Raw genomic sequence first — 56,183 nt, forward strand, 5'->3', positions numbered from 1 at the left:
CCACGACAGTTGCACCTGCAACACGTCGCTGTACGTCCCCCCAGGCTGATTGCCCGGCAATTGCACCTGACCGTAAATCGGCAGGCTGATGTTGTTCGCATCGCTGTAGGCCACCGCCACACTCTGGCCGATGCCCAGGCTCTGGCTGTATGCCGCATCGCTAAACAGCGCATACGCCACCCGCGCACTGCCGCTGTTGACCTGCATGTGCCGGCCGCTGTTGTTGTACTGGCCGCCATCAACGCTCATGTTCAGCGTCACGCCCGGCGTGCATTGCAATTGCACCCCACCCGTCAGCGCGACCTGCACGGTGCCGGTGGCCAGTGCCGAACGCGAACCGAAATTCAGCCCGCCATAGTTCGACACCCCGCCCACCACCAGACACCCGGCAGTGACCGTGGCACTGACCTGAAAGCTTTGGCTCGTTGCTGCGGTCAGCGGCAGCGGCGCACTGCCTGCGCAGAGCAGGAGCAGCGCGGCACAGCCATGGCGGCGCATGGCATCAGAACGTCAGTTCTACGGCGACAGTGTCGGTGTACGTCCCCGCCGGCAAACCGGCCTTGCCGACCGCCTGACCGTAGATGTTCACTGTCTGCGCGACACCAGTACTGGCCGCGAGGTTGATCGTCCCGTCAATCGCCAGCAGTTGCGAGTGCCCGGCATCGGTGTACAAGTCGTACGGCACATAATTGGCAACGCCGTCATACAGCGCCCGCGTGCCGCCCGGTGACATGCCGTCATGGGAACCCGCGCGCACCTTGACCGTCGGCGTGGTGCCGCTGGAGCAGAGAATCGACAACGCCCCGCCGCCCCCGCCCAACACCTGCCCGGTGGCGGTAGTGAACAGGCTGTTGGCAGTGCCGAAGTTCAACGCACCGAAGTTCAGCCCGGTGGAACCGCCAGCGCCGTTGACCTGACAGCTGCTGATCAGAATCAGGCTGGAGGTGATCTGGCCAGTGACCGTGGTAGCGGCGTTGGCACCGGAAACCAGCGCCAGGCCAAGCAACGACAAACCTATCCTTGATGCAAACATACGCATGGTGTCCGTCCTCTACGGGGTTACCAGTCGAGCGTCACCGTCAGGGTGTCGGTATAGACTCCTGCCGGTACCGCACGGGTATTCGCCACCACCGAGCCAAATACCGGAATGGGTATCTGCGCACCGCTGGTGACAGCGAAATTGTGTTGCTGGCCGATGCTGTAACTCCGGGCACCGGAGGGATCGACAAACAGCTGATAAGGAAGAGTCTGGCGGCCGTTGCTCAGGCGCCGGGTATTGCCGTCACCGTGGGTGCCGCCGTCGATGGTGACGGTGAAACCAGTGACCGAGGGATTGCAGGCGACGTTGAGTTTGCCGCTGCTGTCGCCGTCCAGACTGGCCTTGATCGGTGCATTCCAGGTGGGCCCCTGAAGGCCGAAGTCGAGGGTGCCGAGGGCGCTGAGCGGACTGTCGGGTGTGCTGGTATTGGTGACTTCGCAGCCGGCAATCAGGATCAGCCGCGCATTGATCTGCCCGCTGACCGCCGCTTGCGCCTCGTCTGCGAGCAATGCCAGCGTACCTGCTGCCACCACCATCCAGTGTTTACCTGTCATTGCGCCCGTCCCTGCTCCTTTACGCTGACTCGATCACCGCGCTCATCATCGAACGCCTTCCTTGCGCACCCACGTCCAGCGGCTGCCTTGAAACCACGCTCACCAGGTGACCGTCACCTTGACCAAATCCGAATAACGGCTGACCTGCGGCACTTCAGCCAGGCGCTCGATCCGCGCGTACAGTGGCAACTCCACCGTGCCGCTGTCCGGCACCCGCCCACTGACCGGAACATCCACCACCAGCGGCACCCGGCGCGCCGCGTCCTGATACAAGCGGTACGGAATCGGTTTGCTGCCGACCGAACCGGCCATGTAACGGACTTCGCCGACACCGCCATGCAAACCGCCGTCGACGCGCATCTGGTACGGCGTGTCCGGATTACACTCCAGCCGTGGCAGGCGTTGATTGGTCAGCGCCGCTGCCAAAGGCCCGGCCGGGTCATCGAGGCGCGCGGTGCTGCCGAAATCAAGCACACCCAATTGCTCGATGCCAGCCTGCCGCTGCTGGCCGATCAACTGGCAGCCGCGTTGCACATCGACGCGCACTTCGACCTGAAGATCCGCCGAATAGGCAGGCGCAGTGAGCACACCCAACAGCCCCATGACCCCATATACATTCACTGCGCCATTCCTTGTCAGTGATCGCTTGCGACGTCGTTTCTGTGATTGAGGTTAGCAACGGTCGACGATTCCGCCAGTCGATTGGATCCATGGATCGGCCGGGATATGTTTCGAAAGATTGGCAACGGGGCGAGCCATGTCGCTAAAAATTGCTGTACGTGCCGCACAAATTTGTTCAATAACCGCCCATTGTCGACACGTCGCGGTGGCTGGTCATCTCGGCGTCTGGTTACACTACATCGCCGCGCTCCCGGGAGCCGGTTTTGACGAATACGGAGACGCCGACAGTGCCTGCCCACCCGCCGAAACGATCGCGACTGATCCAGCGCTGGCCGGCGTTGCACCGCTGGTTCGGCAAGGGTTTGCCGGCCGGCGCCGGGCATGACGCCAGTGCCCAGTCGATCCGCGATTACTTCCGACACAAGGCCAGCGGTCAGGGCTACACCCTCAGCCACAGCCAGCAGCGCGTCATCGAGTGCATGGCGCAGCAGGCCAGTCTGCTGTTGGCCGCCAGTGGCCGAACCGCGCCAAGCCTGTATCTGTTCGGCGCCGTCGGGCGTGGCAAGAGCTGGCTGCTCGACGGCTTCTTTCAGGCGCTGCCGATCACCCAGAAACGACGCCTGCATTTCCATCAGTTTTTCGCGCAATTGCATCAGGGCATGTTCAGCCATCGCCTGCAGGACGATGCCCTCGAAGTGACTCTCGACGAACTGCTGCAAGATTGTCGGGTGCTGTGTTTCGACGAGTTTCATGTGCATGACATCGGCGATGCCATGCTTATCACCCGGCTGTTCAAGGCGTTGTTCAAACGACGGATTCTGCTGCTGGTGACCTCCAACTATGCGCCTGAAGGTTTGCTGCCCAATCCGCTTTATCACGCCCGCTTCAAACCGGTGATCGAACTGATCAATACGCACATGCAGGTGATGGAAGTCGGCGGCCCGCACGATTACCGCAGCCAGACGCGTCACTCTGCACACCAGATATTCACCCAGGGACATTACGTGTGGCCGGCCACGCCAGCACAACGCACGGCCCTGGATCTGCCCCCTGCAGAGGCACCGGCCGTTGCGCTAACGGTCGGCACCCGGCAGTTTCAGGCGCGGTTTTTTGAGAAGCGGCGGGTCGGTTTTACCTTCAACGATCTGTGCGAACAGCCAACGGCGGTGATGGATTACCTGGAACTGTGTCGCCGTTTCGACCGCTGGATCATCGATGGTCTGCCGGAACTGGCGGAGTGCTCGATCGCCGCGCAACAACGCTTCATCAACCTGATCGACGTGCTGTACGACCAGGACAAGCACCTGACGCTACTCGGTCGTTTGCCCTTGTGCGCTAGCCTGGATGGCAATGCCATTGACCTGGCGCGCACGCGCAGTCGGTTGGGGCAGTTGCAGGAAGTGCACGGGACGATCTGAGCACGCCACTCCCCTGTGGGAGCGAGCCTGCTCGCGAAAGCGCCCTATCAGTCAAAACATCAGCTTCTGACACTCCGCCTTCGCGAGCAGGCTCGCTCCCACCAAGGGCATCTGAAGTTTCGCCACCTAGCCAATTTCAAATCAGGGTATTGCCGTTATCATGTCGGCCATTCCCGGCGCCCCAGCGGCGCGCCCCTGATCAATAGCGAACACCAAACATGCACACCCTTGCTCAATTGCGCGCCGGCGAGTTGTCGGGCATCACTCGACTGGATCTGTCTTGTGGCCTGACCGAATTCCCGCGCGAGATTTTCGATCTGGCCGACACCCTGGAAATCCTCAACCTCAGCGGCAACCAATTGAGCAGCCTGCCGGACGACTTGCATCGCCTGACTCGCCTGCGCGTGTTGTTCTGCTCCGATAACACCTTCACCGAACTGCCCGCCTGCCTCGGCCAGTGCGCGGCACTGACGATGGTCGGCTTCAGGGCCAATCGCATCGTCAACGTACCCGGTGCCGCCCTGCCGCCTCAGCTGCGCTGGCTGATCCTGACCGACAACTGCATCGAAAGCCTGCCGAGCGAACTTGGCGAGCGCCCTGCCCTGCAAAAACTCATGCTCTCGGGCAACCGTCTGCAAACGCTGCCCCCCTCGCTGAGCAACTGCCATCGACTGGAGTTGCTGCGCGTCTCCGCCAACCGCCTGACCGAGCTGCCGCAGTGGCTGCTCGCGCTGCCGAGTCTGACCTGGCTAGCCTACGCCGGTAACCCGCTGGAGACCGAGGCAGACGCTGCCGCGCTCGAGGCGACGGCACAGATCCCCTGGTCTGCGCTAAGTCTGGAGCAACGCTTGGGTGAAGGCGCCTCGGGGGTGATTTCCCGGGCGAACTGGCAACGCGACGATGGTTCGGTGATACCGGTTGCGGTGAAGTTGTACAAAGGTGAAATGACCAGCGACGGTTCGCCACTGCACGAAATGAATGCCTGCATCACTGCTGGCCTGCATCCCAATCTGATCCGCGTCGAGGGTCGCATCAGCGGCCATCCCGACGACCAGCAAGGATTGGTGATGCAGTTGATCGATCCGTCTTTCCGCAACCTCGCTGATCTGCCGAGCCTGGCGTCCTGCTCGCGAGATGTTTATGCCGACGACTGTCGGTTCAGTGCCGAGGTCGCGCTGAACATTGCCAAAGGCATCGCTTCGGCAGCCAAACACTTGCACCGGCAAGGCATCACCCACGGCGATCTGTACGGGCACAACATTCTGTTGAACGAGCGCGGCGATTGCCTGCTCGGGGATTTTGGCGGGGCGTCGTTCCATGCTATTGCCGATACGGCGGAAACGCGCGCGTTGCAACGCATCGAAGTGCGTGCGTTCGGGGTTTTGCTGGGGGAATTGCTGGCGCGCATCGACTCGGGGTTGAGTGATGAGCAGCGTGCGGTGCTTGAAGAGCTGGAGCGGCGTTGCTGTCAGGCGGATGTGCTGGCGCGGCCGGGGTTTGCTGAAGTTATTGCGGTGTTGCAGGAAAGCTGACTGCTGCGCAGTCAATCGCGGGCAAGCCCGCTCCCACAGTGTCCGGGTCGTTCACAAAATGTGTGGACACCTCTGAACCTGTGGGAGCGGGCTTGCCCGCGATGAGGCCATCACTGACGAAACAGATCAGCCCGCCAGGCCAACAAACATGTCCTGCACGTCATCATGGTTGTCGAGGCCTTCGAGGAACGCTTCAACTTCAGCCATCTGCTCGTCACTCAAGCCGCTGACCGGGTTCTTCGGCTGGTAGCCGAGCTTGGCCGACAGCACGGTGAAACCCTGCTCTGGCAACGCTTTCTGCACCGAATCCAGGTCGGTAGGGTCGGTCAGGAACAGCGTTGCGCCGTCTTCGCCCGGCTCGAAATCCTGAGCACCGGCTTCGATCGCGGCCATTTCCGGATCGGCGTCCGGGGTGTCCGGCGAGGCTTCGATCATGCCGACGTGGTTGAAGTCCCAGGCCACGGAGCCGGAAGCCCCCAGTTGGCCTTTACGGAACGCCACGCGGATTTCGGCGACGGTACGGTTGATGTTGTCGGTCACGCACTCGACGATCAGCGGCACCTGGTGCGGGGCGAACCCTTCGTAGGTCACACGATGGTATTGCACGGTTTCACCCAGCAGACCGGCGCCTTTCTTGATCGCGCGATCGAGGGTTTCTTTTGGCATCGAGGCTTTCTTGGCCTGTTCGACCACCAGACGCAGGTGTGCGTTGGTGGCGGTATCGGCACCGTTGCGGGCAGCGATGGTGATTTCCTTCACCAGTTTGCCGAAGATCTTGCCCTTGGCGTTGGATGCCGCTTCTTTGTGTTTAACCTTCCACTGTGCGCCCATTACTCACTCTCTTGATCTGTGGCGCCGAGACATCTATTGGCCGACGCGTGGCGCCAAGTTTATACGGCCTAAAGTCGGCAATCGACCAAAAAAACGCAATGTGGAATCGACATCTTCACCAGAGCTTGTAGGGGAATTCTGAAAAACGCCTTTGACATGACCATTCAACGCTGCGGTTTCGTACCCTCTCAGGCCCGTATTGCCTGACAGAGCCCGTTCGAATGCTCAATGACAAGGAAAGTCCTTTTACCCTGACCCTGAACGACAGCGGTCTGTGCCTGCCAGTGGTGCGCTTTCACGGCGAGGAAGCGCTCAACCAGCCCTACCGTTTCGATATCGAACTGATCGGTTTGGCCCCCGCCGTGGCGCCGGGCACATTCCTGCACCAACGGGCCTTTCTGCGTCTGGACGACCATCATGGAATCCACGGCGTGATCGACAGTGCCAGTTGCGAACATAGCGGTACGCACCGGATCGGCTATCGCGTGACGGTCGTGCCGCGCTTGCACAGGCTGGCTCAGCCGAGCAAACGGCGAGTGTTCGTGCAACAGAGTGTGCCGCAGATTCTCCAGCAGTTGCTCACGGAAAACGCCCTGCCCGCTGACGGCTACCGGATTGAAATGACTGTCGGCCGCTATCCGATCCGGCCTTTTTGCATCCAGTACGAAGAAAGCGATCTGGCGCTGCTGCACAGGCTTTGCGAGGAGGAAGGCATTCACTACCACTTCGAACACCGGATGGACGGACACGTTGTCGTGTTTGCCGATGACAGCCTCAGTCTGCCGCAAAAGCCGGTACTGGTTCCGTTCAAGGCCTGTGAGCAAACGCCTTCACCCTGCATCGCTTCGCTGTACCAGCATCATCACGCCGCGCCCGTCGCCACGCTGCATGCCGTGCGTAACCGAGGGCAGCGGGCGATCAGCGACGAGGCCGCCAACCACATCACGGCAAATCCCTTGCCGCAGGCATCTTCCCTCGAACAACGACACCACGAACAACGCAGCCGTCGACATCTGGAACGGCAACGCTGCCAGCATCGCACGATCAATGGCCGCAGCGACCGGATCGGCTTGCTCAGTGGACAACTGCTGCAAGTGTCGGCGCATCCGATCAGCCACTTCAACGAACAATGGCGGCTCACCTCGATACGTCATCACGGGCAACATCCGTCGATTCTTGACCCGACCCCACCCCTGTACCGCTACGAAAACGATTTTACCGCCCAGCCCTGGTCAAGCGATTTTCGCCCGGCGCTCAACCAACCGCGTCCAGGCATTGCCGGTTATCACCTGGCGCTGGTGCTGGGACCTGCCGGGCAACCGGCGCAGCTCGATGAACAGGGTCGGGTCGCCGTCAGGCTGTGGCCCTCTGAACATCTGCAAACCCTTGATGACGAGGCGATCTGGCTGCCCATCGCCATGACTCGCGCCAATGGCCGAGTGGCACGGGAGGAACTGCCCTGCGCCGGCAGCGAAGTGTGGGTGAGTTTCCTTGACAGCGACCCCGACCGGCCGATTCTGTGTCTGGGCAACTCACGTAAGCCCACACCTCGCGAACCACCCGCACGTGACAGCCTATTACTCGACTGGCTACTCGACAGCGGCGCACGCTGATCCCTTTGTAAGAGTTGCCGCAGGCTGCGATCTTTTGATTTTGATCTTAAAAACAAGATCGAAAGATCGCAGCCTGCGGCAGCTCCTACATCAACACGCCGTGCTTCAGGCTTTGTCAGCCTTGCCCGCCGCCGCAGCGAATTTCGCCAGGCGCACATCCAGATGCCGAGGACGCCGCCCGTGATCCTCGGCGCGTTCCTTGCGGCGGATGGCGTTGCGCACCATCAACGAACCGAGGTAGCGGATTGGCTCCGGCGGGAAATAACCCAGCGGCCCGTTGACCAGCGGCGAACGGGTCCACGGGTTGTCCAGGCCCTGCACCAACGAAGCAAGAATCTGCCCGCCCATGTGGCACGGGCCGACGCCGCTGCCGGAATAGCCGAAGCCGTAAAACACATTGCCGGCGCTGCTCATCTGGCCGAAGAACGGCAAACCGGTGACCGAGCGATCCGACGGGCCGTTCCAGGTGGCATCGACTTTGACATCGGCAAACGCCGGGAAGAAGTCGGCGAGGCTATTTTTCAGCAGGCCGGCATAAGGCGATGGCTGATCGAACACCGGCAGCATTCGTCCGCCAAACGCGAAGGTGTTACCGCCCTTGCCGAGCATGATTCGGCCGTCCGGGGTGTTGTGGTAGTAGTGCACGAAAATCCGCGAATCGAGCACAGTGACCCCGCTGGTCAGGCCGATCTGCTGTAACAGATCCGGGCGCGGCTCGGTGATCAGCATGTCGCTGGAAACAATCGCCACGCTGCGTTCGAACTGTGGAAAGGCACGGGCCATCCACGCATTCATCGCCAGCACTACGCGATCGGCAACAATACTGCCGTTCGGTGTTTGCAGGCGCGCCGGGCGCCCTTCTTCCAGCCCGGTCATCGCCGTGCTTTCGTAAATATTCACACCCAACTGCAACGCCACGCGACGCAAGCCACGCACCAGTTTGCCCGGTTGCACACTGGCCGCCGCCGGCGAGAACCAGCCTTCCAGATGCTTGCTCGAACCGGCCATGCGCTGCACATCGGCCAGCGGACGCTGGGTGAACGAGTTGATACCGTTGCGCTCGAGTGCGGCAATCACTGCATCGGTCGAACCGACCTGCGCGCGGTTGGTTGCGGTATATAGCGTGCCGTCGAGACGGTAATCTGCATCGACGCCGTACTGCTCACAGAACTCGCCGATCGCGTGGATACTGCGCTCCGATTCCTTGACCAGGCGCACCGCTTCCTCGACGCCAAACAAGCGTTCAAGGGTGAAATACTTCGCCGACCACGACAGTGCACACCCGCCATTGCGCCCACTGGCACCGGCGCCGCAGATGTCCGCTTCGATCAGCAAGACATCGAGTTCGGGGTTTTGTTGCTTGAGCATGATCGCCGTCCACAACCCGGTATACCCGCCGCCGACGATGCACACATCGGCGCGGACTTCGCCTTGCAACGGCGGGCAGGTTTGCGAGGTGTCGGCCTGCAAGGCCTGCTCCAGCCAAAACGGTCTCATGGGGTTTCTCCAAGTCAGATGGCCACGACCCAGCCTGCCGCGAGCGTCGCAGCAGGCCACGAGGCAAGGGTTTCAGGAACGCAGGGGTTTGATCGTCAGCGGGCAATTGGGGATAGAGGCGCGCGGTTCCATCACGCCAACCGGGCGGCTGTTCCAGTGCGGAATCAGCACCAGCGCCGAGAACAGCGCGCAACCGGCGAAGACGATAAACACCGTCACCGAGTCGAAGTAACCCGGCAGCAAACCGCCAAGTACCGCGCCAACCGAGCCGCAGCCGTTGACGAAACCGGCCGCCGTGGCGCCGGCCTTGGCTTTGCCGAAGTCGATCGCGGCGGCACCGCTGATCATCGAGTCCGGCCCATACAAAGTCAGGCCCATGACGAACAGCAGCGCGACCACCAGCAACACACTGCCGGTATGCAACGCGGCCATAAACAGCGCCAGCGTCACGGTCAACGCCAACAGGCTCAACACGCAGGCCGGCATCCGACGGGCGCCGAAGAGTTTGTCCGAAGCCAGACCGATGAGGATCGGCCCGAGCAACCCGGCCAGTTCGAATGAGGTGGGAATGATCGCCGCGCCGACCTTGCCGACACTGGGCATCTGTTCAAAGACAATCACCGGGCCCCACAACAGAATCGCGTAACGCGCCGGTTTCAACATGAAATACGCCAGGCCCAATACCAGCACCGTGCGGTTACGCAGGATTTCCTTCAAGGGCTCCCAGACGCTGAGTTTGCTGTTGGCTTCGGTTTCTTCCGCCGTCAGTTCAGGCTCCGGCTCGACCGCCGGCAAGCCGACATCTTCCGGCTTGTTGCGCTGGAAGATAAAGAACAACACCGCCACGACGGCAACCACCACCGCACTGGAAATGAACGCCGCGTGCCAGGTGCCCATCAACGTATACGCCCACCAGCCGGCGAACGGCGACGCTACCAGACCACCAAACGCGTAGCAGGAACTCCATAACCCGAGCACTCGCCCGCGTTGTTGGGAAGGGAAAAAACTGCCGAGGTTTTTGCACAGCCCCGACCATCCAGTGGACTGCGCCAACCCCTGTATCAACATGCAGGTGGCGAAGATCGGCAACGTCGCGTAACTGCCCATCACCAGCGCCGCTGCGGCGGAAATCAGCAAGCCGCCGAGCACCACGACCCGTGGGCCAAAGCGGTCAGCGAGCATGCCCCAAGTGAACTGGCCGAGGGCATAAGCCGCCAGATAAATCGCATCGAGGTTGGCCATGGCCATCTTGTCGAGCATGAAGGTAGGGTCTTCGGCGATGCCCAGTTTGGCCACCGAAAACGCTTTGCGGGTGAAATAGAAAGCGGCGTACGCAAGCCAGGTAATCGCGAAAATCTGCACGCGCCAACGCGCAATGGTGCCGATGTGCTTGTTCATGGTGGTTCTGACCTCAGGGTGTGAGTGTGCCGGCAGAATCGTTAAGAAAAACGCCTGTGTTTTTATTGTTGAGCACTGCGATATCACCCCGTCCCTGTGGCGATATCGGTCAGATGAGTCCTGTTGTTGCACGCACAGGCTCATGGCTACCGTGCGGCCCGAGCGGGCAGTCAGCGATGGCGTGAGCCGATCAAAGCAATTACTGTTTAATAAATAAAATCGATTTATCGTATTTCACACATAAGCTCAGCTTGTTACTGACTAAGCGATCAGGTGACTTCATGTCGGTGTCCCACGCCCAACTCAAAGCCTTCCACGCCGTGGCCGTGCATGGAAGCTTCACCAAAGCCGCCGAGCGCCTTTTTCTCACGCAACCGGCGATATCCGACCAAGTGCGCAAACTCGAAGAGCGTTTCGGCGTTTTGCTGTTTCACCGCAATAAACGTTCCGTACGCCTGACTGACTTGGGCGAACGCTTGCTGGCGATCACCCAGCGCCTGTTTGTGATTGAAGCCGAAGCACAGGAACTGTTGCAGGAATCCCAGGCCTTGCAGACCGGCAGCCTGATTCTGGCAGTGGATGCGCCGGTCCACGTGCTGCCGCAGATCGCGCGCTTCTGTGAGCGCTATCCGGGAATCAGCGTGAAGATCGAGACCGGCAACACCGATGAATCGTTATTTCGCCTGTTCAACTATCAGGCCGATCTGGCGTTGCTTGGCCGCGATGTCAGTGATGAACGCTTGCTGTGTGTGCCGCTGCGCAATGATCCGATGGTCGCGTTCGTGTCGCGCCATCATCCGTGGGCCGAGCGTGAATCGATCTGCCTGGCAGACCTGGATGACACGCCGCTGGTGTTGCGTGAACACGGTTCGGTAACGCGGCAGACGCTGGAAGAGGAAATGGCCCGGGCCGGATTTCGCATTCGTCCGGCGATTCAGGTCGAGGGCCGGGAAGCGGCGCGTGAGGCGGTGGTGGTCGGGATTGGCGTTGGCGTGGTGTCGGCCGCGGAGTTTGGTGCGGACTCGCGGGTGTGTGCGTTGCCGATTGTCGACTGCACCCGACGGTTGACGGAGACGCTGGTGTGTTTGCGCGAGCAAAGCAATCGACGGGTGGTGGCGACCTTCCTCGATATGGTCCGCGACAGCCTCCCCGGTTCCTGATCGTTCCCACGCTCTGCGTGGAAACGCCTCAACGGACGCTCCGCGTTCGGCTTTGGATGGGACGCAGAGCGTCCCAGGCTGCATTCCCACGCAGAGCGTGGGAACGATCACGGGGCGGTTGGCGCCAGGCCAAAGAACGCCTGAATCAAGCGCAACTCCCGTCGCCGCTCCATGCAGCCAATCATGTGCCGATTAACCAGCCCGTCCCCGACAATCGGAATCGCCACCACCCTTGGGTCATGACTGACCTCCACCGAGGACACCACGCCAACGCCCAACTCGGCCGCCACCGCTTCGGTCACCGCCTCACGGCTGTCCAGTTCCAGCAACACGCGAGGATGGATCGACGCCTGCGCACAGGCCTCATCAAATGTACGCCGGGTGATCGAACTCGGTTCGCGCAGCACCATGATCACCTGATCCAGATCCTTGAGTTTCACTTCCCCGGCGCGCATCGCCCACGGGTGCCCTGCCGGCACCAACGCGCAAATCCGTGATTCGCTCAATGCCTGCAGGTGCAGGCCTTTGCGCGGCTCCACTTCGGTCAACACCGCCACATCGGCGTGTTCCGACAACAATGCAGCGAGGGTTTCCTGGGCATTGCCCAAGCGCAGATTCACCGTAATTCCCGGGTACCGCGCGCGCAGGCTCGCCAACATTGGCATGACCATATGCGGCCCGTCCGCCGCCACTTCCAGTCGCCCGGTGAGTAATTGCCGGTTGGCCTCGAGCATCGTCTGCGCCTCTTCCGCCAGGCCGAACATCGCGCGGGTGATCGCCGCGAGTTTGGTGCCCTCCTCGGTCAGTTCCACCCGTCGCGCGGTGCGCCGCAACAGGGTGATCTGGTAGTGCTCTTCCAGCGCCTTGATGTGCCCGGTAACCGCCGGCTGACTGATGAACAAGCGCGCGGCGGCACGGGTGAAGCTGCCTTCACGGGCCACGGCGTCGAAGGCGCGGAGCTGGAACAGGTTCATGGATAACTCTCACTGATGGCTGGCATAACAACAAACAATTTGATTGATGAAACGGCGAATTGCAACGTATGCCCCGTAGCTTCATCCCACAGCGCTATCCGAGGACACACGAATGAGTATTGCCGAACCCATCCTGCTCACTCCCGGCCCGTTGACCACTTCGGCCCGCACCCGCCAGGCGATGATGGTCGACTGGGGGTCATGGGATGACCGCTTCAATCAACTGACCGCCAGCCTTTGCGAACAACTGCTGGCGATCCTCAACGGCGCCGCGACTCACCACTGCGTACCCTTACAGGGCAGCGGCACCTTCGCTGTTGAAGCGGCAATCGGCACATTGGTGCCGCGTGACGGCAAAGTGCTGGTGCTGATCAACGGCGCCTACGGCAAGCGTCTGGCGAAGATTTGCGAAGTGCTAGGTCGCTCGTTCAGCACCTTCGAAACCGCTGAAGATGAACCGACCACCGCCGCCGACGTCGACCGCTTGCTGCGCGCCGACAGCAATATTACCCACGTCGCCCTGATCCACTGCGAAACCAGCACCGGGATTCTCAATCCGCTGCCGGAGATTGCCCAGGTCGTTGAGCAACACGGCAAACGCCTGATCATCGACGCAATGAGTTCCTTTGGCGCTCTGCCGGTGGACGCGCAGAAAGTGCCGTTCGACGCGCTGATCGCCGCTTCCGGCAAATGCCTGGAAGGCGTGCCGGGGATGGGTTTTGTCTTCGCTCGCAAAGAGTCTTTGGCCGCAGCCGCTGGCAATTCGCACTCGCTGGCGATGGACCTGTACGACCAGCACGCTTACATGATGAAAACCGGCCAATGGCGCTTCACCCCGCCGACCCACGTGGTCGCGGCGCTGCATGAAGCGCTGCTGCAATACAACGAAGAAGGTGGCCTGCCGGCACGCCATGCGCGTTATGCCGCCAACTGCCAGGCGCTGATGGACGAGATGGGCAAACTCGGTTTGCGCAGCTTCCTGCCGGCGGCAATTCAGGCGCCGATCATTGCTACGTTCCATGCGCCGCAAGATCCGCGCTACCAGTTCAAGGATTTCTACGAACGCGTGAAAGCCAAGGGTTACATCCTTTATCCGGGCAAATTGACTCAGGTCGAGACCTTCCGCGTCGGCTGCATCGGTCACGTCAGTCCGGGCGAAATGCGCCAGGCCGTTGCAGCGATCGGCGAAGTGCTGCGCGAGATGGAAGTGTTAGAAATCTAAGCCCCATCCTAAATCCCCTGTGGGAGCGAGCCTGCTCGCGATGAGGCCGTGTCAGTCAACGAAGATGTTGAATGATCAACCGCTATCGCGAGCAGGCTCACTCCTACATTTGAATTGCATTGCCAACTCAGGAATTTGATCAACATGAACTACGTCAACCCAAACAAGCTGCAAGCCGCGATCCTCGACTGGGCCGGCACCGTGGTCGATTTCGGCTCGTTCGCGCCGACGCAGATCTTCGTCGAAGCCTTCGCCGAGTTCGACGTGCAGGTCTCCATCGAAGAAGCGCGTGGCCCGATGGGCATGGGCAAGTGGGACCACATCCGCACCCTCTGCGATCAGCCGCAAGTGGCCGAGCGTTATCGCAAGGCGTTCGGCCGCACGCCGACCGACGATGACGTCACCGCCATCTACAACCGCTTCATGCCGCTGCAGATCGAGAAGATCGCCGAACACTCGGCGCTGATTCCCGGCGCACTGGAAACCATCGCCAATCTGCGTCAGCAAGGCATCAAGATCGGCTCCTGTTCCGGCTACCCGAAGCAGGTGATGGACAAGGTCGTCGAGCTGGCCGCCACCAACGGCTACGTCGCCGACCACGTGGTTGCCACCGACGAAGTGCCAAATGGCCGTCCGTGGCCGGCTCAGGCGCTGGCCAACGTGATCGCGCTGGGCATCGACGATGTCGCAGCGTGCGTGAAGATCGACGACACCGTGCCGGGCATTCTCGAAGGCCGCCGCGCCGGAATGTGGACCGTGGCGCTGATCTGCTCAGGCAACGCGTTGGGTCTGGACTACGAAGGGTTCCGTGCCTTGGGCAGCGATGAACTGGCCAGCGAGCGCAAACGCATTCACGCGCTGTTCGAAGGCTCGCGCCCGCATTACATGATCGACACCATTACCGATTTGCCGGAAGTCATCGCCGACATCAACAAGCGTCTGGCCAACGGTGAAATGCCGCAATCGAGCTGATCCCTGCCGCTTGCTGCAAAGAAAAACGCCAGTGTCTGCACGACGCTGGCGTTTTTTATTGGCAAGCCCTGACTCAGAGCATTGAAAGTCCGATCAGCCTCAGGCAAATCCGCCAAAGCGGATTACAGTTAAAGCATGCCGTCGGCCAAGAACGGCAGGTTTGAACCCTGATCTGTGAGGAAACACCGTATGCCGTGGACAAGTTCCGAATCCCGCTACAGCACCGTCTCGGTCCTGTTGCACTGGCTGATGCTGGTCCTGTTGGTGCTGGTGTACGCCAGCATGGAGTTGCGCGGTCTGTTTCCCAAAGGCAGTGGCGGGCGCACGCTGATCCGCGAAGTGCATTACATGCTCGGCCTGACCGTGTTTGTGCTGGTGTGGTTTCGCCTGCTCGCGCGCAGCATTGGTCCGGCGCCAAAAATCTTCCCCGCCTCACCGCAATGGCAAACCGTGCTGGCGCGGCTGATGCACTGGGCGTTGTACCTGTTCATGATCAGCATGCCGATCCTGGGCTGGCTGATCACCAGCGCCGAAGGACATCAGGTGATGTTCTATGGTTTTGACCTGCCGCTGTTGGTCGCGGAAAACAAAGATTTCGCCAAGCAGGTTGAGGGCTGGCATGTGCTGATTGCCACGATCGGCTACTGGTTGATCGGCCTGCATGCACTGGCGGGGATTTATCACCACTATGTGGTGGGCGATAACACGCTGCTGCGGATGATGCCCAAGCGCGGCTGAATATCAGCGGCTGGCGCTAAACCCACGCCGGCCCTGCAAGCCTCCGGTGTGGATGAAGATCAGCCGCGTGCCGGGCGCGAACCTGCCTGCCTCGACCTGTTGCTTGAGTGCCAGCAACGCCTTGCCGGTGTACAACGGCTCCAGTGGGACGCCGCTGGCCTGCTCGGTCTGGTCAATGAACGCGAGCAGCAGCGGATCAACCTTGGCAAAACCGCCACGGCTGGCATCGATCAACTCATAGTCGGCAGTGGCCAGTCTAGCTGACCGCATAATCGACTCGACATGCGGCGCCACGCCGTGATCCTCAGGGACTGCCAACGCGCCATAGACTCGGTGCGCACCCGCCTCGGCGAGGACCAGTCCGGCGAGTGTCGTCCCGGTGCCGCAGGCCAGCCACCAACCGTGATAGTCGCTCCAGCCCAGCGTAGGCAATTGCGCTTGCGCCTGTTCCTTGATGGCTGCACAACCGAGCGCCCCTGCAAGTCCACCTCCACCCTCGGGAACCGCTTGCAGATTGGGGTATTGCTCGTGCCAGGGTTGCCAGAATCCCGGCTCGTTGCGCGCGCGATAACCGTCATAACCCAACCAATGCAATTGCATGCCGCACGCCTGCAGATCCAGCACCGTGGGAGTTTCCTGCGCATGCCCGCGCAACAGCCCCACGGTTTTGAACCCGAGCCGTTGCCCCGCCGCTGCCAACGCGTGCAGATGATTGGAATGCGCACCACCGAGACTGATGATGCCCTCGGCACCCATACGGTCGGCGGCTTTGAGGTGTTCGACGAGTTTGAACCATTTGTTGCCGCTGATCAGCGGGTCGATCTGGTCGAGGCGCAGGATGGCCATTTCAATGCCGGCGGTTGCGAGCCAGTCGAGGTGAAGGTGTTCGAGAGGGGCTTGGGGTAGCCAATCGGTGGGAGGCAAAAGCATGGGCGACGATTCGATCTGGACAGAGCCGGCATTCTAGTCGCTCACAAGCCGCCATCGCGAGCAGGCTCACTGTATGTGTAAATGACACAAAACCTGTGGGAGCGAGCCTGCTCGCGAAGGCGTCGTATCAATCGACATTTGCATCGGTTGACACACCGTTTTCGCGAGCAGGCTCGCTCCCACAGGTTCAGCGGTGGAGCTTAAAGTTCAGCAGCGAGGCGCGAGCCTTGGTTGATCGCGCGTTTGGCATCCAGCTCAGCCGCGACATCCGCACCGCCGATCAGGTGCACGTTCTGCCCCGCTTCCACCAGACCGTCATGCAATTCACGCAGCGGATCCTGCCCCGCGCAAATCACGATGTTGTCCACCGCCAGCACTTGCGGCTCGCCGGTTTCACCGATGCGGATATGCAGGCCTTGGTCATCGATGCTCAGGTATTCAACGCTGTTGAGCATTTGCACCTGCTTGTTCTTCAGACCGGTACGGTGAATCCAGCCAGTGGTTTTACCCAGACCATCACCGACCTTGGTTTTCTTGCGCTGCAACAGAAACACTTCGCGGGCCGGCGCGTGCGGTGCGGCTTTGATCCCGGCCACACCCCCACGGGCCTCCAGTTGCGTATCGATGCCCCACTCTTTCCAGAACGCGGCGCGATCCTGGCTGGTGGCCACGCCTTGGTGAACGAGGAATTCCGAGACGTCGAAACCGATACCACCGGCGCCAATCACCGCTACGCGTTTACCGACCGGCTTGCGCTCAAGGATCACGTCCAGGTAGCTCAGCACCTTGGCATTCTCGACACCCGGAATTGCCGGCACGCGCGGTGCAATGCCAGTGGCGAGGATGATCTCGTCGTAACCGCCTTCCACCAGTTTCGCGACATCGACGCGGGTGTTCAGGCACACCTCGACATTCGTGGTCTGCAACTTGCGTTTGAAGTAGCGCAGGGTTTCGAAGAATTCTTCCTTGCCCGGCACGCGTTTGGCGATGTTGAACTGACCGCCGATTTCGCTGGCCGAATCGAACAACGTCACCTGATGGCCACGCTCAGCCGCCACGGTCGCGGCGGACAAACCGGCAGGGCCGGCGCCAACCACAGCAATTTTCTTGATCTGCTGCACCGGCAGATAATTGAGTTCGGTTTCGTGGCAGGCACGCGGGTTGACCAGGCAACTGGTCAGCTTGCCGCCGAAGGTGTGATCGAGGCACGCCTGATTGCAACCGATGCAGGTGTTGATTTCGTCAGCGCGGCCTTCAGCGGCCTTGTTGACGAAGTCCGGATCGGCGAGGAACGGCCGCGCCATCGAGACCATATCGGCATCGCCTTCAGCCAGAATCTGCTCGGCGATTTCCGGGGTGTTGATGCGGTTGGTGGTGATCAGCGGAATCTTCACCGAACCGCGCAGCTTGGCCGTGACCTTGCTGAATGCCGCACGCGGCACTTTGGTGGCGATGGTCGGGATCCGCGCTTCGTGCCAGCCGATGCCGGTGTTGATGATGGTTGCGCCGGCCTGCTCGATGGCTTTGGCCAGGGTGACGATCTCGTCCCAGGTGCTGCCGCCCTCGACCAGATCGAGCATCGAAAGACGGAAAATGATGATGAAGTTCGGCCCTACCGCCTCGCGCACACGACGAACGATTTCCACCGGTAGGCGCATACGGTTTTCGTAGCTGCCGCCCCAGCGGTCGGTGCGGTGGTTGGTGTGCGCGGCGAGGAACTGGTTAATGAAATAACCTTCCGAGCCCATGATCTCGACGCCGTCGTATTCGGCGGTCTGCGCCAATACCGAACAGGTGACGAAATCGCTGATCTGCTTCTCGATGCCTTCCTCGTCCAGCTCTTTGGGCTTGAACGGGTTGATTGGTGCCTGAATCGCGCTCGGCGCGACTTGTTTCGGGCTGTAGGCATAACGCCCGGCGTGGAGGATCTGCATGCAGATCTTGCCGCCCGCGTCGTGCACCGCGCGGGTGACGATGCGGTGCTTGAGCGCTTCTTCCTCGGTGGTCAGCTTGGCCGCCCCGGAGTACACGCCGCCCTCGTCGTTCGGGCCGATACCGCCAGTGACCATCAGGCCAACGCCGCCACGGGCACGTTCGGCGAAGTACGCCGCCATGCGCTCGAAACCGCCCGGTTTTTCTTCCAAACCGGTGTGCATCGAACCCATCAAGGTGCGGTTGCGCAGCGTGGTGAATCCCAGGTCCAGCGGGGCCAACAGGTGCGGGTAATGAGCGGCGGTCATCGGTAACTCCACAACGAGCGATCACGGAAAAGTTGCGGGCGCTCTGCGGCTCCCGTCAGTCATGTTCGACAGACTAAGAGTCGCATCGCTGTCACTCAATGACCGTAACTGACAACTTATTGATCCAAATGCGCAGCACCCCTTGGCAATCAGGTCCATGGGCCCTACCCTAGTCGCCATACCCTGTACCCGGTAGCTGTTGGTTTTCATGCGCAAACTTTTGTACCTGTTCTTCTCCATGGCCCTCGTCGCCGCCCTGACCACCTACGCCATGTGGGCGGCGGACCGGCCGGCGGGCCATTACCTGTCGGACTTACGCATTAAAGTGGCGGTCGATCAGGGCATCCCCGCCGATCGTGGCAATCTGCTGGGCATCCAGCCCGAGCTGTTTCCCACCGATTATCAAAGCACCGAACGCTTGCACCGCAAACTCGCAGCCTATCTGCAGCAAGCCCAGGATCAAGGCCTGCTGAACGACAAAACCGTCGTGGTGTTGCCGGAGAACGTCGGCACCTGGCTGCTGCTCAGCGGCGAGAAAGACGAGCTGTATCAGGCCCCGACCCTCGCCGAGGCGATGAACTGGCTGGCGGCGAGCAATCCCTTGCTGTTCGCCCGCGCCTGGCTCAGCGCCAACGGCAGCGACCGCCTCAACGACGCGTACCTGCGGATGAAAGCCAAGGCGATGGCCAAGGATTACCAGGCGCTGTTCGGTGGTCTGGCCAAAGAATTTCACGTGACCCTGGTGGCCGGCTCGATCGTATTACCGGAACCCAGCGTTCGCGATGGCCAGCTCAAACCCGGTAGCGGTGCCCTGTTCAACAGCAGCGTGGTGTTCGGCCGCGATGGCGTGCCGCTGGGCCAGCCGCAACGGCAGATGCACCCGGTATTCGATCAGCGCGAAGTGCTCGAAAGCGCAGACAAACACGCGCTCAACGTGGTCGACACCCCGGCCGGACGCCTTGGCGTATTGATTGGCAGCGACAGTTGGTACCCCGACAATTACCGCAAACTCGACGAGCAAAACGCACAATTGATCGCGGTACCGGCGCAGGTATTCGGTCAAGGTGCGTGGAATCAGCCATGGCGCGGTTACAAAGGTTCAAGCACACCGGGGTCGGTCAGCCTCAAACCCGGTGAAGTCACCGAAGGACAAGCCTGGCATCGGCTGACACTGACCGCGCAACCACCGAGCAGTCGAGCGATTGCCGGCATCAGTGTGTTCCTGCGCGGGCAGTTCTGGGACAAGGCCAGTGCCGGTCAGAGTTTCCTCAGCAGCAACGGTCAGCAGTTCGCCGATGGCGATGCCCGTGGCGCGCGTTTGTTGAACATCTGGTTGTAAGCCATGAAGCCCCTGCCGATGCGCCTCGGGGACCTGTCGGTGGGCTTCGTTCACAGCCTCGCCGACGCCGTGCGCAGTCATGGGGCGGATCCGCAGCCGTTGCTGGAGCAATATGGTCTGGACGCCGCGCGACTGGCCGAGGCCGGGGCGCGTTTGTCGATTCCGCGCTATATGCGCCTGGGCCACGCGGCGATTCAGTTGACCGGTGACCCGGCGCTGGGCTTGCGCATGGGTCAGCTCAGTCGCCTGAGCCAGGCCGGACTGGCCGGCGTTACCGCCGCACAGGCGCCAACCGTGCGCGAAGCCGCGCGCTGTCTGATCCGTTTCGAGGCGTTGTACGGTTCCAACTATCGCGGTCAGTCCAGTTTCCACGAAGATGCCCATGGCGCGTGGCTGCGTTTCTATTCGATCAGCCCGTACAACGCCTATAACCGTTTTGTCGTGGACTCGATCATTGCCGGATGGCTGCATCAGCTCTCCAGTGTCAGCCGCGAACCGCTGCGCGCCGAACGCATTGAAATCGAATTCGATGAGCCGGATTACCGCGAGGCGTACGACTTGCTGGGGGATTGCCCGATCCAGTTCGGTGCCGAGGGCAATCAACTGCGCCTGAGCCTGAACAGCCTCGCACAGCGCAATCCCGAGCATTGCCCGAGTACCTGGCGGCATCTGCTGCAACTGTGTGAACGCGAGCTGGAGCAATTGACTCGCACCCGCAGCCTGCGCGAACGCATCACTCAACTGTTGGGGCCGTTGCTCAATGGTGGCCGGGAACCCGACCTGGAAGAAGTGGCGGCACGCCTGAAGCTGCCGACCTGGACGTTGCGGCGCAAACTGGCCGAGGAAGGCACACAGTTTCGCGCAATCCTCAATGACACTCGCCGGGACCTGGCGATGACTTACATCCGCGATACCGAACTGGCATTCGGTGAAATCGCCTACCTGCTGGGTTTTGCTTCAGCCGAGGCGTTCCAGCGCGCCTTCAAACGCTGGAGCAGTCAGACGCCCGGCGAATTCCGCCGCAGTCACCGCAAGACGGCATAAACGCAGCTGCAAGCTGCAAGTTAAAGCTCGGTGGCGTCTTCGGCTGGCTCGGGTGGGTCCAGTTCAAAGGCCTGGTATTCGAGCAGCTCTTCTTGATATTCATCCATCGTGTAATCCCCCTGCTGCTCTCTTGAATGGGCCTGAGCAAATGCCCAGTGCCTCGAGCTTAACGTGCTCGTATGAAGGAAAAGTGAAACCCGGCCTTCATGAATAAAACGTAGCAGGTGGTCAGGAATTTATCGCAGGATTTTTGTCAGGGGAATGTAACTAGATTTTAAGTGCACCAAAAACCACTGTGGGAGCGAGCCTGCTCGCGAAGGCGTCGGCCCCTTCAGCACATAGGTGACTGAAGGTCCGTCTTCGCGAGCAGGCTCGCTCCCACAGGGTGTGCGGTGAGGCTGGATTATTGGCCGGATGCAGGCATCGCCGGAATCGGCTCGGATGGCGGCGGGATATCCGGGTTGGCCGGTGGCGTGATGGTTTCGGTCGCCGGTGCAGGTTCTGCACTCGGCGCCGGAGTGATCGGCGCGGCCTCTGCCGGTGGCGCAACCGGTTCAGACGTCACGGGTGCGGTCTCGGCAGGTGCGGGAGCGGGCTCCGCTGCAGGCGCAGGGGTTGCGGCGGGCGCAGGCGTTGGAGTCGGCGCTGGCGTTGGCGCCAGCGCTGCCGGAGCAGCCTTCGCCTCAGGTACACCCAGGTCAGCCTTCGGCTTCTCTTCAATGTGCGCAGCTTTCTTTGCTTCCGCCGGCAGGAACAATTCCACCAACGTAAAGAATCGCTCGTAAAACTTCTGCGACGTCACCGTTTCGCTGGCGACTTTGACCATCGAATCGTCGGATGAGCCGATCGGCATCGACACCGAGCCCAACACCCCCACGCCGAGGCTGGCCGAGTTGTTGGTCTTCTTCAGCGCGTAGCGATCCTGCAGGGCGTTGGCGAACATCGTCGCATGGTGCCCGGCACTGCCGTCATCGGCACAGACCACGTTGAAGCTGATCTCCATGTGGGTGTCGCCGGTTTGCTGGAAGCTCTTGTGGCCACTGACCAGTTTCGGGTCACTGCTGGTGATGATGTAGCCCTGGCTGAGCAATGCACGGCGTGCCGCTTCGCAGCTGACCGCGTCGGTCACCGGGTAATTGCGCGAAAACGTACCGGAGTCATCGAAGTTCTCATGCTCATACATCGGCTTGTCTTTCGAACAGCCGGCAACAGCGGTCAACAACAGCGCCAACCCGACAACACGCATGGGAGTGGAAATCAACATTGAACATCCTGAGAGAAAACAGTCCGGGGCGTATTGTGCAACAGATCACGCCCCGGCGGCGCATGGATTAGTGTCTTAAAGCAGTTACAACTCTATCGACCTTCAGTTGCGGGAAAAAGTCGCAATGCCAGATGATCGATGAACACGCGCAACTTTGCCGTGGCGTGGCGACTGGATGGCCATAGGACCCAGAACTGTCCGGTGTGTTCCAGATGCGTATCAAGCACGCGACGCAAACGGCCTTGAGCCTCGGCCTCCCGGGTCATGAAATCCGGCAGACAGGCAATGCCCATGCCGGCCAGCGCCGCGTGGCTCACCGCCTCAATCGACGTGCTGACCAACCGTGTCGGCAACGTCGCCTCTGCGGCGCCTTCCACGCGGATCAGCGGCCAGGTTTCCAGTTTGCCAGTGGCATGAAACGTATGCCGAAGGCACGCGTGAGCCGCTAGATCGCCGGGCTTTTGCGGCTCCCCGCGCTGCTCCAGATACGCCGGACTGGCCACTAGCACCATATGAAACTCGCCCAACGCTCGCGCCATCAGTCGGGAGTCTCGTGGTTTGCCGGTGCGGATCACCGCGTCGAAGCCTTCTTCAACCACATCGACCATGCGATCAGTCAAGTCCAGATCCAGTTCAATCTGCGGGTACAACGCCATGAACTCGTTCATCACCGGCATCACTAGGCCATGCACCTGCGGCAGGCTGATGCGTAACTTGCCGTGGGGTTTGGCAGCGGCGTCACACAACTCAAACTCCGCCGCCTCGACTTCCGCGAGAATCTTGCGACACCGCTCAAGAAACAGCGCACCTTCACTGGTCAGCGTGACGCTGCGGGTGGTGCGTTGAAACAGCCGCACACCCAGTCGCGCTTCCAGTCGCGCAATACTTTTGCCCACCGCCGACGATGACACCCCTTGCAGCCGACCAGCTTCGGTAAAACTGCGGGTCTCGGCGACCTGAACAAACACCGAAATACCGCCCAGGCTATCCATACCAATCTCCCATTGCTGACATCCGTGTCCGATATGTTCGGAACCTTAACCCGTTTTTCGCCGATGTGCAGCGCCCTACCCTGTGCTCCTCGTCAACTCTGCACATGGATGCCGGCTCATGAACGACGCACAACTCGATTGCCCCACACTTGAACGCCCCGTCGACCGCCGCGAGCGACTCCCCCTCGGCGCGCTACTGGCACTGGCCACCGCCGGATTCATCACGGTCATGACCGAAGCCATGCCTGCCGGCCTGTTGCCGCAGATGAGCAGCAGCCTGAACGTTTCCCAGGCGCTGATCGGCCAATTGGTCACGCTTTACGCGATCGGTTCGATACTGGCAGCGATTCCCCTGACGATCGCTACCCGCGGCTGGCGCCGCAGACCACTTTTGCTGTCCGCTATCGGCGGCTTTGCCATCGCCAACAGCATCACCGCCCTCTCGGAGTGGTACTGGCTGACCCTTATCGCACGCTTTATCGCCGGGGTATTTGCCGGTTTGCTTTGGGCACTGCTGGCGGGATACGCGAGCCGCATGGTCGCCCCGCACCTGCAAGGTCGCGCCATTACCGTGGCCATGCTCGGCGCGCCGCTTGCGCTGTCGCTGGGAATACCCGCAGGCACCCTGCTCGGCACCCTGGTCGGCTGGCGTCTGAGCTTCGCCATCATGACCGCGCTGACCGTTGTGCTGGTGATCTGGGTACGCTGGCAAGTACCGGATTTCGCCGGCGAACGCGTGGGAAACCGCCTGCCACTGCGTCAGGTATTGACCTTGCCTGGCGTGCGATCCGTGTTATTGGTCACCCTCACCTACGTCGTCGCGCACAACTTGTTGTACACCTACATCGCGCCGTTCCTGCAACCGTCCGGGCTGGACGCCAATGTCGACCGCGTGCTGCTGGCATTCGGCCTCGCTTCAGTGTTGAGCTTATGGATCGTCGGCAGCCTGATTGACCGCTGGCTGCGCGAACTGGTGTTGATCAGTGCCGGGTTGTTCATGCTGTCCGCGATAGCACTGGGCCTGTGGCGCGACTCGCCCAACGTCATTTACATAGCCACCGCCATCTGGGGACTGGCGTTTGGCGCCATGCCATCGCTGCTGCAAACCGCCTCGGCGAAAACGGCGAAAGAGGCTGCCGATACGGCGCAATCGATGCTGGTTACCCTGTGGAATGTCGGGATAGCTGGAGGGGGCTTGGTGGGTGGTTTGTTGCTGGGAAACCCCGGGGTGGGGGTATTCCCGTGGATTGTTGCTGGATTGTTGGTGTTGACTTTGTATGTGGCGGTCAAAGCTCGGGATCATGGTTTTCCAAGAGCCGGATGAGATCGGATGCCCGGCTGAATTAGCTCCGGTCTGCGGGAAATGGGTCGATTGGCAGGCCGCCTTCGCGAGCAGGCTCGCTCCTACAATTGGAATGAGTACATCCGCAAAAAACAGGTCGGCTGTCAGGCCGCCTTCGCGAGCAGGCTCGCTCCTACAATTGGAATGAGTACATCCGCAAAAAACAGGTCGGCTGTCAGGCCGCCTTCGCGAGCAGGCTCGCTCCTACAATTGGAATGAGTACATCCGCAAAAAACAGGTCGGCTGTCAGGCCGCCTTCGCGAGCAGGCTCGCTCCTACAATTGGAATGAGTACATCCGCAAAAAACAGGTCAGCTGTCAGGCCGCCTTCGCGAGCAGGCTCACTCCTACAATTGGAATGAGTACATCCGCAAAAAACAGGTCGGCTGTCAGGCCGCCTTCGCGAGCAGGCTCGCACACAGAAGAGCAACAGCAGAACGCATGCGGCTTTTGCTCCTCACCACTCACAGGATGAGCGTTAGCTCGGCTGCAGCTTTTGATCCTGATCTGAAGGCCCGTCGGCAGGCTGAGTGGAGGGCTTGATCCGGGCGTGGGAGCGCAGCGACCGTTTGGCGAAGCCAAACACAGCGGGAGTAGGTGCAGCGAAGCAAACCGGAGACGCTGCGCCCGGATCAATCCCGCAGCGAAGGAACCCCGAGCTTTAGCGAGTGGGCCGAACGTCAGGGCAAAGACCTTTGGTTCCTTTGGGGCGTTTGCCAAAGGGACTCGCTGTAAGAGCGAAACCGCCAGCGGCAACACCCGCAGCAACGGATATTCACCCAAAACCCCAAGAACATGGCCGGCCCAAAGGCCGCCACTACCCAAAGCCCAAAAAAAACCCCGACCTATTCAGGCCGGGGCTCTCATCACATCTCAGTCAACCATCAAAACCGCTTGATGTCAGCCTGAGCTTCCAACTGCTTGCGATAAGCAGCAAAGTCCTGCTGCCCCTCACGCGAAGCAAGGAAACGACGGTACTGAACCTTCTCTTCATCCGTCGGCGCAGCCGCTTCGTTAACACCATTCAGACGCACGATCATCAGACTGCCATCCGGCAACGTCACGCTGGTGAACGTCGGCTTGTCCTTCGCAGCCGGCTTCGGCATACGGAACAACGCTTGCAGCACCGCCGGATCAACACCTTCCTGACCACGGGTGGCCGCTTCAGTGGCTTTCCAGTTCTGACCATCAACCGCCTTGTCCAACGGCGCCTTGCCATCGCGCAGATCCGCGATCAGCTTCTCGGCCTTGGTCTTGGCAGCCGCGCTGGCGTGCTCTTTGGTCAACTGGGTGCGGATCGCCGCACTCACGTTTTCCAGCGGCAGTTGCGCAGGCTTGAGGTGTTCCTTGGAACGCAGCACGATCACGGTTTCCGGATCCAGCTCGATAGCGGTGCTATTGGCACCTTCGTCGATCACTTCGGTGCTGAACGCAGCAGTAACCACGGCGCGGTTCGCCGCAACACCTTCGCCACCTTCACGGCCGAATGGCTTGGAGGTATGCACGGTCAGCTTCAGATCTGCCGCTGGCTGAGCCAGGTCAGACGCTTCGAATGCGGAGTCTTCCAGTTGCTTGGTCGCCTCGACAAAACGCTGCTCGACCTGAGCGGCTTTCAGCTCGCGGGTGAGCTTGTCTTTCAGGCTGGCCAGGGTCGGCACTTCAGGCGCTTCCACACCCAACAGCTTGATCAAGTGATAACCGAAGTCGGTACGAATCGGCTCGGACACCTGGTCTTTCGACAAGGAGTACAAGGCTTTTTCGAACGCCGGATCGTAAACGCCAGGGCCTGCATAACCGAGGTCGCCGCCATTGTTGGCCGAACCCGGATCCTGCGAGAACTCTTTGGCCAGCGCTTCAAACTTCTCGCCCTTGGCCAGACGCGCCTGGACGTCTTCGATCTTCGCTTTGGCCTGAGCCTCGGTGGTCTTGTCGTTCACTTCGATCAGAATGTGCGCGGCACGACGCTGTTCCGACAGGTTGGCGATCTCTTTCTGATACGCCGCCTGCAGGTCTTCGTCCTTGACCGCAACCTGATCGAAGAACGAAGACTTCTTCAGTTCTACGTAATCGATGATCACTTGATCCGGAGTCATGAACTCCTTGGCGTGCTCGTCGTAGTAAGCCTTGACCTCGTCGTCGGTCAGTTTGACCGCCGCCGGGTCAGCCTTGACGTTCAGGGTCGCGAAATCGCGGGTCTGTTTTTCCAGACGGGCGAATGCCAGCACTTCGGCGTCAGTGACGAAACCACTGCCCGCCACACCGGCGCGCAGTTGGCCGATCAGCATTTCCTGAGCCAGCATCTGGCGGAATTGCATACGGCTGTAACCCAGTTGACGGATCACCTGGTCGAAACGCTCGGAGCTGAACTTGCCGTCCACCTGGAATTCAGGTGTCTGCAGGATCACTTGGTCCAGTGCGCCTTCGGAGAAAGCGAATTTCGCTTGCTCTGCACCTTGCAGCAGCAGCTTGCGATCGATCAGACCCTTGAGGGCCGATTCGCGCAGCATTTTTTCGTCGAGCAAGGAAGCATCGAAGTCCTTGCCCAGCTGTTGCATCAGCTGACGGCGTTGCATATCAACGGCCTGGCTCAGCTCGTTCTGGCTGATTTCATCACCGTTGACCTTGGCCGCCTCATTCTTGTGAGTCGTGGCCTGGAAAATGGCGTCGAAACCGGTCAGAGCCATCAGTGCAACGATGACCCCGATAATGGTCTTGGCAATCCAGCCTTGTGAATTGTCCCTGATATTCTGCAGCATGCGTCCCCCAGAAACGGTTGAACTTCAAAATTAGGCAACCGTGGAGCGTGGGTAGAATCCGGATAGAAGAAAGGCGCATCCGAGGATGCGCCTTCTCGTAACTGGCGGAGCGGACAGGGCTCGAACCCTCGATCCCGGCGTTACAGACAACTGTTTCAGCTACCTGTTCTACCGCTCCGCTGCCAAGTCAGGCATGACCCCGACCCGGATGGGTAAAAACCTGAAAACTTAGTTAACAGCTTCTTTCAGTGCTTTACCGGCTTTGAAACCTGGCTTCTTGGCAGCCGGGATTTCCAGAGTCTTGCCGGTTTGAGGGTTACGACCGGTACGAGCCGGACGGTCCGTCACGGAGAAAGTACCGAAACCAACCAGAACAACGGAGTCGCCAGCCTTCAGAGCGCCAGTGACGGATTCGATTACAGCGTCCAGCGCACGGCCAGCAGCAGCTTTCGGGATATCAGCGGATGCAGCGATAGCATCAATCAGTTCCGACTTGTTCACTCTAAGTCCCCTTATATCTATTTTGAGATGATTCTAAGTTTTTTGGTGAAAGCAAAAACGAGTGCTGAATGGCCTACAGACACTTAAGAGCCGCTTTATAACAAGGGCTCTAAAAAACTGTCAAGGAAGCCCCCCAGGCAAAAGCGTATTAATGCGTGCTAATTCTTTCCTTAGAGTCAGACTCACGTTTTTCGTCCTTGGCAACTATCTCGGGAGCCACATCCGGCAAGGGCTCCGGCGCGTATTGCAGCGCAATTTGCAGGACCTCGTCAATCCATTTAACCGGTTTAATCTGCAGATCCTGCTTGATATTGTCAGGAATCTCCTTCAGATCACGTACGTTCTCTTCCGGAATAATCACGATCTTGATTCCGCCGCGGTGAGCCGCCAGCAGTTTTTCCTTCAGACCGCCAATCGCCAGCACTTGACCACGCAGCGTGATTTCACCGGTCATGGCGACATCAGCGCGCACCGGAATGCCGGTCAATGCCGACACCAGCGCCGTACACATGCCTACGCCAGCGCTAGGGCCGTCTTTCGGCGTCGCCCCTTCCGGCATGTGGATGTGCGTGTCGCGCTTCTCGTGGAAGTCCAGAGGAATGCCCAGGCTCTTGGCCCGGCTACGCACTACAGTGAGCGCGGCAGTGATCGATTCGACCATCACATCGCCCAGCGAACCGGTTTTGATCAACTGACCCTTACCCGGCACAACCGCGGCTTCGATGGTCAGCAATTCACCGCCAACCTGAGTCCAGGCAAGGCCGGTGACCTGACCGATCTGATCCTGTTGCTCGGCCAGACCGTAGCGGAATTTGCGTACACCCAAGAAGTGTTCCAGCAAGTCAGCTGTCACTTTCACCGAGAAGCGTTTTTCCAGTGCGTGCTCTTTAACGGCCTTGCGGCAGACCTTGGCGATCTGACGTTCGAGGCCACGCACACCGGCTTCACGGGTGTAGTAACGGATGATGTCGCGGATCGCTTCAGCGTCGAATTCCAGCTCGCCCTTTTTCAGACCGTTAGCGGCGATCTGCTTTGGCGAGAGGTATTTGACGGCGATGTTGATCTTTTCGTCTTCGGTGTAGCCCGGCAGACGGATCACTTCCATCCGGTCGAGCAGCGCCGGCGGGATGTTCATCGAGTTCGAGGTGCACAGGAACATCACATCCGAGAGGTCGTAATCGACTTCCAGATAATGGTCGTTGAAGTTGTGGTTCTGCTCCGGATCGAGCACTTCCAGCAACGCCGACGCCGGGTCGCCACGCATGTCGCTGCCCATTTTGTCGATTTCATCGAGCAAGAACAGCGGGTTGCGCACACCCACTTTTGTCATCTTTTGAATCAATCTTCCTGGCATCGAACCGATGTAAGTCCGACGGTGACCACGGATTTCCGCTTCATCACGCACGCCACCGAGGGCCATGCGCACGAATTTGCGGTTGGTGGCATGGGCAATCGACTCCGCCAGCGAGGTTTTACCCACGCCCGGAGGACCGACCAGGCACAACACCGGGCCACGGATTTTCTTCACGCGCTTTTGCACGGCGAGGTATTCAAGGATACGTTCCTTGACCTCTTCGAGGCCGTAGTGATCGGCATCGAGAATGTCTTCTGCGCGCGCCAGGTCCAGGCGTACCTTGCTCTGCGCCTTCCACGGCACTTGCACCAGCCAGTCGATGTACGAGCGCACCACGGTGGCCTCAGCGGACATCGGCGACATTTGCTTGAGCTTGTTGAGCTCGGCATTGGCTTTGGCCAACGCGTCTTTCGGCAGACCGGCAGCGTCGATACGCTTCTTGAGGTCTTCGATTTCGTTGTGGCCTTCGTCGCTGTCGCCGAGCTCTTTCTGAATGGCCTTCATCTGCTCATTCAGGTAGTACTCGCGCTGACTGCGCTCCATTTGCTTTTTGACGCGGCCACGAATGCGTTTTTCGACTTGCAGCAGATCGATCTCGGCATCCAGCAACGCCAGAACGTGCTCGACCCGGGCCGACAAATCGATGATTTCGAGGATTTCCTGCTTCTGCTCGATTTTCAGCGCCATGTGCGCCGCCATGGTGTCGACCAGGCGACCCGGCTCATCGATGCTGTTGAGCGACGACAGGACTTCAGCCGGGACCTTCTTGCCCAACTGTACATATTGTTCGAACTGCGACAGCAGTGTGCGCACGAACACTTCGGATTCGCGCTCGGCAGCGTCGACTTCTTCGATCAGCGAGACTTCGGCACGGCAATGGCCGTCGACCTCGCTGAAGCGTTCGACGGTGCCACGCTGCTCACCCTCGACCAGAACCTTGACGGTGCCGTCAGGCAGCTTGAGAAGCTGTAGAACAGTGGCGATGGTACCTACGCGATAGAGAGCGTCTTCACCGGGATCGTCGTCAGCCGGGTTTCTCTGGGCCAGCAGCAGGATCTGCTTGTCGCCCGTCATCGCGGCCTCGAGGGCTTCGATGGATTTCTCGCGCCCCACGAACAGCGGGATAACCATGTGCGGATAAACCACGACATCACGCAATGGCAGGAGAGGCAATTCGATGGTTGTCTTCATGATTTCGCCTCTACGGCGGCCATATGGCCGTAATCAGATGGAATTGAGCTTGAAACCAAGATGGGGGCTGCCTTGAAAAAAAACAAGCGCAAAGCGGATGTAAAAAATGACATAAAAAAAAAGAGGCCCGAAGGCCCCTTCTTTATTCCAGCAGACTGGACGCTTACGCGTCCGGCGCTGCCTTGGCCGTCGGCTCACTGTTTTCGTAGATATACAGTGGCTTGGACTTGCCTTCGATCACGCTTTCATCGATCACGACTTTGCTCACCTCGGACTGCGAGGGGATTTCATACATCGTGTCGAGCAGCACACCTTCGAGAATCGAGCGCAGACCACGGGCACCGGTTTTACGTTCCAGGGCACGCTTGGCGACCGATTTCAGCGCGTCTGTGCGGAACTCCAGATCCACGCCTTCCATCTCGAACAGCTTGGCATACTGTTTGGTCAGAGCATTTTTCGGCTCGGTGAGGATCTGCATCAGCGCAGCCTCATCCAGCTCGTCCAGCGTCGCGAGGACCGGCAGACGACCGACGAACTCCGGGATCAGACCGAACTTGACCAGATCGTCAGGCTCGACTTCACGCAGGGACTCACCGACTTTCTTGCCTTCTTCCTTGCTGCGCACTTCTGCGTTGAAACCGATGCCGCCTTTGGTGGAACGGTTTTGAATAACCTTTTCCAGACCAGAGAACGCACCACCGCAAATGAACAGGATGTTACGGGTGTCGACCTGCAGGAATTCCTGCTGCGGGTGCTTGCGACCACCTTGCGGCGGTACGGAAGCGACCGTGCCTTCGATCAACTTCAGCAAGGCCTGTTGCACGCCTTCACCGGAAACGTCCCGGGTGATCGACGGGTTGTCGGACTTGCGGGAAATCTTGTCGATTTCGTCGATGTAGACAATACCCATCTGGGCTTTCTCTACGTCGTAATCACACTTCTGCAGCAGCTTCTGAATGATGTTCTCGACATCTTCACCCACGTAACCCGCCTCGGTGAGGGTGGTTGCGTCGGCAATGGTGAACGGAACGTTCAGCAAGCGGGCCAGTGTTTCGGCCAGCAGGGTTTTACCGGAGCCTGTCGGGCCGATCAGCAGGATGTTGCTCTTGCCGAGTTCGACGTCGTCAGCTTTCTTGTCACGCTGGTTCAGGCGCTTGTAGTGGTTGTACACCGCTACGGCCAAAACCTTTTTCGCACGCTCCTGACCAATGACGTACTGATCAAGGATGCCGCTGATTTCTTTAGGCGAAGGCAATTTATGCGCGCTGCTCTCGGCCTGGGCTTCCTGCACCTCCTCGCGGATGATGTCATTGCACAGGTCGACGCACTCGTCGCAGATAAAGACCGAGGGGCCGGCAATCAATTTGCGCACTTCATGCTGGCTTTTGCCACAGAAGGAGCAATAGAGCAGCTTGCCGTTGTCCTCGCCGTTGCGGGTGTCAGTCATTCGTTCGATCCAAATCCGATAGGCTTGCAACACAAGATGAAGGCTATTGCGGGCTTTTTCAAGCCCGCCGCTGATCAGACAAGCCGACCAAGCCTATTTTGAGCTGCTTATTTTAAGCTGGGCGCTGGTTGATCACTTCGTCGATCAGGCCATATTCCTTCGCAGCTTCTGCACTCATGAAGTTGTCGCGATTGGTATCGCGCTCGATTTCTTCCAGAGTACGCCCGCTGTGTTTGGCCATCAGCGTGTTCAGACGCTCGCGAATGAAGAGGATTTCCTTGGCGTGGATTTCGATGTCCGACGCCTGGCCCTGGAAACCGCCCAGTGGCTGGTGAATCATCACGCGCGAGTTCGGCAGGCAGAAACGCTTGCCCGGGGCACCTGCGGTCAGCAGGAATGCGCCCATGCTGCAGGCCTGGCCGATGCAGGTGGTCGACACGTTCGGTTTGATGAACTGCATGGTGTCGTAGATCGACATGCCTGCAGTCACCGAACCGCCCGGGGAGTTGATGTAGAGATGGATGTCCTTGTCCGGGTTTTCCGCTTCAAGGAACAGCAGTTGCGCACAGATCAGGTTGGCCATGTAGTCCTCTACCGGACCAACCAGAAAGATCACTCGCTCCTTGAGCAGGCGCGAATAGATGTCATAGGCGCGTTCGCCACGAGCAGATTGCTCGACAACCATCGGGACCAGGCCGCCGGCGGCCTGGATATCAGAGTTCTGCTGAATATAAGAATTACGGAACATGCTCTGCAGTCGCTCCCAAATAGTTATGTCTTGAATACGCATAAGCCAGCTCGAGAGCTGGCTTATGGTGTGTACTTCTTAACGCGGAATCAATCAGTCGGCTTTTGGAGCTTCTACCGGCTTGACTGCTTCTTCGTAAGAGACCGCTTTGTCGGTCACACTAGCTTTCTGCAGAACAGTATCCACAACTTGCTCTTCCAGCACAACCGAACGCACTTCGTTCAGCTGCTGCTCGTTTTTGTAGTACCACGACACAACCTGCTCAGGCTCCTGGTAAGCGGAAGCCATTTCCTGAATCATTTCGCGAACGCGAGCTTCGTCAGGCTTCAGGTCGAATTGCTTGACCACTTCAGCAACGATCAGACCCAGCACGACGCGGCGCTTGGCTTGCTCTTCGAACAGCTCGGCCGGCAGTTGATCAGGCTTGATGTTGCCACCGAACTGCTGAACAGCCTGCACACGCAGACGGTCAACTTCGTTGGACAGCAGCGCCTTAGGCACTTCGATCGGGTTGGTGGCCAGCAGACCGTCCATTACCTGATTCTTGACCTTGGATTTGATCGCCTGACGCAGCTCACGCTCCATGTTCTTGCGAACTTCGGTGCGGAAACCGTCGATGCCGCTTTCCTTGATGCCGAATTGAGCGAAGAACTCTTCGTTCAGCTCTGGCAGCTTAGGCTCGGAAACAGTGTTGACAGTGACGGTGAACTCGGCGGTTTTGCCAGCCAGGTCCAGGTTCTGATAGTCCTCTGGGAAGGTCAGGTTCAGAACGCGCTCTTCGCCAGCTTTAGCGCCAACCAGACCTTCTTCGAAGCCCGGGATCATGCGGCCGGAACCCAGCACCAGTTGAGTGCCTTTGGCGGAACCGCCAGCGAACACTTCGCCGTCAACCTTGCCAACGAAATCGATGTTCAGCTGGTCTTCGTTCTGGGCAGCGCGATCGGCCACTTCAAAACGGGTGTTCTGCTTGCGCAGGATGTCGAGCATCTTGTCCAGGTCAGCGTCAGCTACGTCAGCGCTCAGGCGCTCAACGGTGATGCCGTCGAAACCGGCAACGGTGAACTCAGGGAACACTTCGAATACAGCAACGTATTCCAGGTCTTTGCCCGCTTCGAGCGACTTAGGCTCGATCGATGGCGAACCTGCCGGGTTCAGCTTCTGCTCAACCACAGCTTCGTAGAAGGAGGACTGGATCACGTCGCCTACGGCTTCCTGACGAGCATCAGCACCGAAACGGCGCTTGATTTCGCTCATTGGCACTTTGCCTGGACGGAAGCCAGCAATCTTGGCCTTTTGGGCAGTCTGCTGCAGACGCTTGTTGACCTGGCTCTCAATGCGCTCAGCCGGCACGGTGACGCTCATGCGGCGCTCAAGAGCAGTAGTATTTTCAACAGAAACTTGCATGGATATTCCTCGTTGCACAGACGTTAGCCGGCCGTTTCCGACCCCAGAATCAAGGGCATGCATTCTAGTGGGTCAAACTCAAGAAGTCACCCTACTGAAAACGGGTAAAAAAACAGCAGGCAATTTATAGGGATCGATGCACGGATGCAGCGCGTCCCACAGGCGAATACAACCAATCACGCCAGGGCTCTGCGCCAACCGCTTCTATATATAGAAGAGGCTGCCAATCAGTCCCTGACGGCCGAACCTGCAAGCAAGTCCGGCGAGCAGCACAGCATCATCGAGCAACATAAATACGACGAAGCGCCCCGCCCCTGCGCCCCGAAACCGGCAATCGCCGCTTTTCAGAACCGCTAAAACAAAAAAGGCGCCAGACTGTTAAATCTGGCGCCTTTCGAAATATGGGGTGGACGATGGGGATCGAACCCACGACAACGGGAGTCACAATCCCGTGCTCTACCAACTGAGCTACGCCCACCATATTGCGTAACAAAAAAGCCAAACAACTTCTTTGTTGAAACCTCACCAGCCCGAAGACATGAATGAAGCTTTAATTGGTGCGGATGAAGAGACTCGAACTCTTACGCCTCGCGGCGCTGGAACCTAAATCCAGTGTGTCTACCAATTCCACCACATCCGCGATGAAGCTTTTAAAGCAAAGGCGCCAGACTGTTACATCTGGCGCCTTTCGAAATATGGGGTGGACGATGGGGATCGAACCCACGACAACGGGAGTCACAATCCCGTGCTCTACCAACTGAGCTACGCCCACCATATCGCGTTACTTGTGCCAAAGCTGCCTAATGGCGCACCCGGCAGGACTCGAACCTGCGACCATCCGCTTAGAAGGCGGATGCTCTATCCAGCTGAGCTACGGGCGCCTTATTAATCTGTACTCTTAAAGGACTACAAACTAAGTGCTTTCCAGTGTTGCAGAACCTTGATTCCGCTTCACCTTCTTAACCAGTGCTAGGCTGTGCCCGACAAGTGCGACGAATAGTATAGAGCGCTCCGAAGGTCGTCAAATCCTTTTTGAAAAAAATTCATTTAATTAAAGGAGTTAGAGGAATTTGCTGACCAAGCGCCTTTGCCCTCACCGCTCGACATGCGAGAATGCGTTCTCATTTTTTCCCCTCTCGATGGTTAATCACGCGCAATGACTGCACAACTAATCGACGGCAAATCGATCGCCGCCAGCCTGCGCCAGCAGATCGCCCAACGAGTTGCCGAGCGTCGCCAGCAAGGCCTGCGCACTCCCGGCCTCGCGGTGATCCTGGTCGGCAGCGATCCTGCCTCTCAGGTTTATGTCTCGCACAAGCGTAAAGACTGTGAAGAGGTTGGCTTCCTCTCTCAAGCCTACGACCTGCCCTCCGACACCACGCAAGACGCGCTGACCGATCTGATCGATCGCCTCAACGACGCCCCTGCAATCGACGGCATCCTGCTTCAGCTGCCGCTGCCCGAGCACCTGGATGCCTCCAAATTGCTGGAGCGCATTCGCCCGGACAAAGACGTCGACGGCTTCCATCCTTATAACGTCGGCCGCCTGGCCCAGCGCATTCCGCTGCTGCGTCCCTGCACACCTAAAGGCATCATGACGCTGCTGGAAAGCACTGGCGCTGACCTTTATGGCATGGACGCAGTGGTCGTCGGCGCCTCCAACATCGTCGGTCGCCCGATGGCAATGGAGTTGTTGTTGGCCGGCTGCACCGTGACCGTGACTCACCGTTTCACCAAGGATCTGGCCGGCCACGTTGGTCGTGCCGATCTGGTGGTGGTGGCCGCCGGCAAGCCGGGCCTGGTCAAAGGCGAGTGGATCAAGGAAGGCGCGATCGTGATCGACGTCGGCATCAACCGTCAGGACGACGGCAAACTGGTCGGCGACGTCGTCTACGAAACCGCCCTGCCCCGCGCTGGCTGGATCACTCCAGTGCCGGGTGGCGTAGGTCCGATGACCCGCGCCTGCCTGCTGGAAAACACGCTCTACGCGGCAGAAACACTGCACGCCTGAGTGGTACTTTCAGCACTAAGAAAAACCCGCCTCGTGCGGGTTTTTTCATGCCTGAGAAAAAACTGTAACCGTTCGCCGGAAACCCCTCTTTTTACAGGCCTTTTCACGAGTTTTTCAGGTCATTCAAACAACCATCGACAGATCTTCAGCCATACTCCTAGAATGCGACGCTTTGAAGAAATAACCCGTTACAAACTAACGGAATATCCAACCTTTATGAGTTCGCCCGCGTGAAAATTCGTCTTTCGATTCTGAGCCTGTTTTTTGCTTTTACAGGCACATTCATCACGCCAACGATCAACGCTGCGGAAACCACCGCTGCCCCACGTGACGCTTCGAGCCTGAAGATCGCCTCCGGCAGCGCACTGCTCATGGATATGCAGACCAACAAAGTCATCTACTCCAGCAACCCTGACGTGATCGTGCCGATCGCTTCTGTCAGCAAGCTCATGACTGGATTGGTAGTGGTTGAAGCCCGGCAGAACATGGACGAATGGATCAATGTCGATATCAGCAACACACCGGAAATGAGGGGTGTGTTCTCTCGAGTCAAACTCAAGAGTGAGCTGCCGCGTCGCGAGATGCTGCTGATCGCCTTGATGTCTTCGGAGAACCGCGCGGCCGCCAGCCTCGCTCACCACTATCCGGGAGGTTACGCGGCCTTTATCGCGGCCATGAACGCGAAAGCCAAGGCACTGGGCATGACCAGTACGCACTTTGTCGAACCGACAGGCCTGTCGGAGCGTAACGTTTCCACCGCCCGCGACCTGAGCAAGCTGCTGGTGGCCGCGCATAAGTACCCGCTCCTCAGCGAACTCACCACCACCAAGGAAAAGACCGTGTCTTTCCGCAAACCCAACTACACTCTGGGTTTCCGCAATACCGACCACCTGGTGAACAAGGCCGACTGGGACATCAAGATCACCAAAACCGGTTTCACCAATCCTGCCGGTCACTGCCTGGTGCTGGTGACGAAGATGGGTAACCGTCCGGTCGCGCTGGTCATTCTCGACGCCTTCGGCAAATACACCCACTTCGCCGATGCCAGCCGTATTCGCAGTTGGGTGGAAACCGGTAAGAGCGCCAACGTTCCTGCGGTGGCGCAACAATACAAGGCCGAGAAAAACCTTAAGTCACGCCAGAGCGGTGTGGTTGAAGCGTCCAAGTAACCCGAGCGCGCAAGAAAAAGCCCCGAATCCTCGGGGCTTTTTTTCGCCTGCATTTCAGTCATTGGGCAGCGGCATCTTGTCGTCATCAGGAATGCCATCGCCTGCACTTGGATCCCGCGAATGTTCCGGCGTCATGACATTAGGTCGGGCCATCGGATCGCGCAGCGGGCTGTCCGGATCCAGCACCGGATCAATCTCCGGCTCCGGCGTCGTGGGCACGCTGTCCGGTTTTTGGTCATCGAAGCTTGAGTCAGTACTCATACGCACCTCGCATCAAGGTTTCAGATTGGCTAACGGGTCATAAGGTTTGGCCGGTGTCTTGTGGTCTTCACCGGGTTTCACGTCTTTCGGCGCCTTGGCCGGGCCAACCGGATCGACTTGCGGATCGTCGACGTCCGGCGAGTCCGGGTCGAAACCCAGATCATGACCCGACGAGTGCTCGGTCGAATGCGGCCCTTTCGGGGATGGGGAATCTGCCATGTTCGCCTCCTGATTCACCCGCAGAAAACGGGTTCTATTCGTAGGAGGCTTGCCGGGCGCAGTCGTGCCCGGCAAATGACGAACGGGAACTCAGTGGGCTGCCAGCGCCTTGCGCGCCTGCGCCGCTTCGTTTTCCTGACCGGCCTGGGCCAGTTCATCGGCTGCTTTGAGCCAGCGCTGACGGTCAACGGCTGCCGGGATCTGCGACGGTTTCTGGATCAGCACGGCCCAGCCACCGGATTTTTCCAGTGCCGACTCAAAGGAGCTGAAACTCATCAGTTCGCGACGGTTCATGCCGGCACGCAGCAAGACCTTCTGTTTGTTGCGGTCGTAACCGGACAGGATTGCGTAACGCGGCTCGGCCCAGAATGCTGCCCCCTCGCTGAAGCGCACCATCACCGGATAGCCTGCCGCCACTTGGGTCAACAGTGCGGGCAGGTTGCTGTCCAGCGGGTAAACCACCATGCCGTACTCGCGGGCGAGGTTTTGCAGGTTCCGTTGCAATTTGTCTTCGGCACCCGGCAAGTGCAGAGGTTTCTCGAGCAACCCCGGAGTGATCACGATGCCCTGCTGCGACAACAGGCTGGCCAACACTTGCGGGCCGCTCTGATTGGCTTCGCCGCGATAGAACGTGCCACTGAGTTCGACCCGCTCCGGCAGACGCTTGACTTCAGGCGCCACAGTACCTGCACATCCGGCCAACACGGCCGCACAACCCGCCACCACTAGCGCCGCACGAATTCGAGAAAATACCTGCACCATCATCACTCTCTGTTCAGACGCCGGTCATCGTGTTCCGGCAACGCCTGCGATCATAGGGCCGCGCCCGGCTGCGGTATAGCCTTAAGCGGCAGACCCATCGATTGCATAGAGCAAACTGATTGGTCGCAATCGACCTTTGGTCAATAGTCTGAAACACCCCATTGTCTAGACTGTCACTGAAACAGAGCGAATTGAAAAAGTGTGGGCCCGATGCAGGGCGAAGAGGAGGCACTGATGAGCCTGACCATGACCATCGTAATGTTGATTGCCGGCTGGCTGGCCGTGGCCGCTGCCATGTTGTGGGGGGTGCTGCGGGTTTCGCGGCGCCATCATCACCATCCGGTTCAGCCTGCTGCGGTTGAGAAAGCCGAGAAGCACCGAGTGCGTCACGCGGCCGCACATTGAAATTGAACAGCAAAGGCAAAAGCCCCTCACCCTAGCCCTCTCCCCGAGGGAGAGGGGACTGATCGAGTTGTTTTCTCGAGTTACACCGACCTGAAATATCGAGCCGAACTAAAGACTAAAACACTCCACAAATCGGCTCCCTCTCCCTCGGGAGAGGGCTGGGGTGAGGGGCTGGCTCTATTCCACACTGAAAATCTCGAATCGAAAAAAAGCCGCCTGACCTCAAAGAGTTCAGGCGGCTTTTCACTTTCAGCGGTTACGCCTGCTCAGCCAGCTTCTTCTGCCTAGCCCTGCGCGACATCATGTTCAGCACTTCAATCGCTGCCGAGAACGCCATCGCTGCATACACGTAACCTTTCGGTACGTGGGCGCCGAAGCCTTCGGCGATCAGCGTCATGCCGATCATGATCAGGAAGCCCAGAGCCAGCATCACCACCGTCGGGTTGTCGTTGATGAACTTGGCTAGCGGTTCAGCAGCAAACAGCATCACCAGCACCGACACCACCACCGCGATGATCATGATCGGCAAGTGTTCGGTCATACCGACCGCAGTAATGATGCTGTCGATCGAGAACACCATGTCGAGCATCAGGATCTGGCCGATAGCCGCGGCAAAACCCAAAGTGACTGTCGAGGTCGCCGACTTCGGATCTTCCGGCGCCGGGTCCATGCTGTGATGGATCTCGGTCGTAGCCTTCCAGACCAGGAACAGACCACCGGCAATCAGGATCATGTCCTTCCAGGAGAAGGCCTGGCCCAGGATCTCGATCACAGGTGCGGTCAACTGCACGATGAAGGCGATGGTGCTCAACAGTGCCAGACGCAGGATCAACGCCATGCCGATACCGATACGGCGTGCTTTCTGCTGGTACTGCTTGGGCAATTTGTTGGTCAGGATCGAGATAAAGATCAGGTTATCGATGCCGAGCACGATTTCCATCACCACCAATGTGGCCAAAGCAACCCAAGCGGTGGGGCTGGCGGCGAGCTGTAACAGATATTCCATGGGTCAGTCCTGACTCTGTGTAAGACGAATTAGATGGTCTTGGAGGAAGATTCGGAGTTTTCCGCGTCTTTTTCCGGTGTTTCTTTTTTCTCGATCAACCCGCCGGTGGCATCACTGAGTGCCTGCTCAGCGGCTTTATGGGTGTCGTCAATCGCTTGCTTGGCGCTTTCGGCCGCTTTGCCCATCAGTTGCTGGGCGCTTTTCTCGGCCTGATCGCAACCGGCCATAAGCAGTAAAGACGTAAACATCAATGCTGGGATTGTGTATTTCATAAGGTTTCCTTCGAATGAACAGACAGGCTCACAGACCGGCCGTCGATGGGTGGGCATTCTAGGGAGACAAACACTTCAGGAAAATTCGTATTTTTAGCGGCTATACTTCGGTTTTCACGAAGTGATGACACTCATGCTCAACTACCGCCAACTGCATTACTTCTGGGTTGTGGCCAAGACCGGCAGCATCGTGCGCGCCTGCGAGCAACTGAACCTGACGCCACAGACCATCAGCGGGCAGATATCACTGCTCGAACAGACGTATGGCATCGAGTTATTCAGACGCGTCGGCCGGCAACTCGAATTGACCGAAGCCGGGCGACAAGCCCTGCCCTACGCCGAGCAGATGTTCCAGCTCGGCGGCGAGCTGGAGTTGATGCTGCGCGCGCAACCCAACGAGCAACAGATCCTGTTCCGCGTCGGCGTGGCTGACGTGGTGCCTAAATCCATTGTCTATCGCCTGATCGCGCCAACCATGGAGCTGAACGAGCCCCTGCGCATTACCTGCCGCGAAGACAAACTCGAACGTTTGCTCGCCGATCTGGCGATCCAGCGCCTGGATCTGGTGATCTCCGACAGCCCGATGCCCTCGCACCTCGACATCAAGGGCTACAGCCAGAAGCTCGGTGAGTGCGGAATCAGTTTCTTCGCCACCCCGGAACTGGCAGCCAGATACGGTCAGGATTTCCCGCGCAGCCTGCACGGTGCGCCTCTGTTGATTCCTGGACCGGAAACCGTGGTGCGCAGCCGCTTGCAGCGCTGGTTTGCCGAGCAGCAGATCCAGCCGCAAATCGTCGGCGAGTTTGATGACAGTGCGTTGATGCAGGCGTTCGGCCAATCCGGCAGCGGGATTTTTATCGGTCCAAGCGTGATTGCCGATGAAGTGAAGCGCCAGTGCGGCGTCGAGCTGATTGGCCAGACCGACGCAGTGACCGAGTCGTTCTATGCCATCTCGGTAGAGCGCAAGGTCAAGCACCCCGGCATCGTTGCGATTACCGAAGGTGCCCGACGCGAGCTATTTACTGCGTTATGAAGCCTCGGCGCACATTTCGCGCGGCTTGAGCGTCATCAGCACCATGGCGAGGAACACCGACAGCAAAATGAACCCGGCGGCGGCAAACCCGAGGAAGCCCAGACCCGCGCTGTCGATCACCCGGCCACCGACGATGGCGCCCAGGCCGATCCCCAGATTGGCCCCGGCGATATTCAACGAAGCAGCAAACGCTGGCGCTTCCGGCGCGGCTTTCATCAGGCGCACATGGCTGACCAGGAACAACGCAGCCTGAGTCACGCCCCAGATCCCCATCGCCACCGCCAGCCCCAGCGGCGAATGAATGTTCGGTACCAGCGAGACCATGCCGGCAATCATGAACGCACAGAACAACACCGACGCCCCCAGCGGATGGCGATCCACCGCACGACCGCCCAGGGAGTTGCCGATCAGCCCGACTGCACCGAAAGCCATCAGGCACCAACCGACCACGGTGCCGTTGAACCCGGCGAGGCGCTCAAGAATGTCGGCCAGATACGTGTAAGCGGTAAACATGCCGCTGAACACCAGGATCGACAGCACGATGTGGCCGATCATCAACGGGCTGCGCAGAATCTTGAACTGCGAGCGGAAGCTGACCTGATGTTGGTGCAGGCTGGTTTTCGGCAGATAAACAAACAGCAACAAGGCTTTGGCAAAAGCGATCACCGCCAGAATGCCAAAGGCACTGCGCCAGCCGCACGCATCGGAAATCAACGTGCCAACCGGGATGCCGAACACCGTGGCGCAGACAATGCCGAAACCGATCTTGGCGATCGCGCGGCCGGCGAAATCCGGGCCGACGATGTCCACTGCGGTCTCACTGGCCAAGGCCCAGAACACCGGCAGCCCGAGCGCCGGGATCAACCGGGCAATCGCCATCACCCAGATGTTCGGCGCCAGCGCCGCCACGGTATTGGCCAGGCCAAACATGATCAAGATGCTGATAAACAGCTTGCGCCGCTCAAAGCGGGCGAAATACGCGGTCAGGAAAGGCCCGAACATCGCCACGGTAAAAGCGAATAAAGTCACCAGCAACCCGGCCTGCGGGATGGTGACTTCGAGGTCTCGGGCAATCGCCGGCAACAGGCCGACGATGACGAATTCCGTGGTCAGCACCGTGAACCCGGCGGCAGACAACAGAAGAATGGGCAACAGCATGCGCAACTCCAGCAAAACGACGACACCAGCGTTGACCCGAAGGCCCGCTGGCGAAATTTGAAAATAAGGATGCGCAATCTTAACAGAGTGTGTCCGGGCTGACTTGCACAAACCTGCCGACTTTGTTGCCTGATCCGGTGGCAGATCGTCACATGCCTGAAGGATAAGGCCTACGCTGTGATAAAGTCCGCGCCCTGAAAAACGTACAACCTGCTCAACGACCGGTTTATTGGCGTTGATGTCGCGTCAACACTTTCGGTTCGTGGCGGTGGTCTGCCCCTGTTTTGCCATCGCTTTACGCAACCTTGCACCCTATAAAAAATCAGAGATGCCGCTATGACCGCTTCATCCCCTTCTCTACTGCAACGCCTCAAGAACCTCAGCCTGGTCACGCAGATCCTCATCGGCCTGATCGCCGGTATTGCCCTGGCGCTGTTTGCCCCGGAAGCGGCGAAAGGCACGGCGTTCATCGGCAAAGTGTTTGTTTCAGCGTTGAAAGCCGTCGCACCGATTCTGGTGTTCGTGCTGGTGATGGCCTCGATTGCCAACCACAAGCACGGCCAGGAAACCCATATCCGCCCGATCCTGTTCCTCTATTTGCTGGGCACTTTTGCGGCGGCGGTCGTGGCCGTGGTTGCGAGCATGGCGTTCCCATCGCACCTTGTGCTGTCGACCGACAACGTTTCGGTGACGGCGCCGGGCGGTATCGGCGAAGTGCTGCAAAGCCTGTTGTTGAGCGTGGTCGATAATCCGGTCAGCGCACTGATGAACGCCAACTTCATTGGCATCCTGGCGTGGGCGATCGGCATGGGCATCGCGATTCGTCATGCCGGCGACACCACCCGTGAAGTGCTGGGTGATCTGTCCAATGGCGTGACGGTGATCGTGCGCGTGGTGATTCGCTTCGCCCCGCTGGGCATTTTCGGTCTGGTGGCATCGACACTGGCCACCTCCGGTTTCGGTGCGCTGATCGGTTACGCGCACCTGCTGGCCGTGCTGCTCGGCTGCATGCTGTTCGTGGCACTGGTGATGAACCCGCTGATCGTGTTCTGGAAACTGCGTCGCAACCCGTATCCGCTGACTCTCAAATGCCTGCGTGAAAGTGGCATCACCGCATTCTTCACCCGCAGCTCGGCGGCAAACATTCCGGTCAATCTGGAATTGAGCAAGCGTCTGGGTCTGCATGAAGACACCTATTCGGTGTCGATCCCGCTGGGCGCGACCATCAACATGGCCGGTGCGGCGATCACCATCACCGTGCTGACCCTGGCGGCCGTGCATACGCTGGGTATTGCCGTGGATATTCCTACGGCGATTCTGCTCAGCGTTGTCGCCGCCATTTGCGCCTGTGGCGCGTCGGGCGTGGCGGGTGGTTCGTTGCTGTTGATTCCGCTGGCGTGCAGCCTGTTCGGTATTCCAAGCGAAATCGCCATGCAAGTGGTGGCAGTCGGTTTCATAATCGGGGTGCTGCAGGATTCGGCAGAGACGGCGCTGAACTCGTCGACTGATGTGCTGTTTACCGCTGCGGCGTGCCTGGGTGAGGAAGCAAAAGCCCAACGTACGGCGTAACAGACGCTGTAATGAAAAGCCCGCCATGGTGTGAACCTTGGCGGGCTTTTTTGTGGCTGAGATCTTTTCCCCCTCACCCCAACCCTCTCTCCCCAAGGGGGCGAGGGGGAAAGGGGGCAGACCGAGTGCTGCTCAAACCTGAGTTCGACTCGATAGATCAGGTCGGCGTATCTCGAACAAACAACTCGGTCAGTCCCCTCTCCCTCTGGGAGAGGGCTAGGCGGGCGGCGTTCCGATGAGGGCTTTGACGTTTTAGAACGCGCCCATGTAATCACGCTTGCCCACTTCAACCCCGTTATGACGCAGCAGCGCATAGGTGGTAGTGACGTGGAAGAAGAACTGCGGCAGACCGTAAGTCAGCAGGTAAGCCTGACCACTGAAGCGCTTCTCTTTCGGCGTACCCGGACGAGTAACGATTTCGATGCCTTCCTTGCCATCGATCTGCTCTGGCTTGATCTCGCCAATGTAGGCCAGCACCTTGGCAATCAGGGCTTGCAGCTCGGCGAAGGTGGTTTCGGTATCGTCGTACTTAGGCACTTCGACTTCAGCCAGACGCGAGGAAACACCTTTGGCGAAGTCCACGGCGATCTGCACCTGGCGGGTCAGCGGGAACATGTCCGGGTACAGACGGGCCTGCAGGAAAGCGTTCGGATCGATGTTTTTCTCGGTGGCGTGGGCTTCAGCCTTTTTCAGGACATCGCTCAGGGCGTTGAGCATTTGTTGAAAAACCGGGACGGATGCGGCGTACAGGGAAATGGTCATGGCAGTCTCGTGTGGTGGCTGGGTGGAACAAGGAGGCGATTATAGCCATGCTTGATGACCACACGGCTTGCCTTTTGTTTGGCAAGGATTAGGCTAGGCGCCTTCGACTGCAGAGGGAACGCGCGATGACCACAGAGACAGAATCCAGCTTCGACGAACCACGGCTCAACGCAACGGAAATCCGTATTCTCGGCTCGCTGATCGAGAAACAGGCAACCAGCCCGGAAACCTATCCGCTGACTCTCAATGCGCTGGTGTTGGCCTGCAATCAGAAAACCAGCCGCGAACCGGTGATGAACCTGAGCCAGGGTCAGGTCGGCCAGAGTTTGCGGGCGCTGGAAGGTCGCGGTTTCTCCAGGCTGGTGATGGGCAGTCGCGCCGACCGCTGGGAACATAAAGTCGACAAAGCGCTGGAACTGGTGCCAGCGCAGGTGATTCTTAGCGGACTGATGTTTCTGCGCGGCCCGCAAACCGTCAATGAACTGCTGACCCGCAGCGGGCGCATGCATGATTTCGAAGACGCAGAACAGGTTGTGCATCAGCTTGAGCGATTGATTGCGCGGGGGCTGGCGGTGTTGATTCCGCGTCAGGCCGGGCAGCGCGAAGACCGTTATACCCATGCGTTGGGTGATCCGGCGGATAGCGAGGCAATTATGGCAGCGCGGCAGAATCCATCGGATCGCGGTACAAGCAGTGGCGTTTCGGTTGAGCGTATCGAAGAGCTAGAAGCGCGAATCGCTGCGCTGGAAGAACGCCTGGCCCGCCTCGAATAATCACACAAAACCAATGTAGGAGTGAGCCTGCTCGCGATAGCGGTGTGTCAGTCACATCATTTTTGGATGACTCACCGCTATCGCGAGCAGGCTCACTCCTACAAGGGATCTGCGTGTTATTCACCATCCCAGTAATCCACGCCATCCGTCTGCCGTGCCACTGCGACAAAACCTGAGGCATTGCCCTCAGCATCGACCTTGAAGTTATCCATCACCACGTACTTGTTCGAATCCGGGTATTCGCAAATATCGGGCTGCTGCTGGGTGCTCACCGCCAGATAGCGCAATTCGCCCGAGCTGGTATTGATGATCTGATGCGCCTTTTCCGGCCCACCCGGCGGGCAAGCGATCACGTCGCCTTCGCGGATCGGGAAACGCTCGGCGCCCAGACGCACCTCGCCCTCCCCGGTCACCACGTAAAACATCTCTTCGTTGACCCGATGGCTGTGAAACGGGCTGCCGCGCATGCCCGGTGGCAAGGCATACAGGCGATAACCGAGTTTCTGCGAACCCAGTTGCTGGCCAATCCGCGCCATGCGCTGTTGATAGCGCCCGGCGGTTTCGCCTTCCGGGGCCAGGGCTTCGGGCAGGGGTTCGAGTTCGACCTGATGCAGGTTGAGGATGGGCGGATGCATGGGAGCCTCGGTCACGGTTTTTATTGGGAGCAAGTCTGTGCTTGCTGGGGAGGCAGTATAGGCAATGTTCAGATCTGAATCCGTAGTGAGGCCATCGCGAGCAGGCTCACTCCTACAGGGTGAACGCTTTCCAACTGTAGGAGCGAGCCTGCTCGCGAAGAGGCCCGCCCTGCCACCACAACACTCAATCAGCTCCGGGCAAACGCCACCGCCGCCGCAAACTGCTCTTCAGTCGGGCGCACGCCGGTGTACAGGACAAACTGCTCCAGCGCCTGAATCGCAATTACCTCAAGCCCGGTAATGACCTTTTTACCCTCGGCCCGGCCGCGCACGATCAGCGGCGTCTCCGACGGAATCGCGACCACATCAAATACCGTCTCAGCCGCAGCAATAACTTGAGGCTCAAACGCCAACTGCCCCGCTTCCGGTCCGCCATCCATGCCCACCGGGGTCACATTGATCAGCATTTGCGGCCGCTCCTCCCCCAGGTCCGCCTGCCAGCGATAACTCAGCGAATCCGCCAACGCACGCCCTGCCCGCTCATTGCGCGCAACGATCAAACCGTTTTTATAACCACCGTCACGCAGGGCGCTGGCCACCGCCTTGGCCATGCCGCCGCTGCCGCGCAGGGCGAAGGTCGATGCCTTGGGCACCGCGTGGGTTTCCAGTAACTGCGCCACAGCGATGTAATCAGTGTTGAAAGCCTTGAGATGGCCGTGGGTGTTGACGATGGTATTGATCGACTGGATCGCCGCTGCCGATGCATCCAGTTCATCGACCAGCGCAATGCACGCTTCCTTGAACGGCATCGACACGCCGCAACCACGGATGCCCAACGCGCGAATACCGCCCACCGCGCCGGTCAGGTCCTGGCTGCTGAAAGCCTTGTAATAGAAGTTCAGGCCCAACTGCTCATACAAATGGTTATGAAAACGCAGACCGAAGTTACCCGGGCGCCCCGACAGGGACATGCACAATTGGGTGTCTTTGTTCGGGTTCATCTGCATGAAACTTCTCCTTCAAACGCACTTTCGGATAAACGGGATTAGCCAGCCCATCGGCTTCTGAATGATCATAGAGGCCTGTATTAAACGTGTTCCGGGACCATCAAGCGTCACGGTAAAGAAGCCGGTACAGACCTTACACAAAATTTACCCAGCGGCTGTGCTGATTTTCAGAATTTCGCTGTCTTAGAAGTATCCCCGCGACAACTGTGGGCCTGGTGCAGGCCCTGCCGCCGGGTCGAAGAACCGAGGATTTATCATGATTCGTAAACTCCCCATTCTGGCCTTGTTGATTGGCGCACTTGCTGTCACAGGTCAGGCAGAAGCCGGTGGTGGCCACGGCTGGCAAGGCCCTGCGGTGTTTGGCGCGATCGTCGGCTCGGCCATCATCGGCTCGGCGCTGATCAACCAGGATCGGCCGGTATATGTGCAGCAACAGCCAGTTTATGTGCAGCCGCAACCGGTCTACGTGCAGCAGCCGCCACCACCGGTCTACTACCAGCCAGCACCGGTGTATGTGCAGCAGCCGGTGTACATTCAACAGGCCCCCGTCTATTACGGCCCGCCTCGCGGTTATTACGGTCGGCCACATGGCTACTATGGCGGTCCACGCTGGTAACCAAAAAACAAAGCCCTGCTTTTACAGCGGGGCTTTTTTATGACCGTTGGTCGGCCAGCGTCTGAAAAAATCTCGCCAAGGTCGCTGTGAGGACAGTTTCACCGGCTAAAGTCGGCATGATTGTTTGACCGTTGTGTACTTTTCCATAAAACGGTCACTTATTTGTCATGACGGAACCGCAATCTGAATCCGTCCGTAAACAACAGGTTGATAACAACAAGGACGACTGTATGCCAACACAAAACCCGCACCGCATCGTCGGCCTGTGCACCTCCAGCAAGGTGTACAGCGCGCTGACCGAGCTCAAGCACCTGGAAGGCCATCGTTGCGCCAAGTTCCTTTCGCTGCTGGCGGAAAACCTCGTGCACAAAGGTTTGCTCAACGAGCGCGAAGTCATGCACATGCTTGATCAAGTGGTCGACTGAAGCCTCAACGGCATCAATGACCACTATCGAAAGCGTTGATTGTCCGTAGAACCGGCGAATCTCTAAGGTAGCTCCATTGATAGATGGAGGTACTCGTCATGGCTCAGGTTCAAATCATGTCCGTTATCGGCAGCGCCGTCCCCGCTTCGCTCAGGGCCACGGGCCTGCTCGCCTGCTGGTATCTGATGCGTGACGGCGAAGCGATCAGCGGCCCGCTGACTTCCTTGCCTGCTGCGCAGGCACTGTCGCAGAAGATCGTCAGCGCGCCGTTTCACGCTTAAGGCAGTTGCACTTTGGGCTTGGTCTCGGCGAACAGCGCCCAGCTCGACATGAACAATGCCGCGATCAGCGGCCCGATCACAAAGCCGTTGAGACCGAAGACTGCCAGGCCGCCAAGGGTCGAGATCAGAATCATGTAGTCGGGCATTTTGGTGTCCTTGCCCACCAGAATCGGCCGCAGCACGTTGTCCACCAAACCGATCACGAAGACCCCGAACAAGCCCAACACCACGCCCTGCCAGATCATCCCGCTGAGCAGGAAATACACCGCCACCGGCGCCCAGACAATCCCCGCGCCGACCGCTGGCAGCAACGACAAAAACCCCATCAACACTGCCCACAGCAGCGCGCTGGGGATGTCGAGAAACCAGAAAATCGCCCCGCCCAATGCGCCCTGCGTCACCGCGACCACCAGATTGCCCTTCACCGTCGCGCGTACCACGCGGTTGAATTTCAACTGCAAGCGCCGCTTGTGGCCTTCCTCCAGTGGCACGGCGGTGCGCACCTTGCGCGCCAGTTCGGCGCCGTCACGCAGAAAGAAAAACAGCAGATACAGCATGATGAAAAAACTCACCACGAATTCGAATGTGCCCTGGCCAAAACTGAACGCCTGACTGGCCAGCACCTGGCTGCCCTGCATCGCCGATTTGACGATTTTCTCGCGCAGGCCATTGAGCTCGCCCATGCCGAAACGGTCGAGCAAATGCTGAAAGTATGGCGGCAGGCTGTGCTTGAATTGCGCCAGATACGCAGCGATGTCCAGTTCGCCGCTTTCGATGTTCTTGTAGACCGCCGCGCCTTCCTGCACCAGCAGCACACTGAGGATGATCACCGGCAGAATCGCGATCACCAGGCAGACCGACAAGGTACACAGGGACGTCAGGTTGCGCTGCCAGCCGAATTTCGCCTGCAGCCGGCGTTGCATCGGCGCAAACACAATGCCGAGAATCACCGCCCAGAACACCGCGCCGTAGAACGGCAAGAGGATCCAGATAAACGCCACCGTGACCAGCAACAGCAGCACGGTGAGGGATTTGAATTGAAGGCTTTTTTCGTTCATGTCCGATCCATGTCAGTCAGGCGTCATGCACGCCCCGATGCTTAGTCAACCGCGACCTGCACGAGTGCCATCTTTATTCATGGAGCATAGTTGCGGATCAGCGTTAGCCGCTTATCGAGCTCGTTCACCCACAACAAAACGCGCTCAGTGCAAAGCGTAGATCCAGATCAATAAGCCGCGCCCGAATCCGCCTTACCCTGCCGCGCTTTTGCGACCGACACCGCCATGATCCCTACCCTCGCCGCCCCCGAACTGCTCGCCCCCGCTGGCACCCTGAAAAACATGCGTTACGCCTTCGCTTACGGCGCCGATGCGGTCTACGCCGGCCAGCCGCGTTACAGTCTGCGGGTGCGCAACAACGAGTTCGATCACGCCAATCTGGCGCTGGGGATTCGTGAAGCGCAGGCGCAAGGCAAACGCTTTTACGTGGTGGTCAACATCGCCCCGCACAACGCCAAGTTGAAGACCTTCCTCAAGGATCTGGCACCGGTCATCGACATGGCCCCCGACGCACTGATCATGTCCGACCCGGGATTGATCATGCTCGTGCGACGACATTTCCCGCAGATGCCGATTCACCTGTCGGTGCAGGCCAATACGGTGAACTGGGCGAGCGTCGAGTTCTGGCAGCAGATGGGTTTGAGCCGGATCATCCTGTCGCGAGAATTGTCGCTGGAGGAAATCGGCGAAATCCGTGAGCAGGTGCCGGGCATGGAACTGGAAGTGTTCGTCCACGGCGCGCTGTGCATGGCCTATTCCGGGCGCTGTCTGTTGTCGGGTTACATGAATAAGCGCGATGCCAATCAGGGCACCTGCACCAATGCTTGCCGCTGGAAATACTCAGCGCAAGAGGCCACCGAAAACCAGCTCGGCGAGATCGTCCAGACCTTCCAGCCAGAGCCAACGCTGGGGCTGGGCACGCCCACCGATCAGGTGTTCCTGCTGCAGGAAGCCAATCGCCCCGATGAATTGATGCCAGCGTTCGAGGACGAACACGGCACCTACATCATGAACGCCAAGGACCTGCGCGCGGTGCAGCACGTCGAGCGCCTGACGCGCATGGGCGTGCATTCCCTGAAAATCGAAGGCCGGACCAAATCGCACTTCTATTGCGCGCGCACCACCCAGGTGTATCGCCGCGCGATTGATGATGCGTTGGCCGGGCGTGAATTTGATCGCAGCCTGATGACGGATCTGGAATCACTCGCACAGCGTGGCTACACCGAAGGATTTCTGCGTCGGCATGTGCATGACGAGTACCAGAATTATCAACACGGCAGTTCGGTGTCGGAGCGTCAGCAGTTCGTTGGCGAGTTGACCGGCGAGCGGCGTGGGCGGTTGGCAGAGGTCAAGGTGAAGAACCGCTTTGCCTTGGGTGATCATCTGGAGTTGATGACGCCGAAGGGCAATTTCCATTTTGATCTGCATGAGTTGCAGAACGCTAAAGAAGAAGCGATCGAGGTGGCACCGGGGGATGCGCACACGGTGTATCTGCCGATTCCGGATGCGGTGGATTTGCGGTTTGGGTTGTTGATGCGGGATCTGCGTGATGCCTGAGAAGCCCCTCACCCTAGCCCTCTCCCAGAGGGAGAGGGGACTGATTGGGGGAGATTGGAGAAGTTCACCGACCTGAAATTACGTCGGTGAATCCATAACCGACACTTAATCAAGAACATTGGACTTGGCCGAATCCATAATCGACTCGATCGTTCAGCTTGGCTGAATCCATAATCGCTCGCGATGAGGCCAGCAAACTCAACATAAAAACCAAGTCTCAGCGCCGATCATCCGACAACGGCGTCGGCTCATCCGCCGGCGGCACCCCCTCATCGTCCGCTCCCGGATCTTTCCAATCATCCGGCCGGTCGGCGTCACTCAATGGATCGCGCCCCGGGGGCATTCCCATCGGTGAGTCGTGATCAGCCAGTGTCGGTTCATCGGTACCGGGCAGCGGCCGGGTCGAATCGTTGGGCAGCACGCCACCCTGAAACAGCAAATCGTTAGCCATGACGCACCTCACTCAGGAGGTCCGGAATATCCGGGCCGTTCAACTTGGAATCAGCCCTTTGCACGGCGTGCTATCGAACAGACCAACGGCCATCAACCCCGCGCGGAAAACCGGTCGCGGCTGTTGGTCAGATGCAGCCACATGGCCGCGCGCGCGGCGTCCGCATCCTGACGCTTGATCGCATTCAGAATCGCCTCGTGCTCCAGATGAGCCAGTTGCCCAAGTTTGCTCAGATCCGCTGCACCGCGCTCGGCGGCGTTGAGCCGGTGACGCGGAATCATCGCGCTGCCCAGGTGCTGCATGATCTCGCTGAAGCAAACATTGCCGGTGGCCTCGGCAATCAGCAGATGAAAGCGCCGATCCGCTTCGACGCAACTGTCGTTGTTGTCGAGCAGCCGCTGATAGTCATCCAGCGCCTGGCGCATCTGCAGCACTTGCGCCTCCGTGCGCCGCTGCGCCGCCAGCGCCGCCGCTTGGGTTTCCAGGCCCAGACGCAGTTCGAGAATGCTGCGCACACCGAGCGCCGTGTCGACATTCAGGCGTAAGCCCTGCTCCGCAACACGCTCGATGACAAAGGTGCCGATGCCGTGGCGCGTCTCCACCAGGCCGGAGGCCTGCAACTTGGAAATCGCCTCGCGCACCACCGTGCGGCTGACACCGTGTTCCTGAACGATGGAATTCTCTGACGGCAGCTTGTCGCCGGGCGACAGTTGGCCGAGCAGGATGCTTTGCGTGAGCTTCTCCACCAGGTCATGGGCGAGGTTGTGCGCACGTTTACGGGCGGGAGCGTCGAGGTCTTCTTGCATGATCGGTTCCGGTGATCGGGGCTTGTGGATCGTAGCATCCTGCGGGGATGACGAAATTGAGTCTAGCGGTTCAACTTGTATGACAACACTCAAATAAACGGAAATACCTTCAAACACTCCTGACAAACAGAACCGTGTCTCCCTAAGGGTGACGCGATGTTCTACGCCTTAAAAAACCCAGCAAACATTGATCATTAACGCAAAAAAGCATAAAAAACCGGCATCCCAGAGAAAAATAATCGGCCAACCCTACTTGTAGGACAAAATTTCTCAGTTGTATGATGTCTAGCAACAACGCAGCACCTGCCCTACCCCGCATAAAAATAATCAGTGGGAGAAAACCAAGTGAAAACCTCCGTCTCCGGGATGAACGAGGGCGTCGATTCGACACTCGCGTCCGCCATCTCGAAAGTGAAACGCCACGTCCTGCCGCTTTTCGTGATCATGTTCATCGTCAATTACATTGACCGAGTGAACATCGGTTTCGTCCGCACTCACATGGAACATGACCTCGGTATTGGTGCCGCCGCTTATGGCTTCGGCGCCGGTCTGTTCTTCATCGGTTACGCGCTGTTCGAAGTCCCCTCCAACATGCTGCTGCAGAAAGTCGGCGCACGCATCTGGCTGACCCGCATCATGTTTACCTGGGGTCTGGTCGCCGCCGGTATGGCGTTCATCCAGAACGAAACCCACTTCTATGTACTGCGCTTTTTGCTCGGCGTGGCCGAGGCAGGGTTCTTTCCCGGGGTGATCTACTACTTCACCCGCTGGCTGCCCGGCGCCGAACGCGGCAAGGCGATTGCGATCTTCCTCAGCGGCTCCGCCGTGGCCTCGTTGATCTCCGGCCCGTTGTCCGGTCTGCTCCTGCAAATCAACGGGCTGGGCATGCACGGCTGGCAATGGATGTACTTCATTGAAGGGATGTTCTCGGTGGGACTATGCGTGTTCGTCTGGTTCTGGCTCGACGCCAAACCCCACGACGCGAAATGGCTGACCCGCGCCGAACAGGATGCATTGGTCAACGCCATCGATGCTGAACAGAAGGCCCGCGAAACCGCGACGCCAATCCGGCCATCGATGGGCAAGCTGCTCAAGGACCGCCAGATCATTCTGTTCTGCCTGATCTACTTCTTCATTCAACTGACGATCTACGCGGCAACCTTCTGGCTGCCAAGCATCATCAAGAAAATGGGCGAGATGAGCGACTTCCAGGTCGGCCTGTTCAACTCGATTCCGTGGTTGCTGTCGATCATCGGCATGTACGCTTTCGCCTCGTTCTCGGCCAAGTGGAAACACCAACAGGCGTGGGTCGCCACCGCCCTGTTGATCGCCGCTGCGGGGATGTTCATGTCCACCACCGGCGGGCCAATCTTCGCTTTCGTCGCGATCTGTTTTGCCGCGCTGGGTTTCAAATCCGCTTCGTCGCTGTTCTGGCCGATTCCGCAGGCGTATCTGGATGCACGCATCGCGGCGGCGGTGATCGCGTTGATCAACTCGGTCGGCAACCTCGGCGGCTTCGTCGCGCCGACCACTTTCGGCCTGCTCGAAGAACACACCGGCTCGATTCAGGGCGGCCTCTATGGCCTGGCCGCGACCTCGATCATTGCCGCGATCATCGTCTTCTTCGCGCGCACCACGCCGAAACCTGCGGCTGACATTGCCGTCGCCGATGCCGTGCCAAAGCACGCCTGACGTCCATTTTTAAAGATTGCGAATAAGAAGGATAAAAACCATGACCGCACACGACACCGCCAAAGCCCCGATCATCACCGACATGCAAGTCATCCCGGTGGCCGGCCACGACGGCATGCTGCTCAATCTGAGCGGCGCTCACGGGCCGTTTTTCACCCGCAATATCGTCATCCTCAAGGACAACGCCGGCCACACCGGCGTCGGAGAAGTGCCCGGCGGCGAGCGTATTCGCCAGACCCTGGAAGACGCGCGCAGCCTGGTGGTCGGCAGCCCGATCGGCACGTATCAGAAGATCCTCAATCAAGTGCGCCAGACCTTCGCCGACCGCGATGCTGGCGGTCGTGGTCTGCAGACTTTTGACCTGCGCATCACCATCCACGCAGTGACGGGCCTCGAAGCCGCGCTGCTCGATCTGCTCGGTCAGCATCTCGATGTACCGGTGGCGGCGCTGCTCGGCGAAGGTCAGCAACGTGATGAAGTGAAGATGCTCGGTTATCTGTTTTACGTTGGCGATCAGCGCGAAACCGACCTCGCCTATCGCAGCGAACCGGACGCCGACAATGACTGGTTCCGCGTGCGTCACGAGAAGGCCATGAGCGCCGAAGCCGTGGTGCGCCTCGCCGAAGCTGCCCACGCGAAGTACGGTTTCAAGGACTTCAAGCTCAAGGGCGGCGTGCTCAGTGGCGATGCGGAAATTGAAGCGGTGACGGCGCTGGCCGAACGTTTTCCTGATGCGCGGATTACCCTCGATCCGAACGGCGCTTGGTCACTGAAAGAAGCCATTCGCTTGTGCCGCGATCAGCATCAAGTGCTCGCCTATGCCGAAGACCCGTGCGGTGCGGAAAACGGTTATTCCGGTCGAGAGGTTATGGCCGAGTTTCGTCGTGCCACGGGGCTGAAAACCGCCACTAACATGATCGCCACTGACTGGCGTGAAATGGGTCATGCGATCCAGTTGCAGTCGGTAGACATTCCGCTGGCTGACCCGCATTTCTGGACGATGCAAGGTTCGGTGCGCGTGGCGCAGATGTGCCATGAATGGGGGCTGACCTGGGGCTCGCACTCCAACAACCACTTCGACATCTCGCTGGCGATGTTCACCCATGTCGCCGCTGCGGCGCCGGGCGAGATCACCGCGATCGACACCCACTGGATCTGGCAGGACGGCCAGCGGTTGACCAAGGCGCCGCTGCAAATCATCGATGGTCTGGTGCAGGTGCCGAAAAAACCGGGTCTGGGAGTCGAGCTGGATATGGATCAGGTGGCCAAGGCTCATGAACTGTATAAAGGCATGGGCCTCGGCGCACGCGATGACAGCGTGGCGATGCAGTTTCTGATTCCGGGGTGGAAGTTCGATAACAAGCGGCCGTGTCTGGTGCGCTGAACCTGATCTCCAATCCACCACGGTCCCTGTAGGAGTGAGCCTGCTCGCGATAGCGGTGTGTCAGTTGATATCAATGTTGACTGAGACACCGCTATCGCGAGCAGGCTCACTCCTACAAGGGTTTTGCATTAACCAGAGATTTGCAGAAGCCAGGTTTTGAACGCTGTCATGGCCGCCGTTTCAGGCCGCGACTGCAACCGCGTCAACCAGTAACTCCCCGTCGTAATCTCAATCGCAAACGGCTGACAAATCGCCTCCGCCGCCAGTTGCCGGGCGAACATCAGCGGCGGCGCCAATGCCACCCCACCGCCCTGCAAAGCCGCCTCCATCATCGCCAGCGACGAGTCGAAAACGATGCTTTGCGGCGGTGCCGCTTGAGTCGCCAACCCGGCAGCCTGAAACCACTCCGGCCATTCATCCGTACGATAGGAACGCAGCAGCGTCTGCTGCAGCAAGTCCCCCGGCGAATGCAATTGCCGAGCGATTTCCGGCACGCACAACACCGACAGCGGTGCCTCAAGCAACCGCGTCGCTTCGATACCATGCCACGCCCCGGCGCCAAAGCGGATCGCGTAATCCAGCCCTTCTGCCGCCACATCCACGCGATTGTTGTTCGTCGACAGCCGCAAATCTATGAGCGGATGTTTCGCGCGGAAGTCCGCCAGCCGCGGCAACAGCCAACCCACGGCAAACGTACCGACCGCGCCGACGGTCAGCATTTCGCGGTACTGTCCACCGGCGAGACGTTCGA

Annotated in this window: 53 protein-coding genes and 4 tRNA genes (2 of these 57 cut by a window edge); 22 read left to right on the top strand and 35 right to left on the bottom strand. The window is 59.2% G+C overall.

The window, feature by feature from the left end; all coding sequences use genetic code 11:
• The 4 genes from CKW26_RS26755 to CKW26_RS26770 form a co-directional block, all read right to left on the bottom strand.
• A protein-coding gene (locus CKW26_RS26755) for a spore coat U domain-containing protein (protein WP_095050795.1) crosses the window boundary here: on the bottom strand, positions 1–498 show its 5' portion. It extends 3 nt beyond the left edge of the window; only the first 498 of its 501 coding nucleotides appear in the window; it begins with the start codon at positions 496–498; its stop codon lies off the left edge, out of view.
• A 4-nt stretch (positions 499–502) separates the two neighbouring features.
• Positions 503–1,039 (bottom strand): spore coat U domain-containing protein, encoded by a 537-nt coding sequence (locus CKW26_RS26760; RefSeq protein WP_095050796.1) that lies wholly within the window; start codon positions 1,037–1,039, stop codon positions 503–505.
• Positions 1,040–1,059: 20 nt separating this feature from the next.
• A complete protein-coding gene (locus CKW26_RS26765; RefSeq protein ID WP_095050797.1) occupies positions 1,060–1,593 on the bottom strand; it encodes a spore coat U domain-containing protein in 534 nt (177 codons plus the stop codon).
• 99 nt (positions 1,594–1,692) lie between these two features.
• Positions 1,693–2,196, bottom strand: coding sequence for a spore coat U domain-containing protein (locus CKW26_RS26770; RefSeq protein ID WP_176471249.1), 504 nt, complete (start codon positions 2,194–2,196; stop codon positions 1,693–1,695).
• A gap of 305 nt (positions 2,197–2,501) precedes the next feature.
• Between CKW26_RS26770 and zapE the strand changes: the two genes are divergently transcribed.
• The gene (gene zapE / locus CKW26_RS26775) at positions 2,502–3,632 is read left to right on the top strand and encodes a cell division protein ZapE (protein ID WP_095050799.1); all 1,131 of its coding nucleotides are present in this window, start codon (positions 2,502–2,504) and stop codon (positions 3,630–3,632) included.
• A gap of 218 nt (positions 3,633–3,850) precedes the next feature.
• On the top strand, positions 3,851–5,164 hold the full coding sequence (locus CKW26_RS26780; protein WP_095050800.1) for a leucine-rich repeat-containing protein kinase family protein: 1,314 nt from the start codon (positions 3,851–3,853) through the stop codon (positions 5,162–5,164).
• A 126-nt stretch (positions 5,165–5,290) separates the two neighbouring features.
• Here the strand turns inward: CKW26_RS26780 and CKW26_RS26785 are convergent, their stop codons facing one another.
• On the bottom strand, positions 5,291–5,995 hold the full coding sequence (locus CKW26_RS26785; RefSeq protein ID WP_016983911.1) for a YebC/PmpR family DNA-binding transcriptional regulator: 705 nt from the start codon (positions 5,993–5,995) through the stop codon (positions 5,291–5,293).
• Between the two features lie 221 nt (positions 5,996–6,216).
• Between CKW26_RS26785 and CKW26_RS26790 the strand changes: the two genes are divergently transcribed.
• Entirely contained in the window at positions 6,217–7,608 is a 1,392-nt protein-coding gene (locus CKW26_RS26790; RefSeq protein WP_095050801.1) for a type VI secretion system Vgr family protein, read from the top strand.
• Positions 7,609–7,713: 105 nt separating this feature from the next.
• Here CKW26_RS26790 and CKW26_RS26795 read toward each other — a convergent pair whose 3' ends face one another.
• Both CKW26_RS26795 and CKW26_RS26800 read right to left on the bottom strand, forming a co-directional pair.
• The gene (locus CKW26_RS26795) at positions 7,714–9,105 is read right to left on the bottom strand and encodes an FAD-dependent oxidoreductase (protein WP_095050802.1); all 1,392 of its coding nucleotides are present in this window, start codon (positions 9,103–9,105) and stop codon (positions 7,714–7,716) included.
• A gap of 72 nt (positions 9,106–9,177) precedes the next feature.
• Entirely contained in the window at positions 9,178–10,503 is a 1,326-nt protein-coding gene (locus tag CKW26_RS26800) for an MFS transporter (RefSeq protein WP_095050803.1), read from the bottom strand.
• Between the two features lie 281 nt (positions 10,504–10,784).
• Between CKW26_RS26800 and CKW26_RS26805 the strand changes: the two genes are divergently transcribed.
• On the top strand, positions 10,785–11,663 hold the full coding sequence (locus CKW26_RS26805) for a LysR family transcriptional regulator (protein ID WP_095050804.1): 879 nt from the start codon (positions 10,785–10,787) through the stop codon (positions 11,661–11,663).
• Positions 11,664–11,770: 107 nt separating this feature from the next.
• Here the strand turns inward: CKW26_RS26805 and CKW26_RS26810 are convergent, their stop codons facing one another.
• The gene (locus CKW26_RS26810; protein ID WP_095050805.1) at positions 11,771–12,637 is read right to left on the bottom strand and encodes a LysR substrate-binding domain-containing protein; all 867 of its coding nucleotides are present in this window, start codon (positions 12,635–12,637) and stop codon (positions 11,771–11,773) included.
• A gap of 112 nt (positions 12,638–12,749) precedes the next feature.
• Here CKW26_RS26810 and CKW26_RS26815 point away from each other — a divergent pair, with 112 nt between their 5' ends.
• The 3 genes from CKW26_RS26815 (at position 12,750) to CKW26_RS26825 (ending at position 15,569) form a co-directional block, all read left to right on the top strand.
• Positions 12,750–13,859: a 2-aminoethylphosphonate--pyruvate transaminase gene (locus CKW26_RS26815; RefSeq protein WP_095050806.1), complete on the top strand. Its 1,110-nt coding sequence runs from the start codon at positions 12,750–12,752 to the stop codon at positions 13,857–13,859.
• A 144-nt stretch (positions 13,860–14,003) separates the two neighbouring features.
• Complete coding sequence (gene phnX / locus CKW26_RS26820) at positions 14,004–14,831, top strand: phosphonoacetaldehyde hydrolase (RefSeq protein WP_095050807.1); 828 nt, start codon at positions 14,004–14,006, stop codon at positions 14,829–14,831.
• A gap of 189 nt (positions 14,832–15,020) precedes the next feature.
• Entirely contained in the window at positions 15,021–15,569 is a 549-nt protein-coding gene (locus tag CKW26_RS26825) for a cytochrome b (protein ID WP_095050808.1), read from the top strand.
• Positions 15,570–15,572: 3 nt separating this feature from the next.
• Here CKW26_RS26825 and CKW26_RS26830 read toward each other — a convergent pair whose 3' ends face one another.
• Positions 15,573–16,499 carry a 1-aminocyclopropane-1-carboxylate deaminase/D-cysteine desulfhydrase gene (locus tag CKW26_RS26830; protein WP_095050809.1) on the bottom strand — a complete coding sequence of 309 codons (927 nt, stop codon included), beginning with the start codon at positions 16,497–16,499 and terminating at the stop codon, positions 15,573–15,575.
• Positions 16,500–16,699: 200 nt separating this feature from the next.
• Entirely contained in the window at positions 16,700–18,739 is a 2,040-nt protein-coding gene (locus CKW26_RS26835) for an NADPH-dependent 2,4-dienoyl-CoA reductase (protein ID WP_093434064.1), read from the bottom strand.
• A gap of 208 nt (positions 18,740–18,947) precedes the next feature.
• Here CKW26_RS26835 and CKW26_RS26840 point away from each other — a divergent pair, with 208 nt between their 5' ends.
• Both CKW26_RS26840 and CKW26_RS26845 read left to right on the top strand, forming a co-directional pair.
• Positions 18,948–20,078, top strand: a complete 1,131-nt coding sequence (locus CKW26_RS26840) for a carbon-nitrogen hydrolase family protein (protein ID WP_095050810.1) — start codon at positions 18,948–18,950, stop codon at positions 20,076–20,078.
• Positions 20,079–20,081: 3 nt separating this feature from the next.
• A complete protein-coding gene (locus tag CKW26_RS26845) occupies positions 20,082–21,122 on the top strand; it encodes an AraC family transcriptional regulator (protein ID WP_095050811.1) in 1,041 nt (346 codons plus the stop codon).
• Positions 21,123–21,525: 403 nt separating this feature from the next.
• Here the strand turns inward: CKW26_RS26845 and CKW26_RS26850 are convergent, their stop codons facing one another.
• Together CKW26_RS26850 and CKW26_RS26855 are read right to left on the bottom strand one after the other, a co-directional pair.
• Complete coding sequence (locus CKW26_RS26850) at positions 21,526–22,386, bottom strand: DUF2242 domain-containing protein (RefSeq protein ID WP_095050812.1); 861 nt, start codon at positions 22,384–22,386, stop codon at positions 21,526–21,528.
• A gap of 92 nt (positions 22,387–22,478) precedes the next feature.
• Complete coding sequence (locus CKW26_RS26855; protein ID WP_095050813.1) at positions 22,479–23,378, bottom strand: LysR family transcriptional regulator; 900 nt, start codon at positions 23,376–23,378, stop codon at positions 22,479–22,481.
• Positions 23,379–23,496: 118 nt separating this feature from the next.
• On the opposite strand from CKW26_RS26855, the gene CKW26_RS26860 reads away from it, so the two are divergent.
• Positions 23,497–24,702 (top strand): MFS transporter, encoded by a 1,206-nt coding sequence (locus CKW26_RS26860; RefSeq protein WP_095050814.1) that lies wholly within the window; start codon positions 23,497–23,499, stop codon positions 24,700–24,702.
• 901 nt (positions 24,703–25,603) lie between these two features.
• Here the strand turns inward: CKW26_RS26860 and CKW26_RS26865 are convergent.
• The 10 genes from CKW26_RS26865 to CKW26_RS26915 all read right to left on the bottom strand — a co-directional run bounded on the left by CKW26_RS26865 (position 25,604) and on the right by CKW26_RS26915 (position 35,001).
• Positions 25,604–27,475 (bottom strand): SurA N-terminal domain-containing protein, encoded by a 1,872-nt coding sequence (locus CKW26_RS26865; protein ID WP_095050815.1) that lies wholly within the window; start codon positions 27,473–27,475, stop codon positions 25,604–25,606.
• Between the two features lie 228 nt (positions 27,476–27,703).
• Positions 27,704–27,976, bottom strand: a complete 273-nt coding sequence (locus tag CKW26_RS26870; protein ID WP_003183171.1) for an HU family DNA-binding protein — start codon at positions 27,974–27,976, stop codon at positions 27,704–27,706.
• A gap of 148 nt (positions 27,977–28,124) precedes the next feature.
• Positions 28,125–30,521, bottom strand: a complete 2,397-nt coding sequence (gene lon / locus CKW26_RS26875) for an endopeptidase La (protein WP_095050816.1) — start codon at positions 30,519–30,521, stop codon at positions 28,125–28,127.
• A 163-nt stretch (positions 30,522–30,684) separates the two neighbouring features.
• Complete coding sequence (gene clpX, locus CKW26_RS26880) at positions 30,685–31,968, bottom strand: ATP-dependent Clp protease ATP-binding subunit ClpX (protein ID WP_003223632.1); 1,284 nt, start codon at positions 31,966–31,968, stop codon at positions 30,685–30,687.
• Positions 31,969–32,080: 112 nt separating this feature from the next.
• Positions 32,081–32,716: an ATP-dependent Clp endopeptidase proteolytic subunit ClpP gene (clpP, locus tag CKW26_RS26885; protein ID WP_007951559.1), complete on the bottom strand. Its 636-nt coding sequence runs from the start codon at positions 32,714–32,716 to the stop codon at positions 32,081–32,083.
• Positions 32,717–32,809: 93 nt separating this feature from the next.
• Positions 32,810–34,120: a trigger factor gene (gene tig / locus CKW26_RS26890; protein ID WP_095050817.1), complete on the bottom strand. Its 1,311-nt coding sequence runs from the start codon at positions 34,118–34,120 to the stop codon at positions 32,810–32,812.
• A 402-nt stretch (positions 34,121–34,522) separates the two neighbouring features.
• A tRNA-His gene (locus tag CKW26_RS26900) sits at positions 34,523–34,598 on the bottom strand.
• 77 nt (positions 34,599–34,675) lie between these two features.
• Positions 34,676–34,760, bottom strand: a tRNA-Leu gene (locus CKW26_RS26905).
• Positions 34,761–34,816: 56 nt separating this feature from the next.
• Positions 34,817–34,892: transfer RNA gene (locus CKW26_RS26910), tRNA-His, on the bottom strand.
• Between the two features lie 32 nt (positions 34,893–34,924).
• A tRNA-Arg gene (locus tag CKW26_RS26915) sits at positions 34,925–35,001 on the bottom strand.
• Positions 35,002–35,276: 275 nt separating this feature from the next.
• Here CKW26_RS26915 and folD point away from each other — a divergent pair.
• The gene (gene folD / locus CKW26_RS26920) at positions 35,277–36,131 is read left to right on the top strand and encodes a bifunctional methylenetetrahydrofolate dehydrogenase/methenyltetrahydrofolate cyclohydrolase FolD (RefSeq protein WP_095050819.1); all 855 of its coding nucleotides are present in this window, start codon (positions 35,277–35,279) and stop codon (positions 36,129–36,131) included.
• 230 nt (positions 36,132–36,361) lie between these two features.
• Positions 36,362–37,300: a D-alanyl-D-alanine endopeptidase gene (gene pbpG / locus CKW26_RS26925; RefSeq protein WP_095050820.1), complete on the top strand. Its 939-nt coding sequence runs from the start codon at positions 36,362–36,364 to the stop codon at positions 37,298–37,300.
• Positions 37,301–37,354: 54 nt separating this feature from the next.
• On the opposite strand, the gene CKW26_RS26930 is transcribed toward pbpG, so the two are convergent.
• The 3 genes from CKW26_RS26930 to CKW26_RS26940 all read right to left on the bottom strand — a co-directional run bounded on the left by CKW26_RS26930 (position 37,355) and on the right by CKW26_RS26940 (position 38,542).
• Complete coding sequence (locus CKW26_RS26930; protein WP_095050821.1) at positions 37,355–37,561, bottom strand: hypothetical protein; 207 nt, start codon at positions 37,559–37,561, stop codon at positions 37,355–37,357.
• Positions 37,562–37,573: 12 nt separating this feature from the next.
• Positions 37,574–37,780, bottom strand: coding sequence for a DUF6021 family protein (locus CKW26_RS26935; protein WP_095050822.1), 207 nt, complete (start codon positions 37,778–37,780; stop codon positions 37,574–37,576).
• 90 nt (positions 37,781–37,870) lie between these two features.
• Positions 37,871–38,542 carry a peptidase C39 family protein gene (locus CKW26_RS26940; RefSeq protein ID WP_095050823.1) on the bottom strand — a complete coding sequence of 224 codons (672 nt, stop codon included), beginning with the start codon at positions 38,540–38,542 and terminating at the stop codon, positions 37,871–37,873.
• Positions 38,543–38,776: 234 nt separating this feature from the next.
• On the opposite strand from CKW26_RS26940, the gene CKW26_RS30125 reads away from it, so the two are divergent.
• Entirely contained in the window at positions 38,777–38,947 is a 171-nt protein-coding gene (locus CKW26_RS30125) for a hypothetical protein (RefSeq protein ID WP_176471236.1), read from the top strand.
• A gap of 256 nt (positions 38,948–39,203) precedes the next feature.
• On the opposite strand, the gene CKW26_RS26950 is transcribed toward CKW26_RS30125, so the two are convergent.
• Complete coding sequence (locus CKW26_RS26950) at positions 39,204–39,953, bottom strand: TerC family protein (protein WP_007917342.1); 750 nt, start codon at positions 39,951–39,953, stop codon at positions 39,204–39,206.
• A 29-nt stretch (positions 39,954–39,982) separates the two neighbouring features.
• Complete coding sequence (locus CKW26_RS26955; RefSeq protein ID WP_095050825.1) at positions 39,983–40,225, bottom strand: hypothetical protein; 243 nt, start codon at positions 40,223–40,225, stop codon at positions 39,983–39,985.
• Between the two features lie 133 nt (positions 40,226–40,358).
• On the opposite strand from CKW26_RS26955, the gene nhaR reads away from it, so the two are divergent.
• Complete coding sequence (nhaR, locus tag CKW26_RS26960; protein ID WP_095050826.1) at positions 40,359–41,258, top strand: transcriptional activator NhaR; 900 nt, start codon at positions 40,359–40,361, stop codon at positions 41,256–41,258.
• Here the strand turns inward: nhaR and CKW26_RS26965 are convergent.
• Complete coding sequence (locus tag CKW26_RS26965) at positions 41,253–42,416, bottom strand: MFS transporter (RefSeq protein ID WP_095050827.1); 1,164 nt, start codon at positions 42,414–42,416, stop codon at positions 41,253–41,255. The two genes, nhaR and CKW26_RS26965, sit on opposite strands and share 6 nt — an antisense overlap.
• Positions 42,417–42,752: 336 nt before the next feature.
• Between CKW26_RS26965 and sstT the strand changes: the two genes are divergently transcribed.
• Entirely contained in the window at positions 42,753–43,985 is a 1,233-nt protein-coding gene (gene sstT / locus CKW26_RS26970; protein ID WP_095050828.1) for a serine/threonine transporter SstT, read from the top strand.
• A gap of 252 nt (positions 43,986–44,237) precedes the next feature.
• Here sstT and CKW26_RS26975 read toward each other — a convergent pair whose 3' ends face one another.
• A complete protein-coding gene (locus CKW26_RS26975) occupies positions 44,238–44,747 on the bottom strand; it encodes a DUF1993 family protein (RefSeq protein ID WP_034154670.1) in 510 nt (169 codons plus the stop codon).
• Between the two features lie 125 nt (positions 44,748–44,872).
• Here CKW26_RS26975 and CKW26_RS26980 point away from each other — a divergent pair, with 125 nt between their 5' ends.
• The gene (locus CKW26_RS26980) at positions 44,873–45,520 is read left to right on the top strand and encodes a YceH family protein (RefSeq protein WP_095050829.1); all 648 of its coding nucleotides are present in this window, start codon (positions 44,873–44,875) and stop codon (positions 45,518–45,520) included.
• 116 nt (positions 45,521–45,636) lie between these two features.
• Here CKW26_RS26980 and CKW26_RS26985 read toward each other — a convergent pair whose 3' ends face one another.
• Positions 45,637–46,155 (bottom strand): cupin domain-containing protein, encoded by a 519-nt coding sequence (locus CKW26_RS26985; protein ID WP_095050830.1) that lies wholly within the window; start codon positions 46,153–46,155, stop codon positions 45,637–45,639.
• A 188-nt stretch (positions 46,156–46,343) separates the two neighbouring features.
• Positions 46,344–47,162, bottom strand: coding sequence for a shikimate 5-dehydrogenase (locus CKW26_RS26990; RefSeq protein ID WP_095050831.1), 819 nt, complete (start codon positions 47,160–47,162; stop codon positions 46,344–46,346).
• Between the two features lie 256 nt (positions 47,163–47,418).
• Here CKW26_RS26990 and CKW26_RS26995 point away from each other — a divergent pair, with 256 nt between their 5' ends.
• From CKW26_RS26995 to CKW26_RS27005, 3 genes are all read left to right on the top strand, one after another.
• Positions 47,419–47,778 (top strand): hypothetical protein, encoded by a 360-nt coding sequence (locus CKW26_RS26995; RefSeq protein WP_007917357.1) that lies wholly within the window; start codon positions 47,419–47,421, stop codon positions 47,776–47,778.
• 230 nt (positions 47,779–48,008) lie between these two features.
• Positions 48,009–48,203, top strand: a complete 195-nt coding sequence (locus tag CKW26_RS27000) for a hypothetical protein (RefSeq protein ID WP_016984641.1) — start codon at positions 48,009–48,011, stop codon at positions 48,201–48,203.
• A 98-nt stretch (positions 48,204–48,301) separates the two neighbouring features.
• Positions 48,302–48,484 (top strand): hypothetical protein, encoded by a 183-nt coding sequence (locus CKW26_RS27005; protein ID WP_095050832.1) that lies wholly within the window; start codon positions 48,302–48,304, stop codon positions 48,482–48,484.
• Here CKW26_RS27005 and CKW26_RS27010 read toward each other — a convergent pair.
• The gene (locus CKW26_RS27010; protein ID WP_093434002.1) at positions 48,481–49,542 is read right to left on the bottom strand and encodes an AI-2E family transporter; all 1,062 of its coding nucleotides are present in this window, start codon (positions 49,540–49,542) and stop codon (positions 48,481–48,483) included. The two genes, CKW26_RS27005 and CKW26_RS27010, sit on opposite strands and share 4 nt — an antisense overlap.
• A 225-nt stretch (positions 49,543–49,767) precedes the next feature.
• On the opposite strand from CKW26_RS27010, the gene yegQ reads away from it, so the two are divergent.
• Positions 49,768–51,099, top strand: coding sequence for a tRNA 5-hydroxyuridine modification protein YegQ (gene yegQ, locus CKW26_RS27015; protein ID WP_095050833.1), 1,332 nt, complete (start codon positions 49,768–49,770; stop codon positions 51,097–51,099).
• Positions 51,100–51,316: 217 nt separating this feature from the next.
• On the opposite strand, the gene CKW26_RS27020 is transcribed toward yegQ, so the two are convergent.
• Both CKW26_RS27020 and CKW26_RS27025 read right to left on the bottom strand, forming a co-directional pair.
• Complete coding sequence (locus CKW26_RS27020) at positions 51,317–51,550, bottom strand: hypothetical protein (protein WP_095050834.1); 234 nt, start codon at positions 51,548–51,550, stop codon at positions 51,317–51,319.
• Positions 51,551–51,642: 92 nt separating this feature from the next.
• On the bottom strand, positions 51,643–52,356 hold the full coding sequence (locus tag CKW26_RS27025) for a FadR/GntR family transcriptional regulator (RefSeq protein ID WP_093433993.1): 714 nt from the start codon (positions 52,354–52,356) through the stop codon (positions 51,643–51,645).
• A 345-nt stretch (positions 52,357–52,701) separates the two neighbouring features.
• On the opposite strand from CKW26_RS27025, the gene CKW26_RS27030 reads away from it, so the two are divergent.
• A complete protein-coding gene (locus CKW26_RS27030) occupies positions 52,702–54,048 on the top strand; it encodes an MFS transporter (protein WP_095050835.1) in 1,347 nt (448 codons plus the stop codon).
• Between the two features lie 40 nt (positions 54,049–54,088).
• A complete protein-coding gene (gene gudD / locus CKW26_RS27035; RefSeq protein ID WP_095050836.1) occupies positions 54,089–55,432 on the top strand; it encodes a glucarate dehydratase in 1,344 nt (447 codons plus the stop codon).
• Positions 55,433–55,560: 128 nt separating this feature from the next.
• Here gudD and CKW26_RS27040 read toward each other — a convergent pair whose 3' ends face one another.
• Positions 55,561–56,183: the 3' portion of a LysR family transcriptional regulator gene (locus CKW26_RS27040; protein WP_095050837.1), read on the bottom strand. It continues 250 nt past the right edge of the window; only the last 623 of its 873 coding nucleotides appear in the window; its start codon lies off the right edge, out of view; the stop codon is at positions 55,561–55,563.

Origin of the sequence: Pseudomonas sp. Irchel s3h9 (genome assembly GCF_900187475.1) — a bacterium.
GTDB classification, from domain to species: Bacteria; Pseudomonadota; Gammaproteobacteria; order Pseudomonadales; family Pseudomonadaceae; genus Aquipseudomonas; species Aquipseudomonas neuropathica.

Excerpts from the sequence above, each read along its gene's own strand:
- folD (WP_095050819.1), top strand. The coding sequence starts at position 35,277 with ATGACTGCACAACTAATCGACGGCAAATCGATCGCCGCCAGCCTGCGC.
- CKW26_RS26995 (WP_007917357.1), top strand. The coding sequence starts at position 47,419 with ATGATTCGTAAACTCCCCATTCTGGCCTTGTTGATTGGCGCACTTGCT.
- CKW26_RS26825 (WP_095050808.1), top strand. The coding sequence starts at position 15,021 with ATGCCGTGGACAAGTTCCGAATCCCGCTACAGCACCGTCTCGGTCCTG.
- CKW26_RS26805 (WP_095050804.1), top strand. The coding sequence starts at position 10,785 with ATGTCGGTGTCCCACGCCCAACTCAAAGCCTTCCACGCCGTGGCCGTG.
- CKW26_RS26860 (WP_095050814.1), top strand. The coding sequence starts at position 23,497 with ATGAACGACGCACAACTCGATTGCCCCACACTTGAACGCCCCGTCGAC.
- CKW26_RS26795 (WP_095050802.1), bottom strand. The coding sequence starts at position 9,105 with ATGAGACCGTTTTGGCTGGAGCAGGCCTTGCAGGCCGACACCTCGCAA.
- CKW26_RS26975 (WP_034154670.1), bottom strand. The coding sequence starts at position 44,747 with ATGACCATTTCCCTGTACGCCGCATCCGTCCCGGTTTTTCAACAAATG.
- CKW26_RS26850 (WP_095050812.1), bottom strand. The coding sequence starts at position 22,386 with ATGTTGATTTCCACTCCCATGCGTGTTGTCGGGTTGGCGCTGTTGTTG.
- CKW26_RS26990 (WP_095050831.1), bottom strand. The coding sequence starts at position 47,162 with ATGCAGATGAACCCGAACAAAGACACCCAATTGTGCATGTCCCTGTCG.
- CKW26_RS27005 (WP_095050832.1), top strand. The coding sequence starts at position 48,302 with ATGGCTCAGGTTCAAATCATGTCCGTTATCGGCAGCGCCGTCCCCGCT.
- CKW26_RS26765 (WP_095050797.1), bottom strand. The coding sequence starts at position 1,593 with ATGACAGGTAAACACTGGATGGTGGTGGCAGCAGGTACGCTGGCATTG.
- yegQ (WP_095050833.1), top strand. The coding sequence starts at position 49,768 with ATGATCCCTACCCTCGCCGCCCCCGAACTGCTCGCCCCCGCTGGCACC.
- CKW26_RS26985 (WP_095050830.1), bottom strand. The coding sequence starts at position 46,155 with ATGCATCCGCCCATCCTCAACCTGCATCAGGTCGAACTCGAACCCCTG.
- tig (WP_095050817.1), bottom strand. The coding sequence starts at position 34,120 with ATGCAAGTTTCTGTTGAAAATACTACTGCTCTTGAGCGCCGCATGAGC.
- CKW26_RS26955 (WP_095050825.1), bottom strand. The coding sequence starts at position 40,225 with ATGAAATACACAATCCCAGCATTGATGTTTACGTCTTTACTGCTTATG.
- CKW26_RS26840 (WP_095050810.1), top strand. The coding sequence starts at position 18,948 with ATGCGCAAACTTTTGTACCTGTTCTTCTCCATGGCCCTCGTCGCCGCC.
- CKW26_RS26785 (WP_016983911.1), bottom strand. The coding sequence starts at position 5,995 with ATGGGCGCACAGTGGAAGGTTAAACACAAAGAAGCGGCATCCAACGCC.
- CKW26_RS26940 (WP_095050823.1), bottom strand. The coding sequence starts at position 38,542 with ATGGTGCAGGTATTTTCTCGAATTCGTGCGGCGCTAGTGGTGGCGGGT.
- CKW26_RS27025 (WP_093433993.1), bottom strand. The coding sequence starts at position 52,356 with ATGCAAGAAGACCTCGACGCTCCCGCCCGTAAACGTGCGCACAACCTC.
- CKW26_RS26855 (WP_095050813.1), bottom strand. The coding sequence starts at position 23,378 with ATGGATAGCCTGGGCGGTATTTCGGTGTTTGTTCAGGTCGCCGAGACC.
- CKW26_RS26815 (WP_095050806.1), top strand. The coding sequence starts at position 12,750 with ATGAGTATTGCCGAACCCATCCTGCTCACTCCCGGCCCGTTGACCACT.
- CKW26_RS27000 (WP_016984641.1), top strand. The coding sequence starts at position 48,009 with ATGCCAACACAAAACCCGCACCGCATCGTCGGCCTGTGCACCTCCAGC.
- CKW26_RS26935 (WP_095050822.1), bottom strand. The coding sequence starts at position 37,780 with ATGGCAGATTCCCCATCCCCGAAAGGGCCGCATTCGACCGAGCACTCG.
- CKW26_RS26830 (WP_095050809.1), bottom strand. The coding sequence starts at position 16,499 with ATGCTTTTGCCTCCCACCGATTGGCTACCCCAAGCCCCTCTCGAACAC.
- CKW26_RS27010 (WP_093434002.1), bottom strand. The coding sequence starts at position 49,542 with ATGAACGAAAAAAGCCTTCAATTCAAATCCCTCACCGTGCTGCTGTTG.
- CKW26_RS26810 (WP_095050805.1), bottom strand. The coding sequence starts at position 12,637 with ATGAACCTGTTCCAGCTCCGCGCCTTCGACGCCGTGGCCCGTGAAGGC.
- sstT (WP_095050828.1), top strand. The coding sequence starts at position 42,753 with ATGACCGCTTCATCCCCTTCTCTACTGCAACGCCTCAAGAACCTCAGC.
- CKW26_RS26790 (WP_095050801.1), top strand. The coding sequence starts at position 6,217 with ATGCTCAATGACAAGGAAAGTCCTTTTACCCTGACCCTGAACGACAGC.
- CKW26_RS27020 (WP_095050834.1), bottom strand. The coding sequence starts at position 51,550 with ATGGCTAACGATTTGCTGTTTCAGGGTGGCGTGCTGCCCAACGATTCG.
- nhaR (WP_095050826.1), top strand. The coding sequence starts at position 40,359 with ATGCTCAACTACCGCCAACTGCATTACTTCTGGGTTGTGGCCAAGACC.
- CKW26_RS26835 (WP_093434064.1), bottom strand. The coding sequence starts at position 18,739 with ATGACCGCCGCTCATTACCCGCACCTGTTGGCCCCGCTGGACCTGGGA.
- CKW26_RS26980 (WP_095050829.1), top strand. The coding sequence starts at position 44,873 with ATGACCACAGAGACAGAATCCAGCTTCGACGAACCACGGCTCAACGCA.
- phnX (WP_095050807.1), top strand. The coding sequence starts at position 14,004 with ATGAACTACGTCAACCCAAACAAGCTGCAAGCCGCGATCCTCGACTGG.
- lon (WP_095050816.1), bottom strand. The coding sequence starts at position 30,521 with ATGAAGACAACCATCGAATTGCCTCTCCTGCCATTGCGTGATGTCGTG.
- CKW26_RS26845 (WP_095050811.1), top strand. The coding sequence starts at position 20,082 with ATGAAGCCCCTGCCGATGCGCCTCGGGGACCTGTCGGTGGGCTTCGTT.
- CKW26_RS26930 (WP_095050821.1), bottom strand. The coding sequence starts at position 37,561 with ATGAGTACTGACTCAAGCTTCGATGACCAAAAACCGGACAGCGTGCCC.
- CKW26_RS26800 (WP_095050803.1), bottom strand. The coding sequence starts at position 10,503 with ATGAACAAGCACATCGGCACCATTGCGCGTTGGCGCGTGCAGATTTTC.
- CKW26_RS30125 (WP_176471236.1), top strand. The coding sequence starts at position 38,777 with ATGAGCCTGACCATGACCATCGTAATGTTGATTGCCGGCTGGCTGGCC.
- CKW26_RS26950 (WP_007917342.1), bottom strand. The coding sequence starts at position 39,953 with ATGGAATATCTGTTACAGCTCGCCGCCAGCCCCACCGCTTGGGTTGCT.
- clpP (WP_007951559.1), bottom strand. The coding sequence starts at position 32,716 with ATGTTCCGTAATTCTTATATTCAGCAGAACTCTGATATCCAGGCCGCC.
- clpX (WP_003223632.1), bottom strand. The coding sequence starts at position 31,968 with ATGACTGACACCCGCAACGGCGAGGACAACGGCAAGCTGCTCTATTGC.
- CKW26_RS26770 (WP_176471249.1), bottom strand. The coding sequence starts at position 2,196 with ATGGGGCTGTTGGGTGTGCTCACTGCGCCTGCCTATTCGGCGGATCTT.
- CKW26_RS26780 (WP_095050800.1), top strand. The coding sequence starts at position 3,851 with ATGCACACCCTTGCTCAATTGCGCGCCGGCGAGTTGTCGGGCATCACT.
- CKW26_RS26865 (WP_095050815.1), bottom strand. The coding sequence starts at position 27,475 with ATGCTGCAGAATATCAGGGACAATTCACAAGGCTGGATTGCCAAGACC.
- CKW26_RS26965 (WP_095050827.1), bottom strand. The coding sequence starts at position 42,416 with ATGCTGTTGCCCATTCTTCTGTTGTCTGCCGCCGGGTTCACGGTGCTG.
- CKW26_RS26760 (WP_095050796.1), bottom strand. The coding sequence starts at position 1,039 with ATGCGTATGTTTGCATCAAGGATAGGTTTGTCGTTGCTTGGCCTGGCG.
- gudD (WP_095050836.1), top strand. The coding sequence starts at position 54,089 with ATGACCGCACACGACACCGCCAAAGCCCCGATCATCACCGACATGCAA.